The organism is Variovorax sp. Soil_C_19, from assembly GCF_057657255.1.
Window position 1 is genome coordinate 167,269 of sequence record NZ_JBDGIV010000007.1, and the last position, 54,954, is coordinate 222,222.

Consider the following 54,954-nt stretch of genomic DNA (forward strand, 5'->3'; position numbering starts at 1 on the left):
GGCCTTCGGCATTCCGCCACACCGCTACCTGCTGACGCGCCGCATCGAGCGCGCGGTGGCGCTGCTGTGCGAGACCGATGACCCGGTCACCGACATCGCATTCGCCACCGGCTGGGCGAGCCTCGGCACCTTCGGCCGCATCTTCCGCGACATCACCGGCGAAAGCCCCAGCGAGGTTCGCGCGCGCGCCGGCACACTGCGGCCCGAGGCGCTCGGGCGCATGCCGGCCTGCATCGTCCGCGCCGCCGAGCGGCCCGATCTGCGAACCGCAGTTTTGGAGAAGCGGCGCCGGATGGTGGACGGTACAAACGGAACCGTTCATCAACCACAGCGGCAGCAGTCGCTGCAACAGAAGGAGATTCCATGAGCCAGAACGGCATCGACGTGGCCGGCGTGTACGTGCGCGACCAGGACGAGGCGCTCGCGTTCTACGTCGACAAGCTCGGCTTTCGCGTCCACACCGACGTGGGCAACGGCAGCTATCGCTGGCTCACGGTGCAGCACCCCGAGCAGCCCGCGTTTCAGCTCGGCCTTTTCGTGCCCGGCCCGCCGGTGCATGACGAGGCCACCGCAAAAACGCTGCACGAGAGCGTGGCCAAAGGCGCGATGCCGCCGCTCGTGCTGGCCGTGGACGACTGCCGCGCCGCCTACGACCGGCTGCTGGCCCGTGGGGTCGAGTTCACACAGGAACCGATCGAGCGCTACGGCACGGTGGATGCGGGGTTTCGCGATCCGTCGGGGAATGGGTGGAAGATGATCGAGCGGCGGGGGTAGTTAGAAACACGCAAGAAGCGCCGGCTTCTTGCGGGTATCCTCCGGGCGCGCTGCGCAGACCCGCGAAGCGCCCAGACACGGAGGACCCCAGGCATGCGGCAGGAAGATTCCCGCGATCCCTCGCTGGATCGCAGCGGCGCTTCGACGGCGGCTTGGGAGCGGTCGCTTCGGCCCTCGCGATCGACGGGCGCCGTCTGGTTAATGGTCGGTGTTGTCGCCGCAGCCGCGCTGCTCTATGCGGTCTTCAGCCTGTGGCCGGATGCGCGTCAGATGCGCGATGCGGCGGTCCGACAGGTCGCACCCGCTGCGGCCCCACCCGTGATTGCACCGGCACCGCGGCAGGATGCGCGCAGGCGGCCGGAGGCCGAGGCGCCGCGGCGCACCCAGCGCTTCGCCAAGTGCATCTCGCCTGCGGGCGCCATCACCTACTCCGACGGCCCCTGCCCCGCAGGCACAAGGGCCACCGAAGTCGCGGTGAATCCCGATCTCAACCTTGCCGATGGAATGTCAGACGAAGCCAGGCTCGCTTCGATGCGGGACAACCGCGCCAGAGTGCATGCCGTGGTCGAGCATGAGCGACGCGTAGCGGCGAACGTCGACAGATCGACGAGCTCGGAGTGCGCGCAGCTAAAAGCATTGATTGAAGCGATCGATGCCGCGGCACGCCAGCCGTTGTCCGCGTTCAGGCAGGACCAATTGAAGGATGAGCGCAGGCGCGCGCATGACCGGCGGTTTGCGCTGCGGTGCGGGTGAGGTGGCCTGATGTTCCGCCTTTCGCGACACTGATGTCCGTGTTGCAGGGCTAGTGCGGCACGCTTCGCAACCTTAGATTTGCACCACACAAGGAGCGAAATCATGCAAGCAACCCAGAACAGGCGCATCGTCTACCGCACCCGCGGACAAGGCCACGGCGGGATCACTCGCCTGATGAGCCCGTCCGACCTCGGCGAGAGTTTGAAGCCGTTTGTGTTTCTGGACCTTTTCAACATGGAGCGCCCGCTGCTCGACGCCATGCGCGCCGGAGCCGGCATGTCGACTCATCCGCATTCGGGGATCGCCACTGTGACGGTGCTCACCGAAGGCCGGATGAAGTTCGACGACCCCTCGTCTGGCACTGGCATGCTGTCGTACGGGGGCGTCGAATGGTTGCGCGCGGGCAGCGGCGTCTGGCACGGCAAGGAACTCACGCCGGACGACGTGCCGCTGGTGCAGGGCTTCCAGCTGTGGCTCGCATTGCCGCCGGCGCTGGAGAACGGGTCGCCGGAAAGCCGCTATCTTGAGCCGCAGAGCATCCCCTCGGCAGGCCCTGCCCGCGTCATCCTCGGAGAGCATGCGGGCGTGCGCAGCCCGACGCCTGCGCCCGTGGGCATCAACTACCTGCTCGTGACCCTCGAGGCCGGCGGATCTTGGACTTACCAGCCGCCCGCGGGTCATTCGGTCGGCTGGCTGGCGGTGGCGCGCGGAACCCTGGAGGCCGGCACATCCGTGCGCACGGGCGATATGGTGGTCTTCGAGGACGCGGTGGAACCGATCACCGTGCAGGCCGGCATGGGTGGCGATGCGGTGTTCGTGCTGGCATCTGCCATCCCGCACCCGCATGAACTGCATTTGGGCAGCTATTCGGTACACACCTCGGCGCAGGCGCTCGAAGCCGGCGAGCGTCGCATCGAGGCACTGCGCGAGCAGATGGTTGCGGCGGGAAATCGGCGAACACCCACGGGGAACGTCCCGGTGTTTCGCTGACAGGCCGCCCGCATCTTCTGGGCAGAGCCCAGCCCTGCAACACGCCCCGAGACACCGTTCAAGCGTCCGCAGTCCAGCCTGATTTGCCAGGCGGATCGCAGTACTCGATCAGGAGCTCGGTCAGCACACGTATCTTCCGGGCGGGGTGCTGGCCCGGTGGCCGGACGACGAAGGCGCCGGCCGGCGGCGGTGGATACCGGGTCATGACGGGGACCAGTGCGCCGGCGACCACATGCTCGTCCGTGAGCCAATCGGGCACATACGCGATGCCGAGCCCTGCGACCGCCGCAGCAACCAGTGCGATGCCGTTGTCGGCCTTGAATCGGCCCTGCGGTCGCACGGTGAGGATCCGGTCGCCATCCATCAACCTCCAGGCCTCGGTTCCCTGCATCAAGGCTTCGTGGGCCACCAATTCTTCTGGCGTTTCCGGCGCCCCGTGTGCGCTGACATAACCCGGACTCGCGACCAACTTTCCGTAGACCGGGCCGACGCGCCGCGCGATAAGGTTGGAATCCTCCAGGTAGCCCACCCGTATCGCGCAGTCGAAGCCCTCCGCGATGAGGTCCACGAAACGATCGCTGTAGCACGTCTGCATTTGCAGTTGAGGATGTCGCCGCGCCATCTCGGCGAGCATGGGTGCGAAGTGGGTGGGCCCGAAGGACAGCGGCACTGCGATCCTCAAGCGGCCGCGGAGGTCGCCTTCAGGCAGGATCGTCTCTTTCGCCACGTCGATTTCGGTACATACCCTGGCCGCGTGCTCCCGGAACATGGCGCCGGCCTCGGTGAGTGCGGCTCCGCGCGTGGAGCGCGACAACAGTTGAACGCCGAGTTCTCCTTCCAAGCGGACCAGTCGCCGGCTCACCATCGACTTGGAGATGCCGAGCCGAACGGCTGCCGCCGAAACCCCACCCGCCTGGGCCACCTCGACGAATGTGCGCAAGTCCTCGATGTCCATCCGGGCGTTCCTTGAAGTGCGACACAGATCGCCTAAAGATGGTACTACCGCTCGATCAAGGGGAACGGAATACTCATCGCTGGCGACATCGCCCCGAGCGCATCGACCGCCGGAAACCCCCGCCGCTCAATGCGGCAACAAGGAATCAACATGAACCCTCGCAACGGCCTCTCTTCCCTTCTCCGCCCTGAAGATTCGGTCCTTCTTCTGATCGATCACCAGGCCTACCAACTTGCCAACCTGAACAGTCACGACCCGCAGATGGTCATCAACAACACCGTGGGGCTGGCAAAGGCTGCCAAGGCCTTCGGCGTTCCGACCATTCTGACGAGCGTGATTGCGGAACGCGGCGGGCGCCTGTTCCCGCAGATCACGGACGTCTTCCCCGAGCAGGAGGTCATCGACCGAACGTTCATCAACACTTGGCAGGACAAGAAGACGGTGGACGCCGTCAAGGCAACGGGTCGCAAGCAACTCATCATCGCGGGGCTGTGGACCGAAGTCTGCGTCGCAATGCCTGCCATCCACGCGCTGGGCGAAGGCTGGGATGTCACCGTCGTGACCGATGCGTCGGGCGGGATGTCCATCGAGGCGCATCAGGTTGCCATCCAACGGATGCTCGCAGCGGGCGCGAACATGCTGACCTGGCTCGCGGTGACCGCCGAATGGCAGCGCGACTGGGCACGGACCGAAAGCGCTGCTGAGTTGACGACAGTGATCACGCAGCATGCCGGCGCCAGCGGCATCGCGTACCTGTGGGAGCAGCAGTTGCTCAACACGCCTGTGCCTGCCAGCGTGGGCTGACTGCGCACGGGCCGGAGGCGCGGTCTCGTTCAGGTCCCCACTCAGCGCGGCAGATCGAACAGCGCCGCCGCATTGCCCCAGGCAATCCGCCGCGCCACATCCACCGGCAACTCCCCAAGCCAAGCGCGATACCCCCGCATGATCTCGTCATACGCACTCCAGCGCTGATTGACCCAAGTATCCGACCCGATCACAAACCGATCCGGATACTTGAGCAGCAGCGCGCGCCACTCCGGGCACAGCATGCCGCCCGCACACGTCAGCCCCGGCCGATAAGAGAGCTCGCCGACCAGCAACGGATAGCGTTCGAACAGCGCGTGCACCCGTTCGATCGGCGTCCCACCAATACCCGTGTGCGCCCAGATCAATCGCAGCGACTGCCCTTTCGACGGCGCATTCGCCATCAACAAATCGATGGCCACGTCGTCGACGTGCGCCAGCACCGCGAGCTTCTGCCGCTCGGCGAGCGCGATCAGCTTCTTGGCGACAGGGCCGTTCGCGTTCGCGCTGTCGTACAGATGGAACTCGCCGATGCCGCGGTAGGGGCCGCTTGCGGTGCCGCGCGCGAGTTCGGTCTGCACCATCTCGTAGATGGTCTCGTCGCGGAACCAGTTGGTGTAGTCCTCGCGGTTGCGGTAGAGCCGCACGAAAGGCACCACGGTCACGCCCGCGGCGCGGGTCTCGCGCGATGCGGCGAGCGTCTGCGTGCCGGCGTTGGGGCGCGAGTTCGCGATGATCGCCTGCACCTTGTTGCGCTGCATGCGCGCCAACGCCTCGGTGGGCGGATAGGGGCCCGTGTTGCCGTCCCAGGCTTCCTGGTTGTAGTGCAGGTGGGTGTCGAACAGCGGGCCGTCATAAGGCCCCTGCGCATGGGCGCCAAGCCCCACTGCAAGACAAGCTGCGACGAGAAACGCGCGGAACGATGCAGTGGTGGCTTTTCTCATCGCATGGCCTGGTTGCTAGATCAGTGGATTGAAACCGGGCGCCTGGTTCAGCTCCGAGGCCTTGTAGATCTTGTGCTGCGCGGTCGGGCCGCCCGCATCGGACACGACCAGCAGGCGCCAGAGCGGCTCGTTCGCGGCGGCGGCCTGTTCCTCGGGCGAGAGCTTGAAGCCCGGCACGGCCGTCGAGGTGCCCTTGACCGCCACCCGCAGCAGCGTGGCGCCCTTGCCGTTCGACACCTCGATGCCGTAGCCGAGGTTCTGCGCGGTCACGTCGGCGGGCTTGTAGCCGTAGCCGCCGAAGTGGCGCACCACGTAGTCCATGGCGGCAGCCTGCACGTCGCCGGCCGGGCTGCCGGCGGTCGATGCTGCGGCGGCGGCGGGCTCGTTCTGCAGCGGCACGCCGCTGCGTGCGCGGGCGGCCTCGATCTCGGCCTCGCTCGGCACCCAGCCGGGCGCGCCGCGCACCAGCACGGCGAGCAGGCGCTCGGGCTCCCAGGTGGCGACATGCCATTCGGTCTCGTCGCGCACGCGCGTGGAAACCTTCGCGTTCTTGTTGCCTTCGAACTCCGCAATCTCGATGCGGTTGGTCTGCAGCACGGCGCGAAAGCCCTGGCCCGCGTCGAAGGTCTGCTTGAGCAGGCCGAGGCGGTCCTTGGCGCGCTGCACCTGCTGGGCGCTGCGCGGGGCACCGCCGGCGCGGCGCTGCACGTCGAGCGACTCGAGGCAGAACCAGCGTCCGCCTTCGCCCACGCTCACGAACTCGGCCCAGACGGTGGCGATCACGTTGTCGCCGGTGGCGAGCCAGGCATGCTCGAAGGGCTTGTCGCGGGCGTCGAAGACGCCCATCTTGGCGACGATCTCGACCGGCGTGAGCCGTGGGCCCGAGAGCCGCATCTCATCGATGACGGCGAGTACCTGGGGGTCGACTTCCTTGTCCATTGTTCAGTGCGTATCCGGCGGGTTTCAAAGGGGGTGGCAGTATGCCGCATCGGGCCATGTGGCCTTGGGCGGGCGCGTTAGCATTTACGCTTTCGCGCCGACGATTTTCCACATCTTCCGACCGAAGGAGCACCGATCGATGTCCACTTCCTTGTTTCAACTCGAGAGCCCCGAATTTCGCGACGGCAGCACCCTGCCCCTCTCGTGCGTCCACAACGTGATGGGCGCGACCGGCGAGAACATTTCGCCCGAGCTCGTGTGGAAGAACCCGCCCGCAGGCACGAAGAGCTTCGTGCTCACGATGTACGACCCCGACGCGCCCACGGGTTCGGGCTGGTGGCACTGGGTGGTCTACGACATTCCCGGGTCCGCCACCTCGCTGCCGCGCGGCGCCGGCGCGGCCGACGGCAAGCTGCTGCCCGCGGGGGCAAAGCAGGGCCGCACCGATTTCGGCACGGCCGGCTACGGCGGCGCCGCGCCGCCGCCCGGCCATGGCCCGCACCGCTACATCTTCACGCTGCATGCGCTGTCGACCGACAAGCTCGACGTGCCGGCCGATGCCACGGCGGCGTACGTCGGCTTCATGGTCCACATGTCGAGCCTCGGCTCGGCCACGCTGGGCGCGACCTACGAGCGCTAGCAGGCAGGCAAGGCGCCCGTCGCAGGCGCCGCTCAAGCGGCATGCGCACGCGCGCAGAGCCGCAGGCCGTCGAGGTCCAGCACGTCGATGCTGCCGTAGCGGATCTGCAGCAGGCCGGCATCCTCGAGCTCGTGCAGCGCACGGTGCGCGATCTGCCGCGAGATGCCCGCGAGCCGGCCGACCTCCTCCTGCGAAATCTGCAGCACCAGGCCGGTACGTGGGTTGAGCTGCGGATTGAAGAGTTCGGCCAGGCAGCTCGCCACGCGCGAGCGAATGTCGTGCATGCGGTTGCTCTCGGCCAACGCGATGAACTGGCCGAGCCGTGCGTTGAGCTGGTCGATCATGAAGTGGCAGAAGGTCAGGCTGCTACCCCGCAGATCGTGAAAGGTCTGGCTCGGCATCAGCGCAACGCGGGTGTCGCGCAGCGCAACCACGCCATACGGGCGCAGCTCGCCCTTGAGCACCGAGCCTTCGCCGAGCCAGCCGCCATTGGAGATGCCGCTCAGCGTGGTGCTGCGGCCGTCGGCCGCGAGCACGTCGACCTTGACCATGCCGTCGACCACGCCGATCCAGTGTGTCGCCATGCTCCATTTGTGACAGACGATTTCACCGGCCGCGAAGAAGCGGTCCTGCGTCTCCCGCTCCACTCGCTCGAGCTGCTCGGGCGCCAGCTCGCGCGCCCAGGCCGCCGCTCGCAACATGGCCAGGGTCTGCACGTTGTTTGTCATGGGAAAGACTTTCTTTGTCGGCGCGAATGCCTAGCATGCGCTGCGCAGGCGATGAGGCGATGGTCTTGGCGGCCTGAGTTTATGTGGCAGTACAAACAGGAGACAAATCATGAGAAACCCTCTCTCGATGGCGGGCTGCGCAGCGGCCTGCATTCCCGTGTTGCTCGTGGCCTGCGGCGGGGGTGGTGGCGGTGGCGGCGGGTTCGGCTTTCCGCTGCCGCCGCCCGCGCCCAACCCGCCGCCCGTCGCTTCTGCCGAAGAGAAATGCACGGCCTTCGCCGGCGCATCGCTCGCCGGCGCCACACTGCGTGAAGCGAGCTTCGTCGCAGCCACCGCAACGGCCGCGGAGTACTGCAAGGTCACGGGCAGCCTGCATGGCACGCTCAACTTCGAGGTGCGCCTTCCCACGGCCTGGAACGACAAGCTGCTCTATGCGGGGGGCGGCGGCTGGAACGGCAGCATCAGCATCACGCCCTATTCGCCGAGCGGTACCACCGGCGGCTATGTGCTCGTCGCCTCGGACGGCGGACGCCAAGGCGACGGCCTGGACGCATCGGACTTTTTGAACAACCCCACCGCGCAGGCCGACTTCGGCTATCTGTCGATCCACTCGGTCAACGAGGTCGCCAAGGAGATCGTGCGCCAGCGCTATGGCAAAGAGGCCACGTTCCGTTATTTCGAGGGCTGCTCGAACGGCGGGCGCGAAGCGCTGGTGCAGGCCACACGCTTTCCGAGCGACTTCGACGGCATCGTGGTGCGCGCGCCGGCCTACTCGTTCACCGAGCTGTTCCAGGCCTTCATCGCGAACGGCAAGGCGCTCGCGGCGCCGGGCGGCCAGATCAGCGCCGCCAAGGCCACGCTGATCGCCGACACCGTGCGCGCGCAATGCGACACGCTCGACGGCGCGGCCGACGGCATCGTGAGCAACCAGCTGGCCTGCACCTTCGATCCGGCGGTGCTGCGCTGCACGGCGGGCGACGCCGACACCTGCCTGACCGATCCGCAGGTCGCGACCGCGAAGACCATTTATTCCGAACTCAAGCGCGCGGACGGCAGCAGCGTCTATCCGGGCTGGGGCCCCGGCGGCGAGGACCAGGGCTGGCCGCTGTGGGTGACCGGCTCCGCGATCGGCGGCACCGGGCTGCAGTTCCAGTTCGGCAGCGGCCTGGTGAAGTACTGGGTCACCGGCGACCCGACCTTCGACGTGCTGGCCTTCGATCCCGAGATCTACACCGCCGGGCTGCGTCTGGCCGCCACCACGCTCGACGCCACGCCCGACCTGCGTTCGTTCTTCGGCCGCGGCGGCAAGATGATCCTCGTGCACGGCACGCACGACTGGGCGATCAGCTACAAGGGTTCGATCAAGTACTTCGACGACGTGGCGACGGCAGTGGGCGGCGCACCGACGCGCGATGCGTCGATGGAGTTCTTCCTCCAGCCCGGCGTCCAGCATTGCGCGGGCGGCGTGGGCCCGGACACCGTCGACCTGGTCGACGCCGTGGTGAAGTGGCGCGAGAGCGGCACCCGCCCGTCGACGCAGGGCATCGTCGCGAAGAAGCTCGATCCCGCGACCCAGGCCGTGGTGCAGGCACGGCCGCTCTGCAGGCACCCCGCCTTCCCGAAGTACAAGGGCAGCGGCGACCTGAACCTGGCCGAGAGCTACAGCTGCCAGGCCTCGTGACGCGCTGAAGAAGCCAGTGCGCGGGGCGCGGCCGCATAGACTCGGCCGATGCACAGCGCCCCCGCCCTCGACATTCGTTCAGCTGCCTCGCTGTCCGAGGCGCAGGCTGAAGGCCGCGTCGATGGCGCCAGGATGGCCGGCGCATGAGCCCGTGGATCGCGGCGCTGGGGCTGGCGTTGCTGCTGGCCGGCCTACCGACCGCAGCAGCGCCGGCGCAGGACGCGGAGGCGGTCCACATCACGCAGGCCGCGCTGCTGTCCGTTCCGGGCACGGGCTATTCGGCTGCGCCGAGGCGCGCCGAGGACGCCGGGCTTCCCACTGACGGATGGCAGCAGGTCGACCTGCCGCACACGGCGAAGCGCGAGCTGGTGCCCACCTCGGCGGGTGGCGTGCACACCGTCATCGACTGGTACCGCATCGACCTGGCCGAGCTCGCCCCCTCGGCGTCGCAGCAGCCACGGCTTCTCTACCTTCCGCGCTGGAAGACGCTGGGTCGCATCGCGGTGTACGGCGACGGCATGCTGCTCTACCAGTCGCAAGGCAGCGCCGTGCACAACGGCTACAACCACCCGCTGCTGCTGCCGCTCAACGCAGCCGCCGACACGCCTGCGCCGACGACGGTGCTGATCCGCGTCGACCGCCTGCGCAGCAGCGGCAGCGGCTTCTCGACGGTGTGGGTGGGCGACCAGGCCGCGCTGAATTGGCGCTACCAGGTTCGGCAGCTGCTGCAGGTGCACCTGCCTTTCGTGGGCGGTGCCGCGTTCCTGGCGGTGGGCACCTTCGCGCTCGCGGTGTGGCTGGGACGGCGGCGCGAGACGCTCTACCTGCTGTTCTTCGCGATCTCGGCGCTGGCCTTCGCGCGCATGCTTCACTACTTCGTGAGCGGCGACTACCTGCCGGTATCGGACGAATGGTTCGAATGGATCACGGTCGCCTCGCTGCTCTGGCTGATCATCCTCATCCACCTGTTCCTCGAGCGCCTGCACCATCAACCGTCGGCCTGGCTGACGCGCGCGTCGGTCGCGCTGGCGCTGGCCTGCAGCGTCGCGACGCTGCCGGGCGTGTCGGCCGCGGTGCCGAGCCTCTACCTGTTCACGCCCCTGCTCAATCTGTCTGTGCTGCCGGTGGCGGTGCTGATCTTCGCCGTGAACCTGCGCAAGGCGCTGCGCGCCAGGTTGCCCGAGGGGCGGCTGGTCGCGGGCTGGGCCGGCATGGCGGTCGCATTCACCGCCTCCGACGGGCTGCTGCAGAACAACCTGGTCAGCCCCGAGAGCGTGTACACCTCTCCCTACGCGATCATCGGCCTGTTCTTCATCTTCTCGTACATCATGTTCCGGCGCTACACGGGCGCGTTCGACGAGATCGCGCGCTTGAACGAAGGCTTGGCCCGGCGCCTCGAGGCGCGCGAAACCGAGCTCGCGCAAAGCTACGAGCGACTGCGCGCGGTCGAGAACGAGCAGATGCTCGCGGCCGAGCGGCGGCGCCTGATGCAGGACATGCACGACGGGCTCGGCTCGTCGCTGATCGGCGCGATCCGCTCGGTCGAGCACGGCGCCATGACCAGCGCCGAGATCTCCGGCGTGCTCAGGGGCTGCATGGACGACCTGAAACTCGCCATCGATTCGATGGAGAGCGTGGATGCCGATCTGCTGCTGTTGCTGGCGACCTTGCGCTTTCGGCTGGCGCCTCGCATCGAGAGCGCCGGTCTTGCGCTGCGTTGGGAAGTGCAGCCCGTGCCCCCTTTGCATTGGCTCAACCCCGGCAGCGCGCTGCACATTCTGCGCATCATGCAGGAGTGCGTGGCCAATGTGCTGCGCCACACGCGGGCCAGCACCATCCGCTTCAGCACCGCGGCCGATGCCGAGGGCGTGCGCGTGGTGATCGAGGACGACGGCGAGGGCTTCGCCGTGGCCGAGGCGCTGCAGCGCAGCGGCCGCGGCCTGCGCAACCAGCAGCAGCGCGCAGCAGCCATCGGCGGTACCGCGACCTGGGAGTCCGGCAGCGCCGGCACGCGCTTCACGCTCTGGTTGCCGCTTCGCCAAGAGACCGGCACCGAGACGGCCTGAGTACCGCCTGAGCGTTTGCGCCGGGTGCGGCAGCCTGCTCGCGCACGCCCGGCCGGCGCAGATCATCCGCTTTACTGCGATTGCGTTCGCAATTGCAATAAGATAGCGGCCATGAACCGCTTGACACGCCAACAACGCATCGCCGCACCGAATGCTCCGGTCATGCGCCGGCAGACGCTGGCCCGATGAGCAGCCTGCTGACATCCGGCGCCTGGGCAAGGGTGCTTGGCGCATTGGCGATCGTCGCGCTCCTCTGGCTGGCGGCCGCCTGGGCGCTTGCGCGATGAGTCCGCAATCAGCCACGGCGGCGATCCGGCTGCGCAACCTCACCGTCGCCTACCGCGGCCATCCCGCCGTGCACCACCTGTCGGGCACGTTCGCCGCCGGGTCGCTGACCGCGATCGTCGGGCCGAACGGCGCGGGCAAGACCAGCCTGCTCTCGGCCATGATGGGCCGCATGCCGCCGGCCGAGGGAGACGTGACGTTCGATGTCGGCTGTGCGGGCCGCATCGCCTGGCTACCCCAGCAGTCCGAGATCGACCGCAGCTTTCCGATCCGGGTGTTCGATCTGGTCGCGCTCGGCCACTGGGCCCGCAGCGGGAGCTTCCGCAGGCTCGATGCGGCGCAACGCGACGCCGTGCACCGGGCCATCGCCGCGGTCGGGCTCGACGGATTCGAGCGCCGCGGCATCTCGGAACTCTCGGCCGGCCAGTTCCAGCGCGTGCTGTTCGCGCGCGTGCTGCTGCAGGACGCGCCGGTGATCCTGCTGGACGAGCCCTTCAACGCCATCGACGCGCGCACCACGGCCGACCTGCTGGCGCTGGTGCGGCGCTGGCACACCGAGCAGCGCACCGTGGTCGCGGTGCTGCACGACCTCGATCAGGTGCGCGCGCACTTCGACTGCACGCTCCTGCTCGCGCGTCGCTGCATCGCCTGGGGCCCGACACCCGAGGCGCTGAGCGCCGGCAACCTGCTGCGCGCGCGCCAGGTGGCCGAGGCCTGGGACGAACGGGCGCCGGTCTGCAGGGAAGCGGCATGACGCTGTCGGCGCTCCTCCTCGAACCCTTCGCCGAGTACGGTTTCATGCGCCGCGCACTCGTTTCTTCGCTCGCGCTTGCCCTCGGCAGCGCACCGATGGGGACGCTGCTGGTGCTGCGCCGCATGAGCCTGGTGGGCGACGCGATGGGCCACGCGCTGCTGCCGGGTGCCGCCGTCGGCTTCGTGCTGGCGGGGCTCTCGCTGCCGGCGATGAGCATCGGCGGCTTCTTCGCGGCGCTGGCGGTGGCGCTGGCCGCGGGCTGGGTCGCGCGGGCCACGTCGCAGCGCGAGGACGCGAGCTTCGCCGCTTTCTACCTGATCGCGCTGGCGCTCGGGGTGCTGCTGGTGTCGGTACACGGCAGCAGCGTCGACCTGATGCACCTGCTGTTCGGCAGCGTGCTGGCCGTGGACGACGCGGCGCTGCTGCTCGTCGTGAGCGTGGCCAGCGTCACCCTCGTCGTGCTCGCCGCGATCTACCGCCCGTTGGTGGTCGAGTGCCTCGACCCGGGCTTCCTGCGCAGCGTCGGCGGACGCGGCGCGCTCGTGCATGGCGCCTTCCTGGTGCTGACCGTCGCGAACCTGGTGGCAGGCTTCCAGGCGCTCGGCACCCTGATGGCGGTCGGCCTGATGATGCTGCCCGCCACGGCCGCGCGCTTCTGGGCCGCCGAGGTCTGGAGCCTGGCGCTCGTCGCGGCGCTGATCGCCGCCTTCTCCGGCTTTGCCGGCCTGCTGCTCTCCTACCACGCCCAGTGGCCCTCGGGCCCCGCGATCGTGCTGGTGGCCGGCGGCGCCTACCTGGTTTCCGTCGCCGCGGGTCCGCGCGACGGCGTTCTCTGGCGCCTCTGGCGCCGCTCCCACCTCAGTCACTGAAGAAACATGAATCCTTCCCGCCGATCCTCGATCGCCGCGCTGCTCGCGCTGGCCACCACCGTTCCCGCATGGGCGCAGAAGTCGCCACGGCCCCTGCGCGTGGTGGCGAGCTTCTCGATCCTGGCCGACATGGTGCGCGAGGTCGGCGGCGATGCGGTCGAGGTCAGCGCGCTGGTCGGGCCCGATGCCGACGCCCATGTGTTCAGGCCCAGTCCGGCCGATGCACGCCGCATCGCAGCCGCGGATCTCGTCGTGGTCAACGGCCTGGGCTTCGAAGGCTGGCTCGATCGGCTGGTCCGGGCCTCCGGATACCGCGGCCCCACCGTGGTGGCGAGCGAAGGCATCGCCACGCGCAAGCTCGGTCGCGGCATCGACCCGCACGCCTGGCAAGACCTCGCGAACGCGCGGCGCTACGTGGAGAACCTGCAACGGGCCCTGGCGCAGGCGCGGCCCGAGCAATCACCGCAGTTCGAGCGGCGCGCTGCCGAGTACATCGGGCGCCTCGATGCGCTGGCGCGCGAGATTCGCGCGCGCTTCGACGGCATCTCGGTGCACTCGCGCCGCGCCATCACGTCACACGATGCCTTCGGTTATTTCGGCGCTGCGTACGACGTCCGCTTTTTCGCACCGCGGGGCATGAGCACCGAGAGCGAGGCCTCGGCCGCCGCCGTGGCCCGGCTGATCGACCAGATACGCAAGGAGAAGGTGCGCGCGGTGTTCGTGGAGAACATCTCCGATCCACGCCTCGTCGAGCGCGTGGCGCGCGAAGGCGGCGTTCACGTGGGCGGTCGCCTCTATTCCGATGCACTCTCGTCGCCCGGCACCGAGGCCGACACGTACCTGAAGCTCTTCGCGCACAACGCGCGGACCATCGCCGACGCGCTCTCGCGAGGCCAGCAATGAGCCGTTCGTTCAACCTCAGCGAGCACATCCCATTTCGCGCTGCAGGCCAGGTAAGCAGGCCGCAGCCCATTGCCATGCTGGCTGCCACGATGTGCCTGTGCATGACCCAGGCCCAGGCGCAGACGGAAGACACGCCAGCGGCGCTCGGCACGGTCACGGTCACCGGCACCCGCGAGCGCGCCTACCGTTCGGTGGTCGCGCCGACCGCGAACAAGAGCGACACCACGGTCAAGGAAATCCCCTTCTCGATCCAGACGGTCACGCGCGAGCTGATCGAGGACCGCGGCGTCACCACCTTCGGTGAAGCCGTGCGCACGGTGCCGGGCGTGACGCCGCAGGTCGGCTGGGGCGGCAGCAACGATCGCTTCCGGTTGCGCGGCTTCGCGACCTCGGCCAACCTCAAGAACGGGTTTCGCCGCAGCGTGTTCGCGCCGGTCGACGAGCTCGCCAACATCGAGCAGATCGAGGTGCTCAAGGGTCCGGCTTCGGCGCTGTACGGCCGCTTCGAGCCCGGCGGCGTGGTCAACCTCGTCACCAAGAAACCGCAGGACCGGGCCCGCACCGGCTTCGAGCTCACCGCCGGCAGCGACGACTTCTACCGCGCCACCTTCGACAGCACCGGCCCGCTGGGCGACACGTTGCGCTATCGGCTGACGGGATCGTGGCAGGACAACAAGAGCTTTCGCGACTTCGTGGGCGCGCGCACGGCCTTCGTGTCGCCGGTCTTCCAGTGGCAGCTCGGCGCCCGCACGCGCCTGACGGCCGAACTCGAACTCGGCCGGCGCAACGGCTCGTTCGACCGCGGCTTCGGCAACAGTCCGCTGTTCCTGCGGGTGCCGATCCACACCAACTACGCGGAGGCCGACGCGCGCCTGAAGAACGAAAGCGCGCTCGGCTCCCTGGTGCTCGAACACCGCTTCGACAGCGGCTGGGACCTGCGCACGGGCGTGCAGGCCTCGTCCGCCAAGACCGACGCGCTCTGGTATCCGTATGGCTTTCAGGCGCTCAGCGGCGAAGATGGCCTCGATCCCCAGGTCAACCGCCGCAAGCAGCGCAGCATCGACGAGCAGACCGACGTGACGCTGATGGCCGAGATCTCACGGCGCTTCGAAACCGGCGCGCTGAAGCACCGCGTGCTGCTGGGCATCGACGCGAATCGCGACCGATGGGATTTCACGGCGGACGCGAACCTCGGTCCGTTCGGCTTTCCCACGAACCTGCCGATCAGCCTGTACCGGCCGGTCCACGGCACCACGGTGGGGGGCCCGCTGCAGCCCTACGACGCGTCGAACTACAAGAGCCGCAACGTGGGGCTCTACGCCCAGGACGAACTGCAGCTCGGTTCGCAGTGGCGGCTGCTGCTGGGGCTGCGCTACGACCGCTCGCGCACCCAGGCCCGTGCGCAGTACCTGCCGGTGTCCGGCACGCTCGTGCGCTCCGACGACGCGGTGTCCCCGCGCGCGGGCCTGACCTGGACGCCTTCGGCGGCAGCTTCGTTCTATGCGAGCTGGTCGAAGTCGTACCTGACCGAGCCTTTCAACGGCATGCTGCGCGACGGCGCCCTGCCCGCGCCTTCGCGCGGCAGCCAGGTCGAGATCGGCACCAAGCTGAGCCTGCTCGACGGCCGGCTCGAGCCGACGCTCGCGGTGTTCGACATCCGCCGCCGCAACGGCGTGGTGTCGGACCCCGACGACTTCAACTACGTCGTCCAGGTCGGCGAGCAGCGCAGCCGCGGCTGGGAGCTCGACGTGCCGTTCACCGTCACGCCGCAATGGCGGCTGCTGGCGAGCTACACCCAGCTCAAGGCCGAGATCAGCAAGGACAGCGACCCCGACATGATCGGCAAGCTGCTGGCCAACGCACCGCGCCGCAGCGCCAGCTTCTGGTCGACCTACGACTTCCGCGGTGCGGCCACGGGCCTGAGCGCGGGACTCGGCGCGATCTACGTCGGTGCACGCCAAGCCAACACCGGCAACACCTTCGTGCTGCCTTCCTATGTGCGCTGGGACGCCAACCTCGCCTACCGGTTCGGTGCGGCGCAGCGCTACAAGCTGCAGCTGACGGTCCAGAACATCGGCAACAAGCGCTACTACGACTCCGGCGGCGCCTTCGTGCCGACGTTCCCGGGCGCACCGCGCAGCATCATGGCCACCTTCGGCATGACGCTCTGATGGCGCTGCTTGCGCGAGGCCTGGCGGCCGGCTACGGGCGCACGACCTTGCTCGGCCCGCTGGACCTTAGCCTTCCGGCGGGTCGGCTGGTCTGCCTCATCGGTGCCAACGGCGCAGGCAAGTCCACGCTCATCCGCACGCTGTGCGGCATGCAGCCGGCACTCGCGGGCGAGGTCTGCATCGACGGCACGCCGCTTGCGGTGCTCTCGCCGGCCGCGCGGGCACGCAGCCTGTCCGTCGTCCTCACCGAGCGGGTGCAGGTCACGCTCATGACCGGCTACGAGCTCGCAAGCCTCGGCCGCTATCCGCACCTGGGCTGGAGCGGCCGCCTCGGCGCGCAGGACCATGACGCCGTGCGCGCGGCCCTGGCACAGGCCGGCGCTGTAGCGCTCGCGGATCGGCTGGTGTCCGAGCTGTCCGACGGCGAGCGCCAGAAGCTCATGATCGCGCGGGCGCTCGCACAGGAGCCCCGGCTGCTGGTGCTCGACGAGGCCACCGCCTTCCTCGACCTGCCGCGCCGCATCGAGACGATGCAGTTGCTGCTCGACCTGGCGCGCCGGCAACAAATCGCCGTGCTGCTGTCGACGCACGACCTCGAACTGGCGCTGCGCTATGCCGATACGCTCTGGCTCATCGACGGGCAGCGGCAGGTCCACGCGGGGGCGCCGGAGGACCTGGCGCTGAGCGGACTGCTCGGCGCCACCTTCGCGGCCGAGGGACTGGCTTTCGACCTGGAGCGCGGCGAACTGGTGGTCGGGCGCGGCGGCGATCGGCCCATCCGGCTCGAGGGCGACGGCATCCCGGCCGCATGGGCGCGCCGCGCGTTGCAGCGCGCGGGCTTCGTGATCGACGCGCAGGCACTGGACGCGGTGCATGCCATTGCCGAGCGCTACACGCTGCGGCCGGCCAAGGGCGAGCCCCGCCACTACCGCACGCTGGGTGCCCTGGTGGAAGGGCTGACGTTGCACACGCAGGCATCCGCATGAGAACTGCACGTGCGTCTGCGGCGTTCGGCTGCGCGGCGCTGCTGTCGGCCTGCATGCAGATCGCGCCGCCACCGCGCGCGCCCTGGCCATCGGTCGAGGTCGGCGAAGACGGCCCGGCCCGGAACCTGGACGCGGCCTGCGTCGCCGACTACCGCCCCGGCGTCGACTACTTTCCGCAGAAGACGCGCTTCACCCATTCGACCCAGCTGCAGGTCGAGTACGCGCCGCACTACAAGCGCGTGCGCTTCACGCCCAGCGTCGCGACCGGCGAAGTGATCGAGTTTCTCCTCGTGCAGTGCGGCACGCCCACGCCGCCGCACGGACCGCATGTGCCGGTGGTGGAGGTGCCGGTGCGGCGTTTGGTGACCGGCAACTCCGCCATGCTGGGCGCGCTCGACGAACTCGGCCTGGTGGATCGGCTGCACGGCTCGGAAAGCACGCGCGGCGCCACCGTGCCCGCCGTGCGCGAGCGCATCGCGCAAGGGCTGGTGCACGAGATGTCGGGCTACGGCCACGCGTCGATCGAACCGGTGATGGCCGTGCAGGCCGACGTCTACCTGAGCTTCTACTCGGCCTACCCGCAAGGCAATATGCACCCGCGCCTGTGGGAGCTCGGCGTGCGCGCCATCCCGCAGGCGGATCACCACGAACCGCATCCGCTCGGGCGCGCCGAATGGCTCAAGCTGCTGGCGCTGCTTTCGAACCGCGAGGCGCGCGGCGACGCGAGCTTCGCCGAGATCGCGGCGCAGTACGCGCATTGGAAGGCGGTCGCCGCGCAGGCGCGTTCGCGTCCGCGCGTGATGGCCGGGTTCGCGAGCAGCCGCGACACGATCGAGGCCTTCGGCGGGCGCAATCACCGCGCGCAACTGATCCGCGATGCCGGCGGCGAGTATGTGCTCGGCGACGATCCCCGAACCAGCAGCCTGGTCTACGAGCCGTTCGAGAAGGTGTATGCCCAGGGCGCGGATGCCCCGGTCTGGCTCGGCACGCTCGGCGGCCAGGCCGACCGCGAGACATTGGTGGCAGCGAATGCGCTGCACGGCTGGTTCGATGCCGTCGGCGCAGGGCGGGTGTACGCCTGGGACCGCGGCTACACGGGGGCATGGGCCTATCCGTACCAGGACCAGGGCATGACCCGGCCCCACATCCAGCTCGCCGAAGCCATCGGCGCCTTGCACCCGGAACTCGTCGACGACCAAGCCCCGGCCCCGGCCCAGTTCCTTCGCCGCCTGCCATGACCCCATCCTCTCTCGCACCCTCCCCCGCCGCGTCCCCGCGTGCGGCCTCGCCCGGCCGGCGCGCCCGGCGCTGGTTCCCCGCACTCGCGGTGCTGCTGGTCCTGCTGTTCGTGGCCGAGCTGTCGCTGGGCTCGGTCGCGATCCCTGTCGGTGCCATCCTCGAAATGCTCACCACCGGTTCGAACGGGCAGCAGGTCTGGCAGAACATCGTGCTGGGCTTCCGGCTGCCGCGCGCGCTCAATGCGCTGTTCTCCGGCGCCGCGCTGGGTGTGGCCGGACTGCTGCTGCAGACGCTGTTCCGCAATCCGCTGGCAGACCCGTTCGTGCTGGGCATCGTGCATGGCGCGCGGCTCGGCAGCGCGCTGCTCGTCACCTTCGCCGGCGTGGTCGGCAATGCCTTCCTGCTGCGCTACGGGCTGATCGGCGACGTCGGGCTGGCCGTGGCGTCGGTCTGCGGCTCCGCGGCCGTGCTGGGCCTGCTGGCCGTGCTGTCGCGCCGCGTGGGCACGGTCACGCTGCTGATCATCGGCCTGATGCTCGGCTACCTCGCCGTCGGACTGATCAGCGTGCTGATGCACTTCATCGACGAGACCCAGGCGCGGGCGTTCAAGGCCTGGGACGATGCGAGCTTCGCGGGTGCGACCTGGCAGCAGCTGCGCATCCTGATGCCCGGCATCGGCATCGGCCTCGGGGCCTGTGCATTCCTGGTCAAGCCGCTGAACGGGCTGCTGCTCGGCGAAAGCTACGCGGAGTCCATGGGCATGCCGGTCGCGCGCGTCAAGCGCAGCGCGCTCATCACCACCGCCTGGCTCAGTGGTCTGGTCGCGGCCTTCTGCGGTCCGGTCGCCTTTCTGGGCCTGGTGGCGGCGCAGCTCGCGCGAACGCTGATGCGCTGCGCGGACCACCGCGTCCTGCTGCCCGCGGCCGGGCTCGTCGGCGCCGTGCTGGGCCTGGCCGCCGACCTGGTGCTGCACCTGCCGTGGAGCCGCCACGTGTTCCACCTGAACGCGGTCATCGGCCTTGTGGGCGCGCCGTTGGCGCTGTACATGCTGTACCTCACCCGCGCACTGCACAAGGTCGACTAGAAGCGTTTCGCTTTCCGGACTTCGTGGGCGGCAGACAATACACGCGCACGTAACCCGACCCGAGGCGCATCATGGATCTACGTCAGCTCAGCTACTTCATCGCCGCGGCCGAGGAGCGCAACCTTGGCCGAGCGGCAGAGCGACTGCACATGTCGCAGCCACCGCTGACACGGCAGATCAAGGCACTCGAGGAACAGGTTGGCGCGCCGCTGTTCGAGCGCACGCCGCGAGGCATGTTGCTGACGCAGGCCGGCGAAGCGTTGCTGCAGGACGCGCGCGACATCTTCTCGCTGGTCGACCAGGCCACCGATCGCGCACGGCGCGCGGGCGACGGCACCACAGGACGCATCGACGTGGGGCTGCACGGCTCGGCGATGTTCGGCGTCGTGCCCCAAGTACTGACCCGCTTTTCGGACATGCACCCCGGGGTCGAGGTGTCGCTGCACCAGGGACAGACTCACCAGCAGGTCACCGCGATTCGCCAGCGCCGCATCCTGATCGGCTTCGAGCGCATGGTGCCAATGGACGATGACCTGGCCGTCGAACTCGTGGCGCGCGAACGCCTGCTGGTGGCCATGAGCAGCGCGCATCCGTTCGCCCAGCGCAGCGCCATCCCGGTGGCGCTGCTGCGCAACCAGCCGATACTGACCGCATCGTCGCGCTCGGCGCCGGCGATCACACTGCGCCTGTGCCGGGCGGCGGGTTTTGAACCGCGTTTTGCCGCTCAAGCCGGCGATCTCATCATGGCCACCATGATGGCAGGCATCAGTCGCCAACTCGCACTGGTGCCGGAGTCCATGACCAACCTGCGGCTGCCGGGCGTGACCTACCTGCCGCTCGAAACCGCAGGCGAGCCGGCGCACATGGAAGTGCACTGCTTCTATCGCAAGGAGGAGGCATCTCCGGTGCTGCAACGCATGCTGGAGGTCGTGCGCGCGTTCGCTGGCGACGCCGTGCCTTTGGCCGATCGAAGCGCGGTAAACCCTTAGCCGGCAGCCCCCGATACCGCCAAGGTATCGCTCCGATCCAATTTGGAATTGGACAGCGCGGCCGTACGACTCGAGACTCCGCCGCATGATCACGTTCGCAGTTATCGGCATCGACCACCGGCACGTCTTCCACCTCATCGAGGGCCTGCTCCAGGCCGGTGCAACTTGCGCAGGCTACCTGTCCGCTACCTCAGACCCGCGCGTTCTCGACGGCGTGCGCAGGCGCTTTCCTCAGCTCGAAGAATGCGAAAGTGCCGATGAGCTGCTGCAGAACCCGGCCATCGACCTGATCGTCACCGCCGGCGTGCCGTCGGAGCGTGCCCAGATCGCGATCACCGCGATGAAGCATGGCAAAGACGTACTCACCGACAAGCCTGGCGTGGTCAGCGCCGAGCAGTTGGCGCAGGTCGAAGCCACCGTGCGCGACACCGGACGGCTCTACGCGATCTGCTTTTCGGAGCGGATGATCGTGCCCTCGGTCGCGACGGCACAGCGGCTGATTGCAGACGGCGCCATCGGCCGAGTCATCCACACGCTGGGCATGGGCCCGCATCGGCTGAACCAGGGCATCCGCCCCGCGTGGTTCTTCGACAAAGCCAGCAGCGGTGGCATCCTGGCCGACATCGCGTCGCACCAGATCGACCAGTTCCTGGTGCTGACTGGATCGAGCGACGCCGAGGTCAGCTTGGCCAGCGTGGCGCACTTCGGCCGCACGACGACGGCGGACTTCGAGGACTTTGGCGAAGTCGCGCTGGTTTCGCGCGACAACGGCGCGCGAGGCTACGTGCGCGTCGACTGGTTCACGCCCGACGGCATGCCGGCCTGGGGCGATGGCAGGCTCTTCATCACGGGCACCGAAGGCTCGATCGAACTGCGCAAGTACATGGACATCGAGGGCCGCGCCGGGACCGACCATCTCTTTCTGGGCGACCGCACCGGCACCCGCCACATCGACTGCACGAGCGAGCCGATCACCTTTTTCACCAAGCTGGTCGAAGACATCGAGCGCCGTACACAAACCGCCATCCCACATGCACACAGCTTCACGGTGAGCCGGCTGGCGCTCGAGGCGCAAGCCAAAGCCGAAGGCAGAGCCGGCGCACAGGTGGAGAGTGCGCGATGACGCGACTCGGCGTTGGCCTGATCGGCCTTGGTCCGGGCTCGGAACCGCACCTGGCCGCCTTGCGCGAGCTGCAAGATCGCGTCGACCTGCGTTGGGCCTTTTCGCACAGCGACCCGGCGAAGGCCGAAGGCAAGGTGCCCGCCCACACGCGGTTGACCAACGACCTCGCGCAGGTGCTGCAAGATCCCGAGGTGCGGCTCGTGATCGTCTCCACGCCCGCGCACACCCACCTGACCATCGCGGGTCAGGCCCTTGCGGCGGGCAAGCACACCTTGGTCGAGAAGCCGCTGGACGTGAGCCTGGCCAAGGCCGAAGCGCTGGTCCGCCTCGCAGCAGCCACGGACCTGTGCTTCGGCGTGGTGCTGCAGCACCGCTTCCGGCCCGGCGCAATCCGGCTGCGGGAGTTGATCGCGTCATCGGCACTCGGCGTGCTGCAGGCAGGCGTGCTGCAGATCCCCTGGTGGCGCTCGCAGGCCGGCTACTACGACCAGCCCGGGCGCGGCTCGGTCGCACGCGATGGCGGTGGCGTGCTGTTGACGCAGGCCGTGCATGCACTGGACCTGTTCCGCAGCCTGGTCGGTGTGCGCGACGTGATCGCCTCGCAGGTGCGCACGACCGACATCCACCGCATGGAAACCGAAGATTTCGCGGCGGCGCTGCTCACCCTGGGCAACGGCGCACCCGGCGTGCTGATGGCCACGACCGCGATGTACCCGGGGCGGGCCGAGTCGCTCGAACTCATCTTTGCCCGGGCCACAGCATCGCTGGTGGGCGGAACCCTGCGCGTGCAGTACCACGATGGGCGCACCGAGCTCGTCGAAGGCGAGGCCAAGTCGGGCAGCGGCGACTCGATCATGGATTTTTCGCCAGCGGCGCATTTGGCGCTGCACAGGGATTTTCTTGACTCAATCGCCGAAGGCCGGGCCCCCGCCGTCAACGGCGACGAGGCGTTGCTGACGCACCGGCTCATCGACAAGATCATCGTGGCCGCCGCCTTCGAACCCAGTTCCCCCAACCATAAGCAGAGGCAAATATGAAGACATGGACAACGTTGGCACTCGTGTTCGCGACTTTCGCGTGCACCACTGGCGCGGCAACCGCGGCGGACGACTTTCCGAACAAGCCGATCAAGATCGTGGTGCCCTATGCGCCCGGTGGCACCACCGACGTGCTGGCCCGGCTGCTGGGCCAGCGTATGGCAGCTGACCTGGGGCAGGCCGTCGTCATCGACAACCGGCCGGGCGCAGGCGAAGCGATCGGCGCCGGCGTCGCAGCCAAGTCCCCGGCCGACGGCTACACACTGTTGCTGTCGACCATGACGACGCAGGCCATCAATCCCGTCCTGTACCCAAAACTCAGCTTCGACGCATCGAAAGAGCTGACCGCCGTGGGTCGCGTGGCCGACGTGCCCGCCATGATTGCGGCGAACCCTTCTGTGCCGGCCACCAACATGGCCGAGTTCTTGGGCTACCTCAAAGCCAATCCGGGGCGCAACTTCGCGTCCCCCGGCGCGGGCACGCCGAACCATCTGGCGACTGAGCTGTTCAAACGGGCCGCGGGCGTGAACGTCACGCACATTCCTTACAAGGGTGGCGCGCCGGCCGTGCAGGACCTGATGGCGGGGCAAGTGGATTTCATGCTCATCCTCGCACCGGAAGCCATGCCGTACGTGAAGTCCGGAAAGCTGAAGAGCATTGCAATGACGACACTACAGCGCTCGCCCATGTTCCCCGGCTTGCCGACCGTGGCCGAATCGGGCATCAAGGACTTTGAGCTTGTTGTCTGGTACATCCTCCTTGCACCCACCGGCACGCCAAAGGACGTCGTCGCTCGCTTGAACAAGAGCCTGAACACCACGCTGAACGACAGCGCGATGAAGACCAAGCTCGCCGAACTGAGCATTCAGCCGACCGGCGGGACCACGGAAGACGCAACGGCCTTTGCGAACAAGGAGGCGGCGAAATGGAAACGGGTCATCGAGGAGTCGAACATCAAGATCGACTAAGAGCAGGCGCAGTTGCGACGCGTTGAACGGCGAAGGTATCGCCGCGAGCAGCATCATCCGACGGGGTTCGAGTTTCTCAGATCTGCAGGTTCACCTGCACCTTCGGCCCGCCGGCCGACGACTGCGCGACCGTGACCGCGCGCCCGTCGATGCGCTGGAAATGCAGCTCCACGCGCGCATCGCCCACGCGCAAATGCCTCAGATGCAGGTGGTCGATGTCGCTCGGCAGCCGCGGCTGCACGATGTTCACCTGGCCGCGGATGCCGTCGACCTCGAGTCCGAGGCAGGCCTGCAGCAGCATGAACACCGACCCCGCCGCCCAGGCCTGCGGCAGGCACGCCACCGGGTACGCAATCGGCGGATCGCCGGGCTGGCGATCGAAGCCGCAGAACAGTTCGGGCAGCCGCATGCCGAAGTGGGCGGCCGACTCGAACAGGTTGTCGAGGATGCGCACCGCCCCCTCGCGCTCGCCGTAGCGCGCCATGCCGGCCGCGCACAGCGCCACGTCGTGCGGCCACACCGAGCCGTTGTGGTACGACATCGGATTGAAGCGCACGGCCTCGTTGGGCAGCGTGCGGATGCCCCAGCCCGACGCGAAGGCCGGCGAGAGCAACTCGCGGCCGACGGCGCGCGCCCGCTCGCCGGCCGGGAGCCCCGCGAACAGCAGGTGCCCTGCATTGGAGGCTCGCACGCGGCAGGGCTGGTTCGCACCGTCGATGGCGAGCGCATAGAACTGCGGCCCGTCGAGCCAGAAGCGGCGCTCGACGGCTTCGCGCAGGGCCTCGGCACGTTCGCGCCAGCGCGCAACGCCGGGGTCGTCGCGCCACTCGGCAATGAAGGCCATGCCAAGCAAAGCCGAATAGGCATAGCCCTGCACCTCGACCAGCGCGATCGGGCCTTCGGGGGTGCGGCCGTCGGCATGGAAGATCGAATCGTGGCTGTCCTTCCAGCCCTGGTTGACGAGGCCGCTGGCCTCGCCGCGCTGATAGGCGAGCAGGCCGTCGGGATGGCGCGCCATGTTGCGCTCCATCCATTCGCAGGCGGCGCACAGCGCACCCCAGATGCGGTCGATGGTCGCGCGGTCGCCGGTGCGCTGCGCATAGGCGCCGGCCAGCGCCACGAAGAGCGGCGTGGTGTCGACGCCGCCGTAGTACTGGCCGAACGGCAGTTCATCGACCGCGGCCATCTCGCCCTTGCGGGTCTCGTGCATGATCTTGCCGGGCTCGGCATCGCGAAAGCTCGACGTCTGCTGCGCCTGGCGCGCCGCGAGAAACTCGAGCACGCCCTGCGCGAGCCGCGGATCGATCCACAGCGTCTGCAATGCCGTGACGATCGCATCGCGGCCGAAGGGCGTCGAGAACCACGGGATGCCCGCATACGGATAGGGCCCGGTCGGAAGGTCCGTCGTGAGCAGCGCGAGGTCGGCACGCGAGCGGTCGAGCCAAGCCTGGAACAGGCGCCCCGAGGCCTCGAGCCGGGCGCCGCGCCGCTGGCGCGCGCGCATGCGCCAGCGGGCGAGCACCCCGGCCTCCCTGAAGCGCTCGGCGCTCGGCGTGGCGGGTTCTGCGCCCACCTCGACGAACAGCGTCCAGTGGCCATGCGCGGCGAGCGGCACACCGAACTCGGCGCTGCCCGCATCGAGGCGCCGCGGCAGTTGCGAGAAGTCGATGCAGGCACGGCGCAGCACGCCGTCGAGCCCCTGGTAGCGCAGCGCCACGCCCTGCGCGCGCAGTTCGGGCGTGCCGAACTCGCCGCGCCGCGCGCGCTGTTGTCCGCGCACCTCGAACATGTCGCGGAAGTCGGCGCCGAACTGCAACGCGAGCGGCGCCTCGGCCGGTTGGTCGCCGTAGTTGACGAGCCGGATGCGCTCGAACAGCCGCGCGTTCCAGAGAAAGCGCTTGCGCTCGATGTGGATCACGCCCTGCGGCATCGAGGTCGATCCGAGCACCGGCAGCGGCCGGTTGGTGAGATCAGCGGTGAAGAAGACATTGTCGGCGCCCACGCCGCTCGACAGCAGCGACGGCCTCGCGCCGTCGAGCCGCAGCACGAAGCTCGAGAGCATGCGCATGTCGTCGTGGAACAGGCCGTCGACACCACCGCCGACATCGCCGTGCGCATCCATCACGAAGTAGGTGTCGCCCTCCTTGAGCACGAAGGCATGGTGCACGGCGCGCTCGGGCGCGGCTTCGGCCTGTTCGGTGGCAGCCACTTCGGCATTCATCGCTAGGCGGCCTCCTTGTAGAGCCGGTGCTGCGGCGGCAGCACGCCGCCGCCCACGAGCCGCAGGTACTGCTCGACGTAGGCGCTGGCCATCGCGCGGGCCGAGAAGCGTTGCTCGAAGGCCTGGCGCACGCGCCTGCGGTCGAGCCCGCCGATCGCATGCACCGCCTCGACGGCCTCCGCTTCGCTCTCGACGATCCGGCCGCTGATGCGCTCCTCGATCACCTCCGGCACCGAGCCGCAGCGCCAGCCGATCACCGGCGTGCCGCAGGCCATCGCCTCGATCATCACCAGGCCGAAGGGCTCGGGCCAGTCGATCGGGAACAACAGCGCGCGCGCACCGCCGAGGAACGCGGCCTTGTCCGCATCGCCGATCTCGCCGACAAACTCGATCAGCGGATGGTTCAGCAGCGGGCGGATCACCTGCTCGAAATAGCGCGCGTCGGCCGCATCGACCTTGGCCGCGATCTTGATCGGCAGGCCCGCGCGCCTCGCGATCTCGATCGCGCGGTCGGGCCGCTTCTCGGGCGAGATGCGACCGAGGAACGCGAGGTAGCCGGCGGGCTCGGGCGAGAAGGCGTAGGGCGTCTCGTCGAGCCCGTGCGGAATGGTCGCGAGCCAGTTCGCAAACGGCAGCGGCTTGCGCTGGTGCCTCGAGATCGAGACCAGCGGATAGCGGTTCCAGCGCATGTAGGCGCCGGGCAGGTCGGCGATATCGAGGCGACCGTGCAAGGTGGTGAGCGTGCGTTCCGCCATGTCCTCGAAGAACGGGAAATGCAGCAGGTCGACATGGAAATGCAGCACGTCGAACTCGTGCGCACGTCGTCGCACCTCGTGCAGCATGCTCAGGTGGCTGGCCAGATCGGACTTGAGCGGGGCCGGATCGAGCCGCAGGGCCTGGGCACGCATCGGCGCGAGCCTGGCCCGGGTCTCGGTGTCGGCCGAGGCGAACAGCGTCACCTCGTGGCCCTGATCGACCAGGGCATTGGCCAGGTGGGCGACGACCCGTTCGGTGCCGCCGTAGAGCCGCGGCGGCACGGCTTCGTAGAGAGGGGCGATCTGCGCGATCTTCATCGTCAAGACAATCTCCTCGCAAGGGAATGAATGGACAAGAAACAAGGCGGAGAAAGGAGGCGTGCGACGCCACGCGCCGAGCTTCCGGGCGGCTATTTTGCGACGGCCGCGCGGGATTTCAAGAGCCGCTTTTCGGCCGTGCGCCGCTTGCGCGCAGCGCGCGCTTGCCCTAGATTTTTTATGGCAAGTGCAAGGAGGTTTTCTCGAATGAACATTCTCGAAACCGTGGCCGACCAGTCCGATGCGATGGGGCTGCCGCTCTATGCGGTGACCGTCACCGCCGTGGCGCGCGAAGAGGCGCCCGCATTGCTGTCGCTGCACTGGCACGGCTTCTTCCGCCAGACCCCGCTGCGCCTGCCAGGCGTCGAACTGCCGGTGCGTCCGGTGCCGCAGTCGATGGCGCAGGTCGACCTGTCACCGGGGCCGCCGGGCCTGTTCGACGAACTCGAGCGCTCGCTGCTCGAGGCCGCATGGCAACTCGGCGCCTGGGACGTCGAACGCATCGAGCGGCCGGCTTGGTGGCGGCTGGGCGCGCCCGCGACCGAAGTCAGCGACGGCCGGCGCGCGTTCGGCTACTACGACGACGACGGCGCGAACGATTCAAGCAGCAGCAGTGCACATGTGATTGCCGAGGCGCCCGACCGCGAGGCGCTGATGCGCCTGGCCGCGCACCGCGGCTACCTGCGCTGGCTGTTCCGTCCGCGCAAGCACGGCCTCTGGGCTGCCGTGGCAGACGATGACGACGCCACGCTCGACGACAGCGGCGGCCGTCCGCTGCCCTGCCCGGTCATGCCGCAGCCGCCGCATGCCGACGCGGCGTCGCACCGCACCGTCTACCGGCTCGGCCGCGCGGACCGCATCGTGCTCGGCGGTCGCTGAAAAAAATCGTCACAAAAATTTTTGGCGCGCGGGGCCTTGAAGCGCCGCGAAGGCGCCCATAGCTCTCGCGCGCCGGCACTTCGGTGCCGGGGGAACGAACCCATTGCCGCACCGGCCGCACGCCGGCGCGGGGTTCTCTTTTTTGATGACCTGCATCGCTTAGGAGATTGAACATGAAACTTCATCCTCTCTACGACCGGGTGATCGTCAAGCGGATCGAACAGCAGCGCAAGACGGCTTCCGGCATCGTGATTCCCGACTCGGCGGCGGAGAAGCCCGAACAGGGCGAGGTGCTCTCGGTGGGCCAGGGCAAGCTGCTCGCGGACGGCACGCTGCGCCCCCTGCACCTGAAGGCCGGCGACCAGGTGCTGTTCGGCAAGTACGCCGGGCAGACGGTCAAGGTCGACGACGAGGAACTGCTGGTGCTGCGCGAGGACGACGTCCTTGCCGTCGTCGAGAGCAGCAGCAGCGACCGCGGCGGCCTCAAGCGCGTCGCCTGACATCCCGAAAAACCTATCGTTGTGACACGAGGAGTGATGAACACATGACTGCCAAGGACGTCCGATTCCATGACAACGCCCGCCAGCGCATCGTCGCGGGCGTGAACATCCTGGCCGACGCGGTGAAGGTGACGCTCGGCCCGAAGGGTCGCAATGTGCTGCTCGAGCGCAGCTTCGGCGCGCCGACCATCACCAAGGACGGCGTGTCGGTGGCCAAGGAGATCGAACTCGCCGACAAGTTCGAGAACATGGGCGCGCAGATCGTGAAGCAGGTGGCCTCGAAAACGGCCGACGTGGCCGGCGACGGCACCACCACTGCCACCGTGCTCGCACAGGCCATCGTGCAGGAGGGCATGAAGCACGTGGCCTCGGGCATGAACCCGATGGACCTCAAGCGCGGCATCGACAAGGCCACGGCCGCCGTGTTGGAGGAACTGCGCAAGCTCTCCAAGCCGATCTCCACGGGCCGCGAGATCGCGCAGGTGGCCGCGCTCTCGGCCAATGCCGACGAGGCGATCGGCAAGATCATTGCCGACGCGATGGAGAAGGTCGGCAAGGAAGGCGTGATCACGGTCGAGGACGGCAAGTCGCTCGACAACGAGCTCGACGTGGTCGAGGGCATGCAGTTCGACCGCGGCTACATCAGCCCTTACTTCATCAACGACCCCGAGAAGCAGGTCGCGCACCTCGACGATCCGCTCGTGCTGCTGCACGACAAGAAGATCTCCAACATCCGCGAACTGCTGCCGGTGCTCGAGGCCGCGGCCAAGGCCGGCAAGCCGCTCCTGATCGTGGCCGAGGAGGTCGAGGGCGAAGCGCTCGCGACGCTGGTGGTCAACTCGATGCGCGGCGTGCTCAAGGTCGCGGCCGTGAAGGCGCCGGGCTTCGGTGACCGCCGCAAGGCGATGCTCGAGGACATCGCGGTGCTCACGGGCGCCACGGTCATCTCGGAAGAGACCGGCAAACAGCTCGACAAGGCCACGCTCGAGGACCTGGGTCGCGCCAAGCGCGTCGAGGTGCACAAGGAGAACACCATCATCATCGACGGCGCGGGCGACCAGGCGCACATCGACGCACGCGTGAAGTCGATCCAGGCGCAGATCGAGCAGGCCACGAGCGACTACGACCGCGAGAAGCTGCAGGAGCGCGTGGCCAAGCTCGCGGGCGGCGTGGCCGTGATCCGCGTCGGCGCCGCAACCGAGGTCGAGATGAAGGAAAAGAAAGACCGCGTCGACGATGCGCTGCATGCCACGCGCGCGGCCGTCGAGGAAGGCATCGTGCCAGGCGGCGGCGTGGCGCTGCTGCGTGCGCGCGCTGCGCTCGCCGAGCTGAAGGGCGCCAACGCCGACCAGGATGCGGGCATCCGCATCGCGCTGCGCGCGCTCGAGGCGCCGCTGCGCGCGATCGTCGCGAACGCCGGCGTCGAACCCTCGGTGGTGGTGGCCAAGGTGCTCGAGGGCAAGGGCAACCACGGCTACGACGCGTCGACCGGCGAGTACGGCGACCTGGTCGCGCTCGGCGTGGTCGACCCGACGAAGGTCACGCGCACCGCGCTGCAGAATGCTGCGTCGATCGCAGGCCTCATCCTCACGACGGACGCGACGGTGGCCGAGCTGCCGAAGCCCGCCGAAAAGGCGCCGGCAATGCCGCCGGGCGGTGGCATGGACTTCTGAGTCCGCTTCGTCGCGTCGCTCTTTTTCTCCAAGGGCCAAGCGGCGTCCCGGCAGGGGCGCCGTTTTTTTTCAGCTTGCCGCCTTCGGCATCCACGTATCCAATCCGCTTTTTGGGAGACGCCATGACAGACACATCGAACGACACCGGCCCGTCCGGCGGCCGGCTGCACGGCAGGACCGCGCTGGTCACCGGCGCGGCACAGGGCATCGGCAAGGCCATTGCGCTGCGGCTGGCGCAGGAAGGCGCCGACATCGTGCTGCACGTGCGCAGCGACGACGACCGCGCGCGCGAAGCGGCGCGAGAGATCGAGGCGCTGGGGCGCGCCTGCGAAGTGGTGGCCGCCGACATGGCCGACACGGCGGCCGTGCGCCAAGTGATGCCGCGCGCACTCGCGCGCTTCGCGGCCGTCGACATTCTCGTCAACAACGCCGGCATCGAGCGGCATGCGAGCTTTCTGGAGGCGAGCGAAGAAGACTACGACGCGGTGCTCGACGTGAACCTCAAGGGCCCGTTCTTCCTGATGCAGGCGTTGGCGAAAGCCCTGGCAGCCGCAGGCCGCCCGGGTCGCGTGATCCACATCAGCTCGGTGCACGAGGAGCTGCCCTTTCCCAACTTCACGGCCTACTGCGCAAGCAAGGGCGGCCTGAAGATGCTGATGCGCAATGCCGCGATCGAACTCGCGCCGCTCGGCATCACGGTGAACAACGTGGCGCCCGGTGCGATCCGCACGCCGATCAATGCGAAGCTGCTCGACGATCCCGCGAAGCTGCAGCGCCTGCTGGGCCAGATTCCGCTCGGGCGCATGGGCGAGCCGGTCGATGTGGCGGGCGCGGTGGCGTTCCTCGCCTCGGACGACGCGCGCTACATCACGGGCAGCAGCATCGTCGTCGATGGCGGACTGCTGTGGAACTACCAGGAGCAGTAGCAGCAGCCTGGGGCCGTCAGCCGAAGAACAGCCACCCGGCGGCCGCCGCAAGCCCCACCACGAGCACCGGCGAGAGGCGCGCATAGACGAGCAGGCCGAAGGCGGCCAGCGCCAGCGCGAAGTCGGCGCGGCCGTGAATGGCGCCGGTCCACACCGGGTCGTAGAGCGCCGACAGCAGGATGCCGACCACGCCCGCATTGACGCCGGCCATGGCCGACTGGACGGACGTGCGCTGGCGCAGCGCATCCCAGAACGGCAAGGCGCCCACGACCATCAGGAAGCCCGGCAGGAAGATCGCCACCAGGAACAGCATTCCGCTGGCCCAGCCCGGAACCGGCCCCTGCATCACGGCCCCGAGGTAGGCCGCGAAGGTGAAGAGCGGGCCAGGCACCGCCTGCGCCGCGCCGTAGCCCGCGAGGAAGTCGGCATTGCTCACCGCACCGGCGGGCACGAGCGTGGACTGCAGCAGCGGCAGCACCACATGCCCGCCGCCGAAGACCAGCGCACCAGCGCGGTAGACGCCGTCGACCAGCGCCCAGAGTGAGGAGCCGCTGGCCGCGGCCAGCAGCGGCAGCCCCACGAGCAGCACGGCGAACAGTGCCAGCGCGACGACGCCGGCGCGCCGCGTCACGCCATAGCCGATGTGGCTCGGCGCCTGCGACTGCGACTGCTTCAACAACCACCAGCCGATCAGGCCGCAGACGAGGATCGCGCCGACCTGGGCGAGCGCCGACGGCAGCAGCAGCGTGAGCAGCGCGGCGAAGATCGCGAGGCCGGCGCGCGGCCGGTCGGGGCACAGCGATTTCGCCATGCCCCAGACCGCCTGCGCGACCACCGCCACGGCCACCACCTTGAGCCCGTGCACGGCACCCGAGGCGGCGACGTTGCCGTAGCGCGAGATGCCGTAAGCGAACGCGATCAACGCAAAGGCCGAAGGCAGCGTGAAACCGGCCCAGGCCATCAGCGCGCCGAGCCACCCGGCGCGCGAGAGGCCGAGCGCCATGCCCACCTGGCTGCTTGCGGGTCCGGGCAGGAACTGGCACAGCGCCACCAGGTCGGAATAGCTGCGGTCGTCGAGCCAGCGGCGCCGCTCGACGAACTCGGTGCGAAAGTAGCCGAGGTGCGCGATCGGCCCGCCGAACGAAGTCAGGCCGAGCCGAAAGAAGGCCCACAGCACTTCGAACGGCCCGCCGGGGCGGCGGGCGGTACGAGCGGGTTCGGGAAGTGAAGAGGAAGAGGTTGGATCGGGGAGTTTCATTGCAGCTGGCACGTTCTTCGCGGGCAGCGCACCCTGCTGTCCGCCCGGCCCTGCGCATTGTGAGCGCGAATCGCCCGTCCCGGTCCCTGCCGGATCAGCCGGGATCCCGGCCGCCGTTTCGCTCTGCCTCTTCCTCGAGCGCACTGCCGCCGGTCGACTCCGACACGTCGATGTCCTCGCTGTCCTCGCGCGTCGGAGATCGCCTCTCGGTCTTTGGGGGCGCGGGTGCCGGCGAATGTGGCTGCGAAGCGGCCCCATCGCTCGGCTGGGTCGAAAGCGGATCGTTGTTCATGTCGCAGCTCCTGATTGCGGCAAGCTACGTCGGTCGGCGATGGGCGCGTGTAGGTCTGCGCCTCGCCGTGGCTGCGCTCCAGGCACGCATACCGCATCTCCCTCGGCCTCGCCTGCGCCTGCGCCTTCGGTTCGGGCTAGCACTTGCCCGGCCCGGTGGTCATCCAGGTCCTCGGATCTGTTCGACGCGTCCGGGCAGTCCGGCGCTGCGATCCGGCTGTCTCGACACTGGACCGAAGCTGCAAGCCGGCGCAAGCGCATCAAAGCGTGCTCCCATGCTGCCGATCTGCCGTGCTCCCCCGTTCTGACGGCCGGGCTGCGCCTCGCACCTATCAACACTGCCAGTTGCCCGGGACCACGCCGCAACGAACCATGTGACGTTTCGGCGGAAGGACCCATCATGCGCACGCTGCTGATCGACAATCACGACTCGTTCACCTACAACCTCTTCCAGTACCTGGCCGCGTGCAGCGGGCAAGTTCCGCTGGTCGTGAAGAACGACCAGATGAGCTGGGACGAAGTCGAACGGCTGGAATTCGACAACATCGTGATCTCGCCGGGTCCGGGACGCCCGCAGCGGCCCGCCGACCTGGGCATCTCCGCGGATGCGCTGCAGCGCTCGTGCAAGCCCGTGCTCGGCGTCTGCCTCGGCCACCAGGCCATTGCCCACCACTGTGGCGCCACGGTCGACCTCGCGGCCCGCCCTATGCACGGGCGACTCGACCGCGTCTCCCATGCCCAACGTGACCTGTTTCGCGGCATTCCCGACCGCTTCGAGGCGGTGCGCTACCACTCGCTCGCCGTCACGCAGCTGCCCGCGTCGCTGCAGCCATTGGCCTGGACCGCGGACGGCACGCTCATGGCGCTGCGCCATATCTCCCGCCCCTGGTGGGGCGTGCAGTTCCACCCGGAGTCGATCTGCACGGAATTCGGTGCCAGGCTGCTGCGGAACTTCCTCGAGCTGAGCGAAGAGTGGTGTGCCGAACTCGCGCGGCGCGAGGCAGTAGGCCATGTCGCGCCCGGTTCGCGCGCCGGCCTGTCACGACCTTTCTCGCTGCACGCGGACTGCATCGACAGTGCGGCGCGCGCGGAAAGCGTGTTCATTGCCGCGTTCTCCCAAAGCGAGACCTCGTTCTGGCTCGACAGCAGCCTGGCCGAGCCAGGACGGGCGCGCTTTTCGTTCATGGGCGATGCGTCGGGACCTCATGCCCAGGTGCTGACCTACTGGACCGCTCCACGCGAACTCCTGATACGCCGGGGAGCCGTCGTGCAGACGCGCAACGAAAGCATCTTCGACTATCTGCGTGACCATCTGCCGAACTCCCCGCCCGTGGGACCGAGTCTGCCATTCGAGTTCGCCGGCGGCTACGTGGGCTTTTTCGGCTACGAGCTCAAACGTGAACTCGAAGGTCAGTACCGGCATGACGCCACGACGCCGGACGCGGTGTGGCTCATGGCCGACCGGTTCCTCGCGTTCGACCATGCCGAGCAGCAGATCTGGATCGTCTGTCTCGACGAAGGCACGCCGTGCGAGGACAACCTCAGGTGGATGCACACCATGCACGAACTGCTCACGCGTGCGTCGCCCGCGGACATGCAGGAGGCCGCTCGGCAGGCGCCGCCGACGGGTGGTGCACAGGGATTGAAGCAGCTTCGGTGGCAGGTGGAACTACCCTCGTACCGCGACCTGATCCTGCGGTGCCAGCACGAGATCCTCCAAGGCGAGACGTACGAGGTCTGCCTGACCAATCAGCTCGTCGGCGAAGGTCGCATCGACTCGCTCGCGGTTTACCGCGTCCTGCGCGCACGCAATCCCGCGCCTTATGCGGCCTACCTGCGCACGGGCGGCTACGTTGTGCTCTGCGCCTCGCCCGAACTCTTCCTGCGCATCGGCAGCGACAGGACGGTCGACTCCAGGCCCATCAAGGGTACCGCGGCGCGCGGCGCGACGCCCGAGGATGACCTCGCCCTCGCCGAGGCGCTTCTCGCCGACGAGAAGACGCGCGCGGAAAACCTGATGATCGTCGACCTGCTGCGCAACGACCTCAACCGCGTCTGCGAGATCAACAGCGTGCACGTGCCCGGCCTGTTCGAAGTGGAGACCTACGCCACGGTCCACCAACTGGTCAGCACGATCAGGGGACGGCTGCACGAAGACCTCGGTGCAGTGGAATGCGTGCGTGCCGTGTTCCCGGGCGGCTCGATGACAGGTGCGCCCAAGGTACGCACGATGAAGATCCTCGATGAGCTGGAGGGCGCCGCGCGCGGCATCTACTCCGGCAGCCTCGGTTATCTTTCGCTCAACGGCACCGCCCAGCTCAACATCGTGATCCGCACGATCGTGGTTGCGAACGGCCTCGTCTCCATCGGCGCGGGCGGCGCGATCGTCGCGATGTCCGATCCGGACGAGGAGGTCGACGAGATCGTCCTCAAGGCCCGCGCGCCCTGGGACGCACTTCGGGAATGCGGCGCCCCGCTGGGGCCGACGCCGGGCACATCCCCACCCGACGAACGCGCGGGGGGTCCGTCGCTCGGTCCGGCCCCTCCGGACGACGCGGAACAGGCCGGAAACGACCCGCCATCCGGCCGTGGCTAGCGCGGCGGCGAACCGCCGGGGCGTGGCCCTCATGCTTGTAGCGATGGCGTGCTACATATCGAACGACACCTTCGTCAAGCTCATCGCCGACCGGCTTCCTCCGGGGCAGATCCTTGCCGTACGTGGCGCATTTGCGAGCGTCCTGGTGATTTCCGCCACTGCCCGCGCGTGGGGCGGCTGGCATCACCTCCTGCAGCCTGTCATGGGCGTGCGGTGCGCGCTGGAGGTGGCGACGGCGCTCGCCTCCGTCGTCGCGCTCTCGCTGGTGCCGCTGGCCGTCGTGACATCGCTCATGATGACCGCACCATTGCTCATTGCCATGGCCGCGATGGCGCTGCGATGGGAGCCATGGCGCAAATGGCGCGTGCTCGCCGCAGGAACCGGTCTTGCGGGAACCCTGCTTGTCGTCAGGCCATCGCTGGAGGTCGACGTTCCGACCGTCGGCATCGTCTGCGCGCTCCTGTGCGCCGTCTCCCTCGCCGCTCGGGACCTTGTGACCCGGCGCATGGCCGCCTCTATCCCCTCGGCGGCGATCGCGAGCGCCACCACGCTGGCGGTCGCGATCGTCGGCGGCCTCATGGGCCTCGGGGAGCACTGGCGCGCGCTGGAACCTCATGAGCTTGCGGCGCTCGCTGCCGCCGCGGCATGCGCCGCAGCAGGCAACTACGCGCTCATTGCAGCCTGCCGTGGCGTGGACCTGTCGATCGTCACGCCATTTCGCTACAGCATCATCGTCTGGGCCGTGCTGCTGGGCTACTTCGTCTGGGGCGAAGTGCCGGACCTGGGCGCGATCGGCGGCATCGTGCTGATCGCGGTGGCAGGCGCCTGTGCGGCATTCTGGAGCCATCATGACCGGGGGAATTGAGCCAGCGGGTACCTGCGGGGCCCCGCTCGTGATCCCTGACCTCGTCGTCCACGACGGAGCCAATCGCCACGAGACACTGCACGCAACCTGAGGCGCGTCGCTTGGCTGCGCGCGCAGCGACACCGCTGCAACCCTCTTGGAGCGACAGTGCAGCGGCACGATCCAGGGGCTTTCCAAAGCCGACGGAAGGTCAGTCGCGCAGCGAGAACACGACACTGAGGTAGGCGACGGGCGGTTCATGGATGGCCTCGATGCCGTGCAGCGCACTCGCCTCGAACAGCAGCGAGTCGCCGCTGCCGAGCTCGACCACCTTGGCGCCATAGCGATAGCTCACTCGCCCCGAAACCATGTACAGGAACTTGAGCCCGGGATGCTGGAAGCTCACGTAAGGCTCGGCCTCCTCTTCGAGACGCACGAGGTACGGTTCGACGAAGAGGTTGCCCGACAGCAGATGCCCGAGCAGCTCGTAGCCGTAGCCGGCGACGGCGCCGATGCGGTCGATCCGAATGCCCGTGCCTGCCGGCACATGGCAGAAGTCGGTGCGGTCGAACTGGTCGGAGAAAAAGCGCGACATCGACACGTCGAGGCCACCCGCGATGCGATCGAGCGTCTCGACCGAAGGCGACACCAGGCCGCGCTCGATGCGAGAAAGCATGGACCGGGAGATGCCGGCGTTCTGCGCGAGTTCGCCGCCAGAGGCACCCGAGGCGATCCGCAGGGCCTTGATCTGTGCGCCGATGCGCGACGCCGGGGCGCTGCGTGCAGGCAGCGCTGGCGCACGAGCGCGTTGAAGCAACGACGCCGGTAGCCTGAGGGGCCGGGCGGTGGGAAAGGGCGATGCCACCTGCTTGCGTGCCATCGGATTCAATGCGTCCCTGCGTCGCTTGGCCTGCGCGAGTGGCGTGCGAAGGTAGCGTGAGCCTTTTGTCGGACCGGCGCCATCAGGCACTCCGCCGCGCGCGGCAGATCTCGTCCTCGAGCCGGCAGCTTTCCGCGATGACGAGGTTGTAGACGGCGCGCACGAAGCCCGGCCGAAGGCCATGCACGGCGGCAAAGGCCGCCGCCCGCAGATGAACGAACCCGATCCTCGCCGGTTGAAGCATCGGGATCGCATGGGCCTTCTTGTGCAATCCGATCCTCGTGCAGATCTCGAGCCGCTGTCGCAGGTTCTCGAGCAGCCGGGCATCGATGGCATCGAGTTCCGACCGCATGTCTTCGAGCCGGCGCTGGGCATCGTCCGGTGCAGTGGTCGAGCCGGAACCGGACGCACCCTTCGGGCGGTCCGGTGGTGAGGTTGCGCACAGAGCAATGTGTGTCATGGTGGTCTTGTTGACAGAGTTTCGAACAGGGCTGCGGGTCGGGCGCCAATGCGCGGCGTGCGTCATGCGGAATCAACTCAACGGTCCGGTATGTGCCCGGTACATGGACGAAAGCGAATGCCGGCGATAGATGATTCATTTCGCCGGCCTTGTCATCAAGGCTTGCATGTGGAACAACAGAGACCCCGATCTGCAGCGGCCTTGCAGGAGGTCTCAAATCATCCATCCTCCTCGGAGGCCGAGGCTGCCGGAGACGCGCGGCAGTGATGCTTGTTCATCTCATGCAATGTGCAGGCGCCGCGGCGTGGCGTGCGTGGATTGATCCGAGCACGGCACGGCATCGGATTCGCCTCCCGTCGCGCCGCGCCGAGCCACGCCGGCACTATGAACATTGGTAGTGCCGGCGCCGCTGTCATCCCGATGTAATGCAGCCTCACGCAGAAAGGGGACGCCATGGACATCATCGCTGGAACGCCCGAGCAATTGCCGTCGGAGTTGCTCTCCGACATGGCCCGCTACCGGTACGAGGTCTTCGTGGAGAAGCTAGGCTGGGACCTGCCGACGCGTGGCCGTCTGGAACTGGACCAGTTCGATCGTCCCGACACCTGGTACCTCATCGCGCGCGACGCGGCGGGGGCCATCGTCGGCACGGCGAGGCTGCTTTCGACGCAGCGCCCCTATCTGCTCGCGTCCGTCTTTCCCGAACTGCTGGGCGGTGCGCCGGCGCCGAACAGTCCCCGCGTATGGGAACTCTCGCGCTTCGCCGCTGTGGACCTCGGCGCAGCCCGTCGAGAAAGCGGTGGTGCCGACGTGCCTTCGACTGCGCTCGCGCTGCTGGCGCGGGCGATGCGCGTCGTCGCCAGGCAGCGCGCACGGCAACTGGTCAGCGTCTCACCGGTCGGAATCGAAAGGATCCTGCGCAGGGCCGGCCTGACTCCGCGACGCGTCGCGCCGCCGCTGCGAATCGGTGACCAGTACCTGATGGCCTGCCTCATCGATGTCGATGCGCGCTGGTGCCCACCGGGCGAGACGATCTGCGCGCCGGCGGCGGCAGCGCAGGCCCGCTCGCGGCGCGCCCCGCTGAGCGCCGCCGCGAGCTTCAAAGTAGGCCCAGGCGCGCCGCGCGCGCCACGGTCGCGTTCTTGTTGTTGGCCCGCAGCTTTGCCATCGCGTTCTTGACATGAAAGTTGACCGTCGCTGTCGAGATGTTGAGGATGGCCGCGATCTCTTCGCTGGTCTTGCCGTCGGCCGTCCAGCGCATCACCTCCCACTGCCGCGCAGTCAACGGCTCCATGTCGGCCAGTGGGCTCCTGCCGAGGTACGGCGAGAGCGCGCAGTGAGCCGTGTTCACCAGCCATCTGAGCAGCGGGTCGTGCGCGCGCATCTCCGACTTTGTCAGCCGGTCGCTCGAGCGCGCGAGCGACAGCATACCGACGCGCCCGTCGGGCTCGAAGACCGACTGAGCCCAGCCGACACGCAAGCCGAACGATCGGGCCTCATCCCACATCTGCGGTGCCTTGCCGAAGAGTTTGTCGCTCCAGACCACCGGCTGGAGGCTGCGCGTTCCATGCACGACGGTGGGGTCCACCTCCACGTAACCCGCATCCATGTAACGCTGGCGCCATCCCTGGTCGTAGTTGCTCAACATCTGGATGTTCAGCCGAGTGAACGGGAACGGCATGCGGATTCCGTAGGCGCAATGCTCGAACCCCAGGTGCCTGGCAGCGATCGTGATCTGCTCGAATGCGCCGTGCGCATCGCTCGCCCTGGTGAGCCGCGCAAGCACCCGTTGCGTCCAATCTTTCATGCGGCGCCTCCGCGCCCGTGGCTTGGCGATGTGCCTTCGCGACGGGGCCGCCATGGCGGGCCCAACGCACGGCCGCAGGACTGGCGTGGAGGTCGGAGCGACGCACTGGGATTCATGGCCACTGATGCCGTTCGACAACTATGATCGGCGCAGTCTAGAAGCTGGCTGCGTGCGCAGCCCACAGATTCACCACGATTTCTGCCAATTGGGAGACTGTCCCGCTCCGACACGGCAACGGCCGATCGAATCGGCCTTCCAGGACACTGCCGGGCCGCGACCGCTCCATGAGGGGAACATTGCCCACCAGTGATGCACACGGTCTCGTTCCTGCTGCTCCCCGGATTTTCGCTGCTGGAAGTCAGCGGCGCACTTGAGGTGCTCAAGATCGCGAACGGCCTCGCCGAGATGACCGCCTGCACAGGCCCCTACCATGTACGGCTGATCGGTACGGAACGCGAAGCGGTGCAGAGCTCGAGCGGCGTTGCCATTGCCGCAGCAGCATTGCCGCGGCACTTGGGCAAACCTCCGCAGACACTTGTCGTGGCCGCCGGTCCCGGCGCAGCAACCGGAACCTTCCAGCGCGAGGCCTGGGCACGCGCTCGCGAATGGCTCGCACGCCATCAGGCACATGTGGAACGGGGGGCCGTCTTCGGGACGGCGGCACTGCAGCTTCTCGCGGAAGCCGTGCGCACGCCCCCGGCCCGGCTTGGCGCGAGGAGCCCCGAGGCCCGCCACACCGGCTCCGCGGCTGCGGACCGCAGCCGCTGGGTCTCTAGCACCTGCGCCACAGGCATCGACGTGGCGCTCTCGTGGATCGAGCAGGACCATGGAAGACGCTGGGCCGAGGCCATCGCGGCGCGGCTGCCTGCGCCGGGCAGCGCGGCCTACGCCCCCTCGGGCTTTCGCAGCATGCTGATCGAGCGGCCTGCGCGCGAGGAGCGCATCGCACAGCTGCACCTGTGGATCACGCTGCATCTGCGCGAGCCGCTCACCGTGAAGCGGCTGGCGGCCCAGGCATTGATGTCCCGGCGCACCTTCGCGCGCTACTACCGGCGCACGACGGGCTTCACGCCGGCGCGTGCCGTCGCGCAGATCCGGCTCGATGCGGCATGCCGCCTGATCGAGTCAAGCACGCGCCCACTCAAGGCCATCGCTGCGCAGTGCGGGTACAGCTCGCACGAGGTGATGCGGCGGGCCTTCGTGCGCAACCTCGGCATGGCGCCGGCCGAGTACCGGCGGCAGCAGGCGCTGGCCCAGGCAAGATATAGACAAGGCGGCGCGTGAGATGCGAATCGAGCGAAGCCACGTAGGTTCGGGCTTTCTTGCCTGTGCCGCGATTGAAGGCTAGTACTAGCGCGTGTCCCTTGCGGCCGCAAGGGCGCGGGCCTTGCTGATCAACGGCTTGACGATGCCGAACGTTTTTTCGCTCGGGTTGATCACGCTGATCCAGTACATCTTCGCGTAGAGCGGATGGGGCATCAGTTCGTCGAGCGCGGTGAAGTCCACACCGGCAGCCTTCGGTGCGCCGAACAGCGCACGAAACGTTTCCTTGTCGATGCCGATGTTGAGGCGAAAGACGCCCGATCGGTTGAGGTTGGAGGCACTGTCGAATTCGTCGTCCCTGGTGACGATGGTCGCGAAGGGGAACCTGTTGTCGGTGCCGTGGAGGAGAAAGGTGTTCTCGTCTGCGACCTGGAAGTGGCCGCCGCCGAGTGACTCGATGATGTATTGCGTGATGTCGTCTTCGCTCATCGGATCACACGTTGAATCATGGGTTCCATGCCGCGGGCGCATTCACCCGCGACGAGGTCGATCGAGCAGAGCGCTGCCGCTGACGCCGCGCGGGAGCCCCGGCCGCCCATCCGAGCGGCATGAAGTCGGGCCGGCGCCGTAGGTCGTTCTGGCAGATGGTCAAGGGCTCGTCGCGATCGCTGGAGAACGCCAGCGCAGACGCGCCGGAATCGATTGCCGCGCCCTTGCCCAGAACGCCTAGAACAATATGGCGAGCAGGATGATCACGGGGATCGGAACCCCGAGCAACCAGAGCAGAAGTGAAGGCATGGTGATCTCCTTGTGATTGATCGAACGGCTTCTTCAGAGGTCGCGACGGCGCCCGCCATACGTGGCGGCGAAGCTCGCAACGAAGGCGCCGATGAAGAGCGACACCACCATCCACAGCGAGGCGTACGCCGATGCCTTGCGCGCCGCATCGGCGGCCTGCTTGGCCTTCGCCTGCGCGTCGTCGCGCGCCGCACGGGCCTTGTCGAAGATGTCGTTGACCCGCTTCTCGGCTTCGGGCTGGCTCAGGCCCGTGCGCTGGGCGACGAGCTGGGCTGCGTAGCGCGTGTCTTCCGCGGGCAGCGCGCCATCGCGCATGCCGTTCGCGAAGATGCGGCCGATCTCCGCGTGGGCCGCAGCTGCATCGGGCGGGGGCGGCGGCGCTGTCGTGGCGATCGGCAGCGATGCAGATGCAGTGCTCGTCTCGTTGGGCGCCGCGGGTACCGGGGGGGCGGCGGATGCAGGGGCCACCGGGGGCACCGAGCCTGCACCGCGCGGCTCCTGACGGAACAGCGCATCGATGTGATAGCCCATCGGGCCGGGGCCGCTGCTCGACGCCGCTTGCGATCCACCGGCGCCCGCGCCAGCAACCGTCGCAGCCGCGGCGGCACCGCCTGCAACCGTGGCGCCCGCCTGAGCGCCCGTGCCCAGCATCGAGCCCACCACCGAGCTCAGGAGCCCCGCCGTCAGCAGCGTGGCCACGGCCCATGCAAGGAAACCATGTGCCGTATCGCGGAAGAAGACCTCGTCCGTGTGGATGCCGGCCCATTTGGTGCGAAGCCGGCCGGCCAGGTAGCCGCCCAGGCCCGAGGCTGCGAGCTGCATGAAGGAAAGCCAGAGGATCGTGGCGATGCCGATGGTCGCCGCGCTGGCGCCCTGGCTCGCCCAGGGGCTGATCGACGACATCCCGAGCCCGGTACCGAGCAGCAGGAGGACGAGCGAGAGCGACGCGGCGCCTGCGGCGCCGGCGAAGATCGCGCCCCAGGACACACCGCTCTGAGAGGTCGACGCTTCGACCACGCCGACAGGGGGATTGACGCCGTACTGGGCCATGGCAGCTCCTTTTTTTGTTGAGCTGAGACTTTTTCCCGGGCGTGCGCTGCCATCCGTCGGCATCATCCGCAAGGCTGGGTAGGCAGTGATCCCGAGGGCAGGACCAGCGATCTCTTATAGCGGCATGACCGCCGGCCTCCGATGGAATCAACACCCGACAGCTGGCGCTTGACCTCCAGGCGCTCGCGCACTTTCAGAAGACTGACCGGCGGATGCGCCGCGCCATCGCGCAAGTACTCCTGGCAGTCGGCCTCGCCTCCGACGGTCTCCGTGGCCTAGTGGCCCGCGAGCTCGTAGCCGGTGCTGCGCCCGCCGCCGGGTGATTTCTTCAGCACGCCCAGCTCCAGCAACTGCGTAATATCGCGCAACGCAGTATCCGGCGAGCACTTGGCGATGGCGGCCCACTTGCTGCTGGTGAGTTTGCCCTCGAAACCGTCGAGCAGGCGGTTGAGCAATTTCACCTGCCGTTCGTTCAACGGCACGCCCGCCCAGCGTTGCCAGAAGTGCGCCTTGGCCAGCACGAGATCCAGCGTGATCTGCGCGCTAGCGATGGCGCGTTGCAGCGTGCCGAGGAACCAAGACAGCCAGCCGGTCACGTCGAGCGTGCCCTTCTGCGTACGCTCCAGCACGTCGTAGTAGTCCTTGCGCTCGCGCTGGATCTGCGCCGAGAGGCTGTAGAAGCGCTGCGGGCTGCCGTCGGCGCGGGCGAGGAACAGGTCACCCACTGCGCGCGCGATGCGCCCATTGCCGTCATCGAAGGGATGCAGCGTGACAAACCACAGGTGCGCGAGGCCTGCCTTGATGAGCGCCGGTTCGCCGGCGTCCTCATTCGCCCACAACAGAAATTTCGCGATTTCGCCGGACAGCACAGCGGCGGGCGGCGCCTGGTAGTGAACCTTGCGACGGCCCACCGGGCCAGACACCACCTGCATCGGCCCATCGGCATCGTCGCGCCACCGGCCGATGGAGATTCTGCTCATGCCCGAATACCCAGTCGGTAAGAGCGCCGCATGCCAGCTGAACAGGCGCGCGACGGTCAGCGGTTCGGCACTACGGGAAGTGGCGTCGAGCACCATCTCCACCACACCTTCAACATGCCTGTCCACCGGCGCGACCGCGCCGATGTCTACACCCAAGCGACGCGCGATGGACGAGCGCACGGATTCGACGTCGAGCACCTCGCCTTCAATTTCGCTGGTCTTGACCACGTCTTCGGTCAGCGCGGCGAGGCTGGCTTGCCCGCGCAGCGCCAGTCCCACGTCGGCCAGACGCCCGAGCAGCATGCCCTGGGCGCGGCTGACCTCGGTCAGAGGCTTGGTCAGTGCTGGTAGGTCGTAGCGCCAATCAGGCCAGTCGCCCGCCTCCCAAAGGTAGAGGTTTTCTCCGTAGAGCATGCGGAGATTAAACACGGGATTCGCCGCAGCAGCAATATTTGCCGCGTTATGTGCGGAGAATGCCGCTGCCAATCACCGCATCGGCATAAGCCGACCTCCGGGTTTCGACCACGAGCTGCATCGTTCCCGTTACTCACATCTGCAGGCCGCTCAGAGCTTCGACGCCGGCACATCGAACAACGCGAGCGAAGGTCGGTCAGGACCAGGCCCAGCTTCCGCTCTTACTCTCGCAGCGTGAACACCACTGACAGATAGGAGATCGGCTGGATCCGGATCGCCTCAATCCCGTGCAGCACAGCCGCATTGAACAGCAGCGAGTCCCCTGTCCTCACATCGCTCACCTTGGCGCCGTATCGATAGCTGACCTCCCCAGACAGGAAGTACAAGAACTTCAGGCCCGGGTGCTGGAAGGTCACGTAGGGATCGGCGCCGGGCAGGAGCGTGACCAAATAGGGTTCGACGAACAGGTTGCCCGACAGCAGATGCCCCAGCAATTCATAGCGGTAGTCCGCCACCGCGCCAAAGCGGTCGACAAGAACACCACGTCCAGCCCGCACGTGGCAGAAGTCCGTGCGCCGGGCTTGGTCGCTGAAGAAGCGCGACGTCGGCACGTGCAAGCCCTGCGCGAGACGCTCCAGCGTCTCCACCGAAGGCGAGACCAGACCGCGCTCGATTCGCGAGAGCATCGAGGGGGAAATCCCAGACGCTTGCGCCAGTTCGCCGCCAGACACATCGGCCGCCATGCGCAGCGCCCTCACCTGGATGCCAATGCGTGCTGCGGAAAGACTGCGTACGGCAGGAGCGGATTGCCTCGGTCGGACACGTGTCACGGAGACTGGCAGCCACAGAGGGTGGGCTGTCGGCAGAGGCGAGGCACGTTGTCGATGCGACATTCGAATTCGTTGACAGCGGTGAAAGCTTTGAATCCGGCAATTGAGGCCGCCCGTTCGAGAGCCGATCCATTGCTGGCAAGGCGGACGCTCCTATTATGTACCATACAAGCGGGTGCATAAAGAGGTCTTGGCGGCGAAATTCGTCGCATGCGATCAACGCAGGATCCCGCACTGCTGAAAGCCTTTGCAGCTGAGCTGAAAGCTCGGCGGGCCGTGCGTGGATTCAATCAGGAGGAACTCGGATTTGCGTCGGGCCTCAATCGCACATTCATCGCCAAGTTGGAAACGGCCACGACCAGCCCTTCATTGACCAGTCTTATCTCCTTGTGCAACGGACTCGAGGTAGACCCCTCGGAACTCATGAGCTCGTTGATGAAGCGGTACAAGAAGGAGTCGCGGACCAGGTCGGCCGCCGGGTAGGATGTCTCGCCCATTCGAGGGCAAGCGCCCCCGCGCAAGCTTGGTGGGCGGGCAGCTCGGCAGCTGATGCCTCCGGCAGACCAGACCGGGCGCAGGCTGCAGGTGCTGACGCGCCGGATCCAGATGTCGGCGTCGCTGGCCCCGTATGCGATCAGTGGCAAGCCCGTCGCAACGGCAGCGCCGGCTCCGCAGCAATGGCTCCAGCCACCGCTTCGCAGGCTCTGCCCCTGCAGAGGCTCGAGTGCATCAGCCCAGCAAGGTCCAGCTCGGCGAGGTGGATGCGCGAACGGCAGAGATGCCCATGCACAGTATGCGGCGCATAGATGGTCGCAGTGTTGCGACGCAAATCGTGAAGGCGCACTCAGCTGGGGTCAGGACTTGCGTCGGTCACCAGCGAATCTCGGCGTGCCTTCCTCGTTACCGCCCCGCATCTCGGCGTCTCGTGCTCGCCCTCTTTGCTGGGCGGCGGCACCTCCATCCGACCGCCATGGTTCGCGCGGCACTGCAACGTCTTGAGCTCCGCAATCAGCGAGAGCATGTGGACCCGTCTTTTCATCATGGCGCGACTGTAAGTGAGCGTCCTTCTAAAAAGAAGGAGAAAGTTCACATATTCGCCAGTTGCATTTGCCGCTTACGGCCGCCGCGACGACTCTTCTTCCGTGGCCCAGCACACGAGCCGCAGTTCCTGGAGCCTCACGCAGTCGCTGGAGCCATCGCCGAAGCGGACTTCCGCCATGTCGTTGTCGCGGGCCTTGAGCCTGAGCGTTCCTCGCCGGCCCTTGTGTTCGACCACCAGCACTGTGCGGCCGCCACTGCTCGCATGAACGGGCCGGATGGGAACGTTGGCGGACGGCATGGACGGCTGAAGCGGCCGACCGCCACTCGTGCGCCCGAGCGCCGCCTCCACCGTGCCGCGCGTGATGGAACCATTGCCCTGGAGCAGTGCTGCGGCCTTCTCCGGGTCGGTCCTTGCTACCAGGGAGAGCTGGTAGATCACGCGCAAATCGGTCCCGAGGCGGCCTGAATCGAAGGCCGAGCGCACCTCCGCAGGCGCCCCGATCAGCGCCGCCGCCTCGGAAATGAAGGACCGCGGCTTGTTCAGCCTGCGCGCGATCTCCGCGCGCGTGTGCCCCTCGCGCTCACGCTCGGCGATGAAGCGCGCGAGGTCGAAGGGCGACATGTTCTCGCGGTGCAGGTTCTCTGCGGCCTGGGCGTATGGATCGATGCGTGCGTCGAGGAACGCGGGGATGGACGTCAGACCCGCGCTGAGCGCGGCGCGCACGCGCCGCTCGCCGCGGTTGACGACGTACCGCCCCGTCGCGCCCTGCGTATGACGCAGCGACACCGGCTCCAGCACGCCGTGCGTGCGGATCGATTCCGCAAGCTCGGCGAGCGTCTGCGTGTCCACCGTGCGCCGCGGCTGTGCCGGATCGAAATCGATCAGCGACAGGGCAACCTGCATCGGCGCGCCTGCGTGCGCCGGCACCGCCTCGGCGAGGAGATCGCCGGCCTTGAACTGCGCGAGCATGCTCAAATCCAGTCCGCCCGCCGTACTCACGGCACACCTCCATCCCCGTGTGCGTGCGCCCGCGTGTCGGGCTCCGTCGCGCACGGGCTTGCGATGCGCTGCCAGAGCAAGTCGAATACCGTGAGCAGCTCGGCGCCGGATTCCCGCGCCGAGCTCTTCGCGAGCTTCCACACCGGAACGCCCTCGGCGAGAGCTTCAGGAATGGCCGAGCGCGTAGAGATCTTCGCCGGCAGCACGAACTCGGTGTAGTTCGATACGAGTTCCTGCAGCGCCGCCTTCTGGCGCACGGAGTGCGGATTGAAGCGGTTGGCCACGATGCCTGCAAGCCGCAGCCGCGGGTTGTAGCGCCGCTGCACGCCGAAGACGGTCTTGAGCATGTCGGTGACGCCGTCGATGCTGTACTCCTCGAGCTCGATCGGACACAGCACGCTGTCGGCCGCAATGAGCGCAGCGCTCATGCGCAGGCCCAGCGCGGGCGGCGTATCGATCACTACCCAATCGAACACATGGTCAAGCACGGCGACGTGCCCGCAGAAGGCGGGGATGACCCCTTCGGGCTCGGACAGCTCGATGTCCGCGAGCGCCTTGCTGCCGCCGAGCAGCGTGATGCCAGAACCTTCCGGCCTCGACCAGGCGAGGGGCTCGGGTGAAAACAGCGCGCGGGCCTCCACGCCGCTCGCGAACCGTCCGAGCGACTTCGAGCTGTTGCACTGGGTGTCGAGGTCGATCAAGCACACCCGCATGGCCTGCCGTTCGGCCAGCCAGTGCGCGTAGAGCACGCTCAGGGTCGACTTGCCGACCCCACCCTTCTGGTTGCTGAAGACGATCACGCCCATCCATGACCTCCGTTCGATCGGTGAAGATTTCCTCCGGTGATGTAGCCGATAGCACGCGAACGAGCCACTCTCAACTTTGATAGTGGCACCCCAGGCCCGCGGTCCTACCATGCCGCCCATCCAAGCATCGAAGACATGCTTGCGGACTCCAGGGCGGCGCGGATCGTCGCTCCTGGCCGGCGCGCGTCGTGTCTTCGTTCAGATTGTTCGTTCGCAGTGCCCATGGCTCCCCGTGGCGCTGCACCGCACTGAATGGAGCATTCGCCATGCAAGCTCGGGAGCTGCACTGCACCGCCAGGCCAGCGAAATCCCTGGGGTGGCTGCCACTGGCAGCCTGCCTGGGCCTCGCCCTTTTCATCGTGCCCGCACGGCCCGGGGCGACTGCCGTGGTGGACGCGTCCATGCAGACATCGCGTGACGACGAGCGGGTTCGCATCCTGCGCCATGAGCTCGCTCGTACCGAAGCGCTCGCGGCGCAGCTCGCGCAGCGCGAGGCCGAACGTCTCTCGGCAGGGGATGCGGCGGGCGCACAGGAGGCCCAAGTGCAGCGCTTGCGCGCCATGCGCGACATCGACGCGCTCGAGCGCGAGATCGCCGCGGCCACTGAGCGCTCGCCGCGCACCTCGAAGGACACGGCAGCGCGCGGGCGCGCGGCGGCCGGATCCCCGCGGCCGGCGTGGTGGGATGTGTACGGCCGCCCCCGGCGTGGAGGTGCCGCTGCGTCGCTGGTTTCCGATGAAAGCAAGGAGTAGTTCCGAATGCCTGCCTTGACCCGCTCCCACACCTGCGCTGCCATCCCATTCCCTGCGCGCCGGCGGCGTCCTGCGCCCTACGGTGCCCGCCTCGCGGCGGCCGTGCGCTCGCAACGGGTGCGGCTCGAACAGCCTTCTCGCAACGGTCGTTCGTTGCGCAGCACAGTTGAGGTCGTCCGTCCGGTCGGCAGAGAGCGTCCATGGCGGCGGATCCTGCGCAGGTGCTTGGTCTTCACGCTGCTCGCACCGTGTCTTGCACTTGCGGGCAGCCCGTTCGCCACCGGGGCCGCCGCAACACAGACACAGCTCGTCGCGATACTCACGCCACTCGCCGCCGTCGCGGTCATGGTCGCGGGCGTGATGGCCTGGTTCGGCCGGATCAGTTGGTGGTGGATGGTCGGCGTCGTGATCGGCACCGTCCTCGTCTTCGGCGGACCCCAGATCGTCTCGTGGATCCGCGGCATGTTCGGCGTCTAACCCAGGCGAGGCAGCCATGGACCGCAACCAGGGTCTTGTCGCGGACACGCTCTTCGTCGGAATGACGCGGCCCTCGATGGTTTGGGGCGTCACGTACTCGGCCATGATGTTCAATGTGGTGGTCACCGCCGAGTCGTTCATCGTGACCAAGAACCTGGCATGGCTGCTGGCCTTTCTGCCGCTGCATGGGCTGCTCTATCTGCTGTGCCTGCACGAACCCCGCTTCTTCGACCTGCTGCAGCTCTGGGGGCGGACCCGCTGCCCGGCATGGCTTGCGGGCAACCTGCGCCATTGGCGGGCCAGCTCCTACAGCCCGCTGGTGCTCGACCTGCCCGACGCACGGGGCCGCCGGCGTCGTCCGCCGGATGGCGTCCGGATCTAGCAGGAGCGCGCGCCATGCCTGCGCTGCTGAGGAACCAACGCCTGCTCCGCCGCGAAGCAAGCGCTGCGTCCATGATCCCTCTGCTCGCCCACCTCGACACGCATGTGGCGAAGACGCGCGCGGGCGACTATGTACAGACCCTGCGCCTGGGTGGCGCGAGCTTCGAAAGCGCCGACGACGAAGATCTCAACGGCTGGCACGAGCGCCTCAACATCCTCTGGCGCAACATCGCCTCGCCGAACCTGGCGCTCTGGACGCACGTGATCCGCCGGCGCGAGACGGGATATCCGCACGGGCGAACACTCCCGGGCTTTGCCGCCGAGGTGGAGCAACGCTACCGCCGCAAGATCGCCGGCGAGCGCCTGATGGTCAACGAGCTGTACCTCTCGCTCGTATTCCGTCCCCAGCCCACGCGGATCGGACATGCGGCCCTGCGGTTCCTCAAGAAGGCCGATCCCGACGCGGAGCGCGCCGAACTCGAGGACTCGCTCGAGGAATGCACGAAGAAGCGCCAGGAGCTGCTGGCCGCGCTCGAGCGCTACGATCCGGAACCGCTTGGCGTCTACTTCCGGCCCGAGCGCCACACGCGCTATTCATCGCTGCTCGAGTTCCACGGCCTGCTCATCAACGGCGAGTGGCAGCGCATGCCGTTGCCGCGCGCACCGCTCGACGAGGTTCTCGCGACGAGCCGCCCCTTCTTCGGCAACGAGGCGATGGAGTACCGCACCGGCACGCAGACCCGGGTGGGCGCCTTCCTCGGGATCAAGGAATATCCGACCCCGACCGCGCCGGGCATGTTCGCCGCGCTGCTCACCGCCCCGTTCGCTTTCGTGCTGACCCAGAGCTTCACCTTCCTCGGCAAGGCCACCGCCACCGACATGGTGGGGCGCCAGTTCAACCGCATGGCTGCCGCCGGCGACATGGCGGTGTCGCAGGCCGACGAGCTCAAGGATGCGCTCGACGACCTGATGAGCAACCGCTTCGTCGTCGGGGACCACCATCTCACGCTGCAGGTCCTCGCCGATAGCGACGACGGGGTCGGCGACGCGCAGGGCCGTGCGCGGCTGAAGCAGCTCAACGACCATGTCGCGCGTGCACGCTATCTGCTCGGCGACACCGGCATGGTGGTGGCGCGCGAGGACCTCGCGCTCGAGGCTGCGTTCTGGGCGCAGCTTCCCGGCAACTTCGCGTACCGCACACGCAAGGCGCCGGTCACGAGCCGCAACTTCGCGGCGATGTCGCCGTTCCACAATTTTCCGACGGGCCGTGCAGTCGGCAACTACTGGGGCGAGGCGCTCGCGATGCTCGTCACGCGCGCCGGCTCCCCGTACTACTTCTCGCTCCATGCGAGCGACCCCCGGCGCGCCGATGGCGGCAGCCGGCGCGACGTCGGACATGTCACGGGGGTGGGCCCCGTCGGTACCGGCAAGACGACGCTGCTCGGCTTCTGCATGGTGGCGATCCACAACCGCTTCGATGCGACGCAGGTCGTCTTCGACAAGGACGAGGGCCTGCACATCCTCGTGCGGGCGCTCGGCGGTCAGTACCTGCCGCTCAAGAACGGGGTGCCGACCGGCTGCAACCCGCTGCAGCTCGACGCTGCGGTCGCAGACAACGTCGAGTTCATGCGGCAGTGGCTGCGGCGGCTCGTGCTGCGCTCGCCGAAGGAGGTGCTCAACGCTCGGCAGGAGGACGACCTCGACCAGGCGCTGCGCGGCACGCTCGGCCTGGAAGCCCGGTTCCGCCGGCTGTCGCGGTTGGTCTCGTTCCTTGACGTGACGGACTCCGAGGGAGTGCACGCGCGGCTTCGGAAATGGTGTGCTGCGGAGGCAGGCGAGTACGCGTGGGTGTTCGACAACGCGCGCGACGAGGTCGCGCCGCTGCTCGGGCGCCATTCGCTCGTGGGGTTCGATGTGACCGACTTCCTCGACAACGACGTGGCGCGCGCGCCGCTCACGATGTACCTGTTCCACCTTGTCGATCGCATGGTCGACGGGCGGCCCCTCGTGTGCTGGATGGACGAGTTCGCGAAGCTGCTCGCGGACCCGGCGTTCGCACACTTCGCGAAGAACGGGCTCGAGACCTGGCGCAAGAAGAACGCCAACATCGTCACGTTCACCCAGAGCACGAGCCATGTGCTCGACTCCGGCATCGCGCGCGCGATCGTCGAGCAGACACCGACGAAGATCCTTTTTCCGAACCCCGAGGCGGACCACCGCGAATACACCGAGGGCTTCAACCTCACGGAGCGGGAGTTCGCACTTCTCAAGGAAGAGCTCGAGCCGGGTTCCCGGCAGTTCCTCATCAAGCAGGGCCACGCCAGCGTCGTGGCGCAGCTCGACCTGCACGGCTTCGACGACCTTCTGCATGTGATCTCGGGGCGGACGGCGAACGTGCGGCTCATGCGCGAGCTCATCGACCGGCACGGTCCCCGTCCCGAGCAATGGCTGCCGCACTTCCGCGCCGCAGTGGCCAGCCCCGCATCTGCCACCTTCTTTTCGTTCAAAGGAGATCCACCATGCGCAAACCCCTGATCGCTCTCTCGCTCGCCGCCGCGGCGGCGCTCTCACCGCTGCACGCGCGCGCCGGCATGCCCGTGATCGACTTCGCCGCGGTGGCGAGCCTCGCACAACAGCTCATGGCCTGGCAGCAGCAACTCTCGGGCATGCAGAAGCAGTACGAGCAGCTGCAGCAGTCGAAGGACCAACTGACCCAGACCTACCAGGCGATGACCGGTGGCCGCGGCATGGAGCAGCTGCTGGCGACACCGGCGTCGGCGCGCAACTACCTGCCGGCAAGCCACGGCGGGCTGATGAACACGCTCGGCGGCACCCCGGGGAGCTACGCGGGGATCGCCGACCAGGTGCAAGCAATCATGAAGGCCAACAGCATCCTGTCGGACCCTCAGATGCAGGCGCTGAGTCCCGAGATGCGCCAGGTCGTGGAACAGGGACGCCAGGCATCCGCGATGTTCGGCGGGATGACCCGTGCCGCGTACCAGAACACCAGTGAGCGGTTCGCCGCACTCCAGCTGCTGATCCGGCATATCGGCAGTGCCCAAGACCCCAAGGCCATTGCGGACCTCCAGGCCCGCATCCAGTCCGAGCAGGCCATGCTCACGAACGAGCAGACGAAGCTGCAGAGCCTCTACCAGATGGCGCGGTCCGAGGAGGCCATGCGCCGCCAACGGCTGCGGGAGCGCGCGGCCGCTGATATCGGCTCGGTGAAGACGCTTCCGGTCGTCCACTATTGAAACCGGGAGGGCGCAGATGATGCCGAAGACTCCATGGATCCTGCTCGGCGTGGTTGCTGCCGTTGCGGGCACTGGCGCGGCCTACGTCGCGCTGCAGCACCGATCCGGGGTGGATCCGAGTGCATGCGCGCCAGCCTCTTCGGTCGCGGTGCCAACCTCCGACGAGCGCGCCGATGAACTGACACGTCGGCGATTGGAAGGGATTGGCGACATTCGAGATCTGAAGCCTGTGCCGCTTCCGCTCGGCGGCGCGAAGTAGCGGAGCGGCCATGGGATTCTTTGCGCAGTTCTTCGCCTGGCTCAATGCGCAGGTCGCGGACTACATCGGTACCAACACCGCGCGCGTGGCCGCCGCGCTCGAGCCCGCCGCGGTCACCCTTGCCACGGTCCACGTCATGATCTGGGGCTTCCTGAGCCTGACCGGACGCATCCAGGAGCCGGTCTGGGAAGGCGTTCGGCGGATCCTGCTGATCGCCCTCGTTCTCGGGGTCGGCCTCCGGCTCTGGGCCTACAACGACGTGATCACGAACACGTTCTACACCGCCCCCGACCAGCTCGCCGCCGCGGTGATCGGGGCGCCGAGCGTGGTCAGCCTCGTGGACCAGGTATGGATGGATGGCAGCATGGCGGCGCAGCATCTGCTCAACAAGGGCAGCATCCTCGATGGCAACTTCGCGTACTACATCGCGGGCTTCCTTATCTACCTGCTCGTCGGACTGGCCGTGGTGGTCACGGCCTTCATGCTCGCGTTGGCCAAGGTCGCGCTTGCAGTGCTGCTCGCGCTCGGGCCGCTCTTCATCGCGATGCTGTTCTTCGACGCAACCAAGCGCTTCTTCGAGTCCTGGGTGGCGCAGCTCGCGAACTATGCCCTGGTCGGCGTCCTGACACTGTTCACGGCGGCGCTGCTGCTTTCCGTCCTCAAGGCGTACGCCGCAGCCGCCTCGGCGGCCGGCAGCGGCATCACCATCGCGGAAAGCACGCGCGTGTGCATGACCGCGGCCCTGGTCTTCCTCGTCATGCGGCAGGTCATGCCGATCGCGGCGGGGCTGGCGAGCGGCGTCGGGCTCAGCACCTATGGCGTCGTGAGCGGTGCGATCCGATGGGGGATGGGCACAACAAGACGGTCCGCGCATGAGTTCGGCCGCGGGCTGCTCGACGGCATGCAGGGGCAGCCCGGCGGACGGTGGGACTCACTGCGGCGGCTCGCCGGTCGCCGCGTGGGCGCTGGCGTGGCCGGCAGCTGGCAGCGGGTTGCCGGTCTGCGTCGCGGCGACGCGGTCGTGCCGCGTTCGCAGGTGATGACGCGCGCCGGTTCGACGCGCTGATGGAGGTCATCCGTGAAGCAACTTGCCGCGCTGCTGTTCCTCGGTCTGCTGCTGGGCTGTGGCACGCGCCCACCGCTGCCGCCCGACTGCGAGGGTGCCCTGACTCCCATCAACGCGCCTGCGGGCGCGACGGAGGCGGACCATGGACCGCGATCCGGGCCTTGAGCGGTACCTGTTCGAGGCACGAAGCTGGGAGGCGGACCGTGCACGACAGGCAATGCGCGCCTCGCGGCTCGCATGGACCGTGGCAGGCGCTGCCTGTGTGGTCGCTGCGCTGTCCGTGGCGGCGGTCGCCGGGCTTACGCCGCTGAAGCAGCCCGTCCCGGTCGTGATCAGGGTCGACAGCAGCAGCGGCATCGTGGACGTGGTGCCGACTTACGAGGGCACCACCGACATTGAGGAGGTGGTCACGCGCAACCTGCTGTCGACCTACGTGATCTCGCGCGAGCGGTACTTCTACGGCACGGCCGAGGCGGACTACGAACTGATCGCGGCCGAAAACTCGCCGCGCCTCAATCAGGAGTGGTCGGCGCTCTGGAACGCGAGCAATCCGCAGTCCCCGCTGAATCTGTTCAGGGACGGGACGACGGTGCGGGTGCAGGTGCGCTCGGTGAGCTTCCTCCGGTTCGGCAGCGGCAAGGACCGGCTCGCCCAGGTTCGCTTCAGCCGCTACACGCGCGCCGGCGGCACCGGGGAGGAACAGGTGAGCCACTGGGTCTCGACGATCGAGTTCGCCTACGGCGCGCCTTCCAAGGACGACAAGATCCGTTCGCTCAACCCGCTCGGCTTCCGGGTCCTCGAGTACCGCCGCGAATCCGAGGTCGCGGCCGGCCCGTCGCACTCTGCGAAGGCGGACGTGCGATGAAGAGGGCGGCCGCAGCGCTCGTCGCGGGCGCCCTGCTCGCAGTGCCTGGGCATGAAGGCGCGCACGGCGCCACCGTGCCCCCGCCCGGTGCGATCGACCCGCGCGTGCGGGTGGTCGCCTACGACCCCCGCGACGTCGTGGCTTTGCACGGGTACGTCGGCTACCAGATTCATCTGCAGTGGGCCGAGGGCGAGGAGTTCGTCAATCTGGGCTCGGGCGACAACGGCGCGTTCGACGTAGGTGCGGAGCGCAACCACTTCTTCATCAAGCCCAAGGAGGCGCGCGCATCGACCAACCTGACGGTGCTGACCAATCGCCGTGCGTACCACTTCGACTATGTGGTGTCGGCCCGTGCGCCGACGGGCACGGCGGCCAGGCGCATGGTGTATTCGATACGCTTCAGCTACCCGGAGGACGAGGCACGCGCTGCGGCCGTGGCGCGGGAGCGCGAGGAGGTCGAGGAGCGGCTCCGGCTGGCGGCGGGCGCCCGGCGGCGCAACACCGACTACTGGTTCTGCGGCAGCGAGGCTCTGCGGCCGGCGGGGGCCTTCGACGATGGCGTGCAGACGCGGCTTCGTTTCCCGCGGCAATCGGAGATGCCGGCGCTTTTCGTGCGCAACGACGACGG

At 68.0% G+C, this 54,954-nt stretch carries 53 protein-coding genes and 1 pseudogene (2 of these 54 cut by a window edge); 37 read left to right on the plus strand and 17 right to left on the minus strand.

Annotation, left to right across the window (positions count from 1 at the left end; genetic code table 11):
* The 4 genes from AC3A6R_RS16350 to AC3A6R_RS16365 all read left to right on the plus strand — a co-directional run.
* Positions 1-367, plus strand: partial view of a helix-turn-helix transcriptional regulator gene (locus AC3A6R_RS16350; protein ID WP_487864926.1) — the 3' portion only. The gene continues 161 nt to the left of window position 1, outside the view; 367 of the gene's 528 nt are visible here — the last part of the coding sequence; the start codon falls outside the window, past its left edge; it ends in the stop codon at positions 365-367.
* Positions 364-774, plus strand: coding sequence for a VOC family protein (locus AC3A6R_RS16355; RefSeq protein WP_487864927.1), 411 nt, complete (start codon positions 364-366; stop codon positions 772-774). Before AC3A6R_RS16350 ends, AC3A6R_RS16355 begins: the two co-directional genes overlap by 4 nt.
* Before the next feature lie 93 nt (positions 775-867).
* A complete protein-coding gene (locus AC3A6R_RS16360) occupies positions 868-1,527 on the plus strand; it encodes a hypothetical protein (RefSeq protein ID WP_487864928.1) in 660 nt (219 codons plus the stop codon).
* A 102-nt stretch (positions 1,528-1,629) separates the two neighbouring features.
* Positions 1,630-2,517, plus strand: coding sequence for a pirin family protein (locus AC3A6R_RS16365; protein WP_487864929.1), 888 nt, complete (start codon positions 1,630-1,632; stop codon positions 2,515-2,517).
* A gap of 58 nt (positions 2,518-2,575) precedes the next feature.
* Here the strand turns inward: AC3A6R_RS16365 and AC3A6R_RS16370 are convergent, their stop codons facing one another.
* Entirely contained in the window at positions 2,576-3,472 is an 897-nt protein-coding gene (locus AC3A6R_RS16370; RefSeq protein ID WP_487864930.1) for a LysR family transcriptional regulator, read from the minus strand.
* Positions 3,473-3,622: 150 nt separating this feature from the next.
* Between AC3A6R_RS16370 and AC3A6R_RS16375 the strand changes: the two genes are divergently transcribed.
* Entirely contained in the window at positions 3,623-4,276 is a 654-nt protein-coding gene (locus tag AC3A6R_RS16375) for a hydrolase (protein ID WP_487860219.1), read from the plus strand.
* A 41-nt stretch (positions 4,277-4,317) separates the two neighbouring features.
* On the opposite strand, the gene AC3A6R_RS16380 is transcribed toward AC3A6R_RS16375, so the two are convergent.
* Together AC3A6R_RS16380 and AC3A6R_RS16385 are read right to left on the minus strand one after the other, a co-directional pair.
* The gene (locus tag AC3A6R_RS16380; RefSeq protein ID WP_487864931.1) at positions 4,318-5,220 is read right to left on the minus strand and encodes an amidohydrolase; all 903 of its coding nucleotides are present in this window, start codon (positions 5,218-5,220) and stop codon (positions 4,318-4,320) included.
* Between the two features lie 15 nt (positions 5,221-5,235).
* Positions 5,236-6,159, minus strand: a complete 924-nt coding sequence (locus AC3A6R_RS16385) for a protein NO VEIN domain-containing protein (RefSeq protein WP_487864932.1) — start codon at positions 6,157-6,159, stop codon at positions 5,236-5,238.
* Positions 6,160-6,298: 139 nt separating this feature from the next.
* On the opposite strand from AC3A6R_RS16385, the gene AC3A6R_RS16390 reads away from it, so the two are divergent.
* Positions 6,299-6,799, plus strand: coding sequence for a YbhB/YbcL family Raf kinase inhibitor-like protein (locus AC3A6R_RS16390; RefSeq protein ID WP_487864933.1), 501 nt, complete (start codon positions 6,299-6,301; stop codon positions 6,797-6,799).
* Between the two features lie 32 nt (positions 6,800-6,831).
* On the opposite strand, the gene AC3A6R_RS16395 is transcribed toward AC3A6R_RS16390, so the two are convergent.
* Positions 6,832-7,527 (minus strand): Crp/Fnr family transcriptional regulator, encoded by a 696-nt coding sequence (locus AC3A6R_RS16395; RefSeq protein WP_487864934.1) that lies wholly within the window; start codon positions 7,525-7,527, stop codon positions 6,832-6,834.
* A 109-nt stretch (positions 7,528-7,636) separates the two neighbouring features.
* Between AC3A6R_RS16395 and AC3A6R_RS16400 the strand changes: the two genes are divergently transcribed.
* The 13 genes from AC3A6R_RS16400 (at position 7,637) to AC3A6R_RS16460 (ending at position 23,682) form a co-directional block, all read left to right on the plus strand.
* A complete protein-coding gene (locus tag AC3A6R_RS16400; protein ID WP_487864935.1) occupies positions 7,637-9,208 on the plus strand; it encodes a tannase/feruloyl esterase family alpha/beta hydrolase in 1,572 nt (523 codons plus the stop codon).
* A gap of 143 nt (positions 9,209-9,351) precedes the next feature.
* Positions 9,352-11,274 carry a sensor histidine kinase gene (locus AC3A6R_RS16405; RefSeq protein WP_487864936.1) on the plus strand — a complete coding sequence of 641 codons (1,923 nt, stop codon included), beginning with the start codon at positions 9,352-9,354 and terminating at the stop codon, positions 11,272-11,274.
* A gap of 283 nt (positions 11,275-11,557) precedes the next feature.
* Positions 11,558-12,313 carry a zinc ABC transporter ATP-binding protein AztA gene (gene aztA / locus AC3A6R_RS16410; protein WP_487864937.1) on the plus strand — a complete coding sequence of 252 codons (756 nt, stop codon included), beginning with the start codon at positions 11,558-11,560 and terminating at the stop codon, positions 12,311-12,313.
* Positions 12,310-13,182 carry a metal ABC transporter permease gene (locus AC3A6R_RS16415; protein ID WP_487860211.1) on the plus strand — a complete coding sequence of 291 codons (873 nt, stop codon included), beginning with the start codon at positions 12,310-12,312 and terminating at the stop codon, positions 13,180-13,182. Before aztA ends, AC3A6R_RS16415 begins: the two co-directional genes overlap by 4 nt.
* 6 nt (positions 13,183-13,188) lie before the next feature.
* Positions 13,189-14,085 carry a metal ABC transporter solute-binding protein, Zn/Mn family gene (locus AC3A6R_RS16420; protein ID WP_487864938.1) on the plus strand — a complete coding sequence of 299 codons (897 nt, stop codon included), beginning with the start codon at positions 13,189-13,191 and terminating at the stop codon, positions 14,083-14,085.
* A 74-nt stretch (positions 14,086-14,159) separates the two neighbouring features.
* Complete coding sequence (locus AC3A6R_RS16425) at positions 14,160-16,256, plus strand: TonB-dependent siderophore receptor (RefSeq protein WP_487864939.1); 2,097 nt, start codon at positions 14,160-14,162, stop codon at positions 16,254-16,256.
* The gene (locus AC3A6R_RS16430; RefSeq protein WP_487860208.1) at positions 16,256-17,242 is read left to right on the plus strand and encodes an ABC transporter ATP-binding protein; all 987 of its coding nucleotides are present in this window, start codon (positions 16,256-16,258) and stop codon (positions 17,240-17,242) included. The genes AC3A6R_RS16425 and AC3A6R_RS16430 overlap by 1 nt, the downstream gene beginning before the upstream one ends.
* Positions 17,239-18,480, plus strand: a complete 1,242-nt coding sequence (locus AC3A6R_RS16435; RefSeq protein WP_487864940.1) for an ABC transporter substrate-binding protein — start codon at positions 17,239-17,241, stop codon at positions 18,478-18,480. The genes AC3A6R_RS16430 and AC3A6R_RS16435 overlap by 4 nt, the downstream gene beginning before the upstream one ends.
* Positions 18,477-19,565 carry a FecCD family ABC transporter permease gene (locus AC3A6R_RS16440; RefSeq protein WP_487864941.1) on the plus strand — a complete coding sequence of 363 codons (1,089 nt, stop codon included), beginning with the start codon at positions 18,477-18,479 and terminating at the stop codon, positions 19,563-19,565. The genes AC3A6R_RS16435 and AC3A6R_RS16440 overlap by 4 nt, the downstream gene beginning before the upstream one ends.
* 71 nt (positions 19,566-19,636) lie before the next feature.
* Positions 19,637-20,554 carry a LysR substrate-binding domain-containing protein gene (locus AC3A6R_RS16445; protein WP_487860205.1) on the plus strand — a complete coding sequence of 306 codons (918 nt, stop codon included), beginning with the start codon at positions 19,637-19,639 and terminating at the stop codon, positions 20,552-20,554.
* Positions 20,555-20,639: 85 nt separating this feature from the next.
* A complete protein-coding gene (locus tag AC3A6R_RS16450; protein WP_487860204.1) occupies positions 20,640-21,677 on the plus strand; it encodes a Gfo/Idh/MocA family protein in 1,038 nt (345 codons plus the stop codon).
* A complete protein-coding gene (locus AC3A6R_RS16455) occupies positions 21,674-22,714 on the plus strand; it encodes a Gfo/Idh/MocA family protein (RefSeq protein WP_487860203.1) in 1,041 nt (346 codons plus the stop codon). The genes AC3A6R_RS16450 and AC3A6R_RS16455 overlap by 4 nt, the downstream gene beginning before the upstream one ends.
* Positions 22,711-23,682 carry a Bug family tripartite tricarboxylate transporter substrate binding protein gene (locus AC3A6R_RS16460; RefSeq protein WP_487860202.1) on the plus strand — a complete coding sequence of 324 codons (972 nt, stop codon included), beginning with the start codon at positions 22,711-22,713 and terminating at the stop codon, positions 23,680-23,682. The genes AC3A6R_RS16455 and AC3A6R_RS16460 overlap by 4 nt, the downstream gene beginning before the upstream one ends.
* Before the next feature lie 76 nt (positions 23,683-23,758).
* Here the strand turns inward: AC3A6R_RS16460 and AC3A6R_RS16465 are convergent, their stop codons facing one another.
* Together AC3A6R_RS16465 and AC3A6R_RS16470 are read right to left on the minus strand one after the other, a co-directional pair.
* Complete coding sequence (locus tag AC3A6R_RS16465) at positions 23,759-25,903, minus strand: amylo-alpha-1,6-glucosidase (RefSeq protein WP_487864942.1); 2,145 nt, start codon at positions 25,901-25,903, stop codon at positions 23,759-23,761.
* A gap of 2 nt (positions 25,904-25,905) precedes the next feature.
* Positions 25,906-26,976, minus strand: a complete 1,071-nt coding sequence (locus AC3A6R_RS16470) for a glycosyltransferase family 4 protein (protein ID WP_487860602.1) — start codon at positions 26,974-26,976, stop codon at positions 25,906-25,908.
* 207 nt (positions 26,977-27,183) lie between these two features.
* Between AC3A6R_RS16470 and AC3A6R_RS16475 the strand changes: the two genes are divergently transcribed.
* From AC3A6R_RS16475 to AC3A6R_RS16490, 4 genes are all read left to right on the plus strand, one after another.
* A complete protein-coding gene (locus tag AC3A6R_RS16475) occupies positions 27,184-27,855 on the plus strand; it encodes a diguanylate cyclase (protein WP_487860200.1) in 672 nt (223 codons plus the stop codon).
* Positions 27,856-28,028: 173 nt separating this feature from the next.
* Positions 28,029-28,355, plus strand: a complete 327-nt coding sequence (locus AC3A6R_RS16480; RefSeq protein WP_487860199.1) for a co-chaperone GroES — start codon at positions 28,029-28,031, stop codon at positions 28,353-28,355.
* Between the two features lie 44 nt (positions 28,356-28,399).
* Positions 28,400-30,028, plus strand: a complete 1,629-nt coding sequence (gene groL / locus AC3A6R_RS16485) for a chaperonin GroEL (protein WP_487860198.1) — start codon at positions 28,400-28,402, stop codon at positions 30,026-30,028.
* 122 nt (positions 30,029-30,150) lie between these two features.
* Positions 30,151-30,954 (plus strand): SDR family NAD(P)-dependent oxidoreductase, encoded by an 804-nt coding sequence (locus AC3A6R_RS16490; RefSeq protein WP_487860197.1) that lies wholly within the window; start codon positions 30,151-30,153, stop codon positions 30,952-30,954.
* A 16-nt stretch (positions 30,955-30,970) separates the two neighbouring features.
* Here the strand turns inward: AC3A6R_RS16490 and chrA are convergent, their stop codons facing one another.
* Positions 30,971-32,212: a chromate efflux transporter gene (gene chrA, locus AC3A6R_RS16495; RefSeq protein WP_487864943.1), complete on the minus strand. Its 1,242-nt coding sequence runs from the start codon at positions 32,210-32,212 to the stop codon at positions 30,971-30,973.
* A gap of 94 nt (positions 32,213-32,306) precedes the next feature.
* The gene (locus tag AC3A6R_RS16500; protein ID WP_487860195.1) at positions 32,307-32,504 is read right to left on the minus strand and encodes a hypothetical protein; all 198 of its coding nucleotides are present in this window, start codon (positions 32,502-32,504) and stop codon (positions 32,307-32,309) included.
* Positions 32,505-32,903: 399 nt separating this feature from the next.
* Here AC3A6R_RS16500 and pabB point away from each other — a divergent pair, with 399 nt between their 5' ends.
* Together pabB and AC3A6R_RS16510 are read left to right on the plus strand one after the other, a co-directional pair.
* Positions 32,904-35,099 (plus strand): aminodeoxychorismate synthase component I, encoded by a 2,196-nt coding sequence (gene pabB, locus AC3A6R_RS16505; protein WP_487860194.1) that lies wholly within the window; start codon positions 32,904-32,906, stop codon positions 35,097-35,099.
* 22 nt (positions 35,100-35,121) lie between these two features.
* The gene (locus tag AC3A6R_RS16510) at positions 35,122-35,964 is read left to right on the plus strand and encodes a DMT family transporter (protein ID WP_487860193.1); all 843 of its coding nucleotides are present in this window, start codon (positions 35,122-35,124) and stop codon (positions 35,962-35,964) included.
* 190 nt (positions 35,965-36,154) lie between these two features.
* Here the strand turns inward: AC3A6R_RS16510 and AC3A6R_RS16515 are convergent, their stop codons facing one another.
* Both AC3A6R_RS16515 and AC3A6R_RS16520 read right to left on the minus strand, forming a co-directional pair.
* Positions 36,155-36,760 carry a helix-turn-helix domain-containing protein gene (locus AC3A6R_RS16515; RefSeq protein WP_487860192.1) on the minus strand — a complete coding sequence of 202 codons (606 nt, stop codon included), beginning with the start codon at positions 36,758-36,760 and terminating at the stop codon, positions 36,155-36,157.
* A 145-nt stretch (positions 36,761-36,905) separates the two neighbouring features.
* Positions 36,906-37,349: a chorismate mutase gene (locus AC3A6R_RS16520; RefSeq protein WP_487860191.1), complete on the minus strand. Its 444-nt coding sequence runs from the start codon at positions 37,347-37,349 to the stop codon at positions 36,906-36,908.
* A 387-nt stretch (positions 37,350-37,736) separates the two neighbouring features.
* On the opposite strand from AC3A6R_RS16520, the gene AC3A6R_RS16525 reads away from it, so the two are divergent.
* Positions 37,737-38,462, plus strand: a complete 726-nt coding sequence (locus AC3A6R_RS16525; protein ID WP_487860190.1) for an acyl-homoserine-lactone synthase — start codon at positions 37,737-37,739, stop codon at positions 38,460-38,462.
* On the opposite strand, the gene AC3A6R_RS16530 is transcribed toward AC3A6R_RS16525, so the two are convergent.
* The gene (locus AC3A6R_RS16530; protein ID WP_487860189.1) at positions 38,383-39,090 is read right to left on the minus strand and encodes an autoinducer binding domain-containing protein; all 708 of its coding nucleotides are present in this window, start codon (positions 39,088-39,090) and stop codon (positions 38,383-38,385) included. The genes AC3A6R_RS16525 and AC3A6R_RS16530 overlap by 80 nt on opposite strands.
* Before the next feature lie 309 nt (positions 39,091-39,399).
* Between AC3A6R_RS16530 and AC3A6R_RS16535 the strand changes: the two genes are divergently transcribed.
* A complete protein-coding gene (locus tag AC3A6R_RS16535; protein ID WP_487864944.1) occupies positions 39,400-40,374 on the plus strand; it encodes a GlxA family transcriptional regulator in 975 nt (324 codons plus the stop codon).
* Positions 40,375-40,440: 66 nt separating this feature from the next.
* Here AC3A6R_RS16535 and AC3A6R_RS16540 read toward each other — a convergent pair whose 3' ends face one another.
* The 4 genes from AC3A6R_RS16540 to AC3A6R_RS16555 form a co-directional block, all read right to left on the minus strand.
* Positions 40,441-40,842 (minus strand): DUF6194 family protein, encoded by a 402-nt coding sequence (locus tag AC3A6R_RS16540; protein WP_487860187.1) that lies wholly within the window; start codon positions 40,840-40,842, stop codon positions 40,441-40,443.
* Between the two features lie 342 nt (positions 40,843-41,184).
* On the minus strand, positions 41,185-42,201 hold the full coding sequence (locus tag AC3A6R_RS16545; protein WP_487864945.1) for a hypothetical protein: 1,017 nt from the start codon (positions 42,199-42,201) through the stop codon (positions 41,185-41,187).
* A 275-nt stretch (positions 42,202-42,476) separates the two neighbouring features.
* Positions 42,477-43,595, minus strand: coding sequence for a Fic family protein (locus tag AC3A6R_RS16550; RefSeq protein WP_487864946.1), 1,119 nt, complete (start codon positions 43,593-43,595; stop codon positions 42,477-42,479).
* Between the two features lie 221 nt (positions 43,596-43,816).
* Entirely contained in the window at positions 43,817-44,353 is a 537-nt protein-coding gene (locus AC3A6R_RS16555) for a helix-turn-helix domain-containing protein (RefSeq protein ID WP_487864947.1), read from the minus strand.
* 282 nt (positions 44,354-44,635) lie between these two features.
* On the opposite strand from AC3A6R_RS16555, the gene AC3A6R_RS16560 reads away from it, so the two are divergent.
* A complete protein-coding gene (locus AC3A6R_RS16560) occupies positions 44,636-44,908 on the plus strand; it encodes a helix-turn-helix domain-containing protein (protein ID WP_487864948.1) in 273 nt (90 codons plus the stop codon).
* A 985-nt stretch (positions 44,909-45,893) separates the two neighbouring features.
* On the opposite strand, the pseudogene AC3A6R_RS16565 reads toward AC3A6R_RS16560, so the two are convergent.
* Both AC3A6R_RS16565 and AC3A6R_RS16570 read right to left on the minus strand, forming a co-directional pair.
* Positions 45,894-46,436, minus strand: a pseudogene (locus AC3A6R_RS16565) (ParB/RepB/Spo0J family partition protein); the annotation flags it as partial.
* Positions 46,437-46,462: 26 nt separating this feature from the next.
* Positions 46,463-47,272: a ParA family protein gene (locus tag AC3A6R_RS16570; RefSeq protein ID WP_487860184.1), complete on the minus strand. Its 810-nt coding sequence runs from the start codon at positions 47,270-47,272 to the stop codon at positions 46,463-46,465.
* Positions 47,273-47,673: 401 nt separating this feature from the next.
* Between AC3A6R_RS16570 and AC3A6R_RS16575 the strand changes: the two genes are divergently transcribed.
* The 9 genes from AC3A6R_RS16575 to AC3A6R_RS16615 all read left to right on the plus strand — a co-directional run.
* Positions 47,674-48,024 (plus strand): hypothetical protein, encoded by a 351-nt coding sequence (locus tag AC3A6R_RS16575; protein WP_487860183.1) that lies wholly within the window; start codon positions 47,674-47,676, stop codon positions 48,022-48,024.
* Between the two features lie 6 nt (positions 48,025-48,030).
* Positions 48,031-48,501, plus strand: a complete 471-nt coding sequence (locus AC3A6R_RS16580) for a TrbC/VirB2 family protein (RefSeq protein WP_487860182.1) — start codon at positions 48,031-48,033, stop codon at positions 48,499-48,501.
* A gap of 16 nt (positions 48,502-48,517) precedes the next feature.
* Positions 48,518-48,883 (plus strand): VirB3 family type IV secretion system protein, encoded by a 366-nt coding sequence (locus tag AC3A6R_RS16585; protein WP_487860181.1) that lies wholly within the window; start codon positions 48,518-48,520, stop codon positions 48,881-48,883.
* 14 nt (positions 48,884-48,897) lie between these two features.
* The gene (locus AC3A6R_RS16590) at positions 48,898-51,417 is read left to right on the plus strand and encodes a VirB4 family type IV secretion/conjugal transfer ATPase (protein WP_487860180.1); all 2,520 of its coding nucleotides are present in this window, start codon (positions 48,898-48,900) and stop codon (positions 51,415-51,417) included.
* Positions 51,402-52,136: a TrbJ/VirB5 family protein gene (locus AC3A6R_RS16595; RefSeq protein ID WP_487864949.1), complete on the plus strand. Its 735-nt coding sequence runs from the start codon at positions 51,402-51,404 to the stop codon at positions 52,134-52,136. The genes AC3A6R_RS16590 and AC3A6R_RS16595 overlap by 16 nt, the downstream gene beginning before the upstream one ends.
* Before the next feature lie 16 nt (positions 52,137-52,152).
* Positions 52,153-52,395, plus strand: coding sequence for a hypothetical protein (locus AC3A6R_RS16600; RefSeq protein WP_487860178.1), 243 nt, complete (start codon positions 52,153-52,155; stop codon positions 52,393-52,395).
* 10 nt (positions 52,396-52,405) lie between these two features.
* A complete protein-coding gene (locus AC3A6R_RS16605) occupies positions 52,406-53,461 on the plus strand; it encodes a TrbL/VirB6 family protein (RefSeq protein ID WP_487860177.1) in 1,056 nt (351 codons plus the stop codon).
* Between the two features lie 142 nt (positions 53,462-53,603).
* A complete protein-coding gene (locus AC3A6R_RS16610) occupies positions 53,604-54,326 on the plus strand; it encodes a VirB8 family type IV secretion system protein (RefSeq protein WP_487860176.1) in 723 nt (240 codons plus the stop codon).
* Positions 54,323-54,954 carry the 5' portion of a TrbG/VirB9 family P-type conjugative transfer protein gene (locus tag AC3A6R_RS16615; protein WP_487860175.1) on the plus strand. Its footprint extends 205 nt past the window's final position, so the window shows 632 of its 837 coding nt (coding positions 1-632); it begins with the start codon at positions 54,323-54,325; its stop codon lies beyond the right edge, outside the window. Before AC3A6R_RS16610 ends, AC3A6R_RS16615 begins: the two co-directional genes overlap by 4 nt.

Excerpts from the sequence above, each read along its gene's own strand:
- AC3A6R_RS16360 (WP_487864928.1), top strand. The coding sequence starts at position 868 with ATGCGGCAGGAAGATTCCCGCGATCCCTCGCTGGATCGCAGCGGCGCT.
- AC3A6R_RS16535 (WP_487864944.1), top strand. The coding sequence starts at position 39,400 with ATGCACACGGTCTCGTTCCTGCTGCTCCCCGGATTTTCGCTGCTGGAA.
- AC3A6R_RS16440 (WP_487864941.1), top strand. The coding sequence starts at position 18,477 with ATGACCCCATCCTCTCTCGCACCCTCCCCCGCCGCGTCCCCGCGTGCG.
- groL (WP_487860198.1), top strand. The coding sequence starts at position 28,400 with ATGACTGCCAAGGACGTCCGATTCCATGACAACGCCCGCCAGCGCATC.
- AC3A6R_RS16430 (WP_487860208.1), top strand. The coding sequence starts at position 16,256 with ATGGCGCTGCTTGCGCGAGGCCTGGCGGCCGGCTACGGGCGCACGACC.
- AC3A6R_RS16525 (WP_487860190.1), top strand. The coding sequence starts at position 37,737 with ATGGACATCATCGCTGGAACGCCCGAGCAATTGCCGTCGGAGTTGCTC.
- AC3A6R_RS16435 (WP_487864940.1), top strand. The coding sequence starts at position 17,239 with ATGAGAACTGCACGTGCGTCTGCGGCGTTCGGCTGCGCGGCGCTGCTG.
- aztA (WP_487864937.1), top strand. The coding sequence starts at position 11,558 with ATGAGTCCGCAATCAGCCACGGCGGCGATCCGGCTGCGCAACCTCACC.
- AC3A6R_RS16545 (WP_487864945.1), bottom strand. The coding sequence starts at position 42,201 with ATGGCCCAGTACGGCGTCAATCCCCCTGTCGGCGTGGTCGAAGCGTCG.
- AC3A6R_RS16595 (WP_487864949.1), top strand. The coding sequence starts at position 51,402 with ATGCGCAAACCCCTGATCGCTCTCTCGCTCGCCGCCGCGGCGGCGCTC.
- AC3A6R_RS16585 (WP_487860181.1), top strand. The coding sequence starts at position 48,518 with ATGGACCGCAACCAGGGTCTTGTCGCGGACACGCTCTTCGTCGGAATG.
- AC3A6R_RS16475 (WP_487860200.1), top strand. The coding sequence starts at position 27,184 with ATGAACATTCTCGAAACCGTGGCCGACCAGTCCGATGCGATGGGGCTG.
- AC3A6R_RS16600 (WP_487860178.1), top strand. The coding sequence starts at position 52,153 with ATGATGCCGAAGACTCCATGGATCCTGCTCGGCGTGGTTGCTGCCGTT.
- AC3A6R_RS16390 (WP_487864933.1), top strand. The coding sequence starts at position 6,299 with ATGTCCACTTCCTTGTTTCAACTCGAGAGCCCCGAATTTCGCGACGGC.
- AC3A6R_RS16605 (WP_487860177.1), top strand. The coding sequence starts at position 52,406 with ATGGGATTCTTTGCGCAGTTCTTCGCCTGGCTCAATGCGCAGGTCGCG.
- AC3A6R_RS16580 (WP_487860182.1), top strand. The coding sequence starts at position 48,031 with ATGCCTGCCTTGACCCGCTCCCACACCTGCGCTGCCATCCCATTCCCT.
- AC3A6R_RS16550 (WP_487864946.1), bottom strand. The coding sequence starts at position 43,595 with ATGCTCTACGGAGAAAACCTCTACCTTTGGGAGGCGGGCGACTGGCCT.
- AC3A6R_RS16465 (WP_487864942.1), bottom strand. The coding sequence starts at position 25,903 with ATGAATGCCGAAGTGGCTGCCACCGAACAGGCCGAAGCCGCGCCCGAG.
- AC3A6R_RS16460 (WP_487860202.1), top strand. The coding sequence starts at position 22,711 with ATGAAGACATGGACAACGTTGGCACTCGTGTTCGCGACTTTCGCGTGC.
- AC3A6R_RS16395 (WP_487864934.1), bottom strand. The coding sequence starts at position 7,527 with ATGACAAACAACGTGCAGACCCTGGCCATGTTGCGAGCGGCGGCCTGG.
- AC3A6R_RS16370 (WP_487864930.1), bottom strand. The coding sequence starts at position 3,472 with ATGGACATCGAGGACTTGCGCACATTCGTCGAGGTGGCCCAGGCGGGT.
- AC3A6R_RS16455 (WP_487860203.1), top strand. The coding sequence starts at position 21,674 with ATGACGCGACTCGGCGTTGGCCTGATCGGCCTTGGTCCGGGCTCGGAA.
- AC3A6R_RS16355 (WP_487864927.1), top strand. The coding sequence starts at position 364 with ATGAGCCAGAACGGCATCGACGTGGCCGGCGTGTACGTGCGCGACCAG.
- AC3A6R_RS16400 (WP_487864935.1), top strand. The coding sequence starts at position 7,637 with ATGAGAAACCCTCTCTCGATGGCGGGCTGCGCAGCGGCCTGCATTCCC.
- AC3A6R_RS16530 (WP_487860189.1), bottom strand. The coding sequence starts at position 39,090 with ATGAAAGATTGGACGCAACGGGTGCTTGCGCGGCTCACCAGGGCGAGC.
- AC3A6R_RS16420 (WP_487864938.1), top strand. The coding sequence starts at position 13,189 with ATGAATCCTTCCCGCCGATCCTCGATCGCCGCGCTGCTCGCGCTGGCC.
- AC3A6R_RS16365 (WP_487864929.1), top strand. The coding sequence starts at position 1,630 with ATGCAAGCAACCCAGAACAGGCGCATCGTCTACCGCACCCGCGGACAA.
- AC3A6R_RS16375 (WP_487860219.1), top strand. The coding sequence starts at position 3,623 with ATGAACCCTCGCAACGGCCTCTCTTCCCTTCTCCGCCCTGAAGATTCG.
- AC3A6R_RS16575 (WP_487860183.1), top strand. The coding sequence starts at position 47,674 with ATGCAGACATCGCGTGACGACGAGCGGGTTCGCATCCTGCGCCATGAG.
- AC3A6R_RS16610 (WP_487860176.1), top strand. The coding sequence starts at position 53,604 with ATGGACCGCGATCCGGGCCTTGAGCGGTACCTGTTCGAGGCACGAAGC.
- AC3A6R_RS16540 (WP_487860187.1), bottom strand. The coding sequence starts at position 40,842 with ATGAGCGAAGACGACATCACGCAATACATCATCGAGTCACTCGGCGGC.
- AC3A6R_RS16560 (WP_487864948.1), top strand. The coding sequence starts at position 44,636 with ATGCGATCAACGCAGGATCCCGCACTGCTGAAAGCCTTTGCAGCTGAG.
- pabB (WP_487860194.1), top strand. The coding sequence starts at position 32,904 with ATGCGCACGCTGCTGATCGACAATCACGACTCGTTCACCTACAACCTC.
- AC3A6R_RS16570 (WP_487860184.1), bottom strand. The coding sequence starts at position 47,272 with ATGGGCGTGATCGTCTTCAGCAACCAGAAGGGTGGGGTCGGCAAGTCG.
- AC3A6R_RS16445 (WP_487860205.1), top strand. The coding sequence starts at position 19,637 with ATGGATCTACGTCAGCTCAGCTACTTCATCGCCGCGGCCGAGGAGCGC.
- AC3A6R_RS16380 (WP_487864931.1), bottom strand. The coding sequence starts at position 5,220 with ATGAGAAAAGCCACCACTGCATCGTTCCGCGCGTTTCTCGTCGCAGCT.
- AC3A6R_RS16520 (WP_487860191.1), bottom strand. The coding sequence starts at position 37,349 with ATGACGCACGCCGCGCATTGGCGCCCGACCCGCAGCCCTGTTCGAAAC.
- AC3A6R_RS16405 (WP_487864936.1), top strand. The coding sequence starts at position 9,352 with ATGAGCCCGTGGATCGCGGCGCTGGGGCTGGCGTTGCTGCTGGCCGGC.
- chrA (WP_487864943.1), bottom strand. The coding sequence starts at position 32,212 with ATGAAACTCCCCGATCCAACCTCTTCCTCTTCACTTCCCGAACCCGCT.
- AC3A6R_RS16480 (WP_487860199.1), top strand. The coding sequence starts at position 28,029 with ATGAAACTTCATCCTCTCTACGACCGGGTGATCGTCAAGCGGATCGAA.
- AC3A6R_RS16425 (WP_487864939.1), top strand. The coding sequence starts at position 14,160 with ATGCTGGCTGCCACGATGTGCCTGTGCATGACCCAGGCCCAGGCGCAG.
- AC3A6R_RS16385 (WP_487864932.1), bottom strand. The coding sequence starts at position 6,159 with ATGGACAAGGAAGTCGACCCCCAGGTACTCGCCGTCATCGATGAGATG.
- AC3A6R_RS16590 (WP_487860180.1), top strand. The coding sequence starts at position 48,898 with ATGCCTGCGCTGCTGAGGAACCAACGCCTGCTCCGCCGCGAAGCAAGC.
- AC3A6R_RS16490 (WP_487860197.1), top strand. The coding sequence starts at position 30,151 with ATGACAGACACATCGAACGACACCGGCCCGTCCGGCGGCCGGCTGCAC.
- AC3A6R_RS16500 (WP_487860195.1), bottom strand. The coding sequence starts at position 32,504 with ATGAACAACGATCCGCTTTCGACCCAGCCGAGCGATGGGGCCGCTTCG.
- AC3A6R_RS16450 (WP_487860204.1), top strand. The coding sequence starts at position 20,640 with ATGATCACGTTCGCAGTTATCGGCATCGACCACCGGCACGTCTTCCAC.
- AC3A6R_RS16415 (WP_487860211.1), top strand. The coding sequence starts at position 12,310 with ATGACGCTGTCGGCGCTCCTCCTCGAACCCTTCGCCGAGTACGGTTTC.
- AC3A6R_RS16470 (WP_487860602.1), bottom strand. The coding sequence starts at position 26,976 with ATGAAGATCGCGCAGATCGCCCCTCTCTACGAAGCCGTGCCGCCGCGG.